The 57,279-nt window shown below is 43.4% G+C and carries 59 protein-coding genes and 1 other RNA gene; 48 read left to right on the plus strand and 12 right to left on the minus strand.

Annotation, left to right across the window (positions count from 1 at the left end; translation table 11 throughout):
• Nucleotides 1–129: 129 nt before the first annotated feature.
• From EP58_RS08525 to cymR, 4 genes are all read right to left on the minus strand, one after another.
• Nucleotides 130–507 carry a hypothetical protein gene (locus EP58_RS08525; RefSeq protein WP_036092443.1) on the minus strand — a complete coding sequence of 126 codons (378 nt, stop codon included), beginning with the start codon at nt 505–507 and terminating at the stop codon, nt 130–132.
• 154 nt (nt 508–661) lie between these two features.
• Nucleotides 662–1,030: a P-II family nitrogen regulator gene (locus tag EP58_RS08530; RefSeq protein ID WP_036079256.1), complete on the minus strand. Its 369-nt coding sequence runs from the start codon at nt 1,028–1,030 to the stop codon at nt 662–664.
• Nucleotides 1,031–1,042: 12 nt separating this feature from the next.
• Nucleotides 1,043–2,248 (minus strand): ammonium transporter, encoded by a 1,206-nt coding sequence (locus EP58_RS08535; RefSeq protein ID WP_036092446.1) that lies wholly within the window; start codon nt 2,246–2,248, stop codon nt 1,043–1,045.
• 290 nt (nt 2,249–2,538) lie between these two features.
• On the minus strand, nt 2,539–2,958 hold the full coding sequence (cymR, locus tag EP58_RS08540; protein WP_036061761.1) for a cysteine metabolism transcriptional regulator CymR: 420 nt from the start codon (nt 2,956–2,958) through the stop codon (nt 2,539–2,541).
• 191 nt (nt 2,959–3,149) lie between these two features.
• Here cymR and EP58_RS08545 point away from each other — a divergent pair, with 191 nt between their 5' ends.
• The 8 genes from EP58_RS08545 (at nt 3,150) to EP58_RS08580 (ending at nt 11,753) form a co-directional block, all read left to right on the plus strand.
• Nucleotides 3,150–4,424, plus strand: coding sequence for a replication-associated recombination protein A (locus EP58_RS08545; protein WP_036092447.1), 1,275 nt, complete (start codon nt 3,150–3,152; stop codon nt 4,422–4,424).
• Nucleotides 4,425–4,514: 90 nt separating this feature from the next.
• Nucleotides 4,515–4,704, plus strand: a non-coding RNA gene (ssrS, locus tag EP58_RS17225) — 6S RNA.
• Nucleotides 4,705–5,203: 499 nt separating this feature from the next.
• Complete coding sequence (locus EP58_RS08555) at nt 5,204–6,349, plus strand: cysteine desulfurase family protein (RefSeq protein ID WP_036092451.1); 1,146 nt, start codon at nt 5,204–5,206, stop codon at nt 6,347–6,349.
• Nucleotides 6,350–6,367: 18 nt separating this feature from the next.
• Nucleotides 6,368–7,477: a tRNA 2-thiouridine(34) synthase MnmA gene (mnmA, locus tag EP58_RS08560; protein WP_036092456.1), complete on the plus strand. Its 1,110-nt coding sequence runs from the start codon at nt 6,368–6,370 to the stop codon at nt 7,475–7,477.
• Nucleotides 7,478–7,551: 74 nt separating this feature from the next.
• Entirely contained in the window at nt 7,552–8,277 is a 726-nt protein-coding gene (locus EP58_RS08565) for an alpha/beta hydrolase (protein ID WP_036092459.1), read from the plus strand.
• 15 nt (nt 8,278–8,292) lie between these two features.
• On the plus strand, nt 8,293–8,961 hold the full coding sequence (locus EP58_RS08570) for a tetratricopeptide repeat protein (protein ID WP_036092551.1): 669 nt from the start codon (nt 8,293–8,295) through the stop codon (nt 8,959–8,961).
• A gap of 33 nt (nt 8,962–8,994) precedes the next feature.
• A complete protein-coding gene (gene recD2 / locus EP58_RS08575) occupies nt 8,995–11,388 on the plus strand; it encodes an SF1B family DNA helicase RecD2 (protein WP_036092461.1) in 2,394 nt (797 codons plus the stop codon).
• Nucleotides 11,389–11,402: 14 nt separating this feature from the next.
• On the plus strand, nt 11,403–11,753 hold the full coding sequence (locus EP58_RS08580) for a DUF4180 domain-containing protein (protein WP_036092463.1): 351 nt from the start codon (nt 11,403–11,405) through the stop codon (nt 11,751–11,753).
• Between the two features lie 59 nt (nt 11,754–11,812).
• On the opposite strand, the gene pieS is transcribed toward EP58_RS08580, so the two are convergent.
• Both pieS and pieR read right to left on the minus strand, forming a co-directional pair.
• Nucleotides 11,813–13,249: a two component system sensor histidine kinase PieS gene (gene pieS / locus EP58_RS08585; RefSeq protein ID WP_052164867.1), complete on the minus strand. Its 1,437-nt coding sequence runs from the start codon at nt 13,247–13,249 to the stop codon at nt 11,813–11,815.
• Complete coding sequence (gene pieR, locus EP58_RS08590) at nt 13,246–13,941, minus strand: two component system response regulator PieR (RefSeq protein WP_036092466.1); 696 nt, start codon at nt 13,939–13,941, stop codon at nt 13,246–13,248. Before pieR ends, pieS begins: the two co-directional genes overlap by 4 nt.
• Before the next feature lie 176 nt (nt 13,942–14,117).
• Between pieR and EP58_RS08595 the strand changes: the two genes are divergently transcribed.
• Nucleotides 14,118–15,596 (plus strand): ABC transporter permease, encoded by a 1,479-nt coding sequence (locus EP58_RS08595; protein WP_036092468.1) that lies wholly within the window; start codon nt 14,118–14,120, stop codon nt 15,594–15,596.
• Nucleotides 15,597–15,609: 13 nt separating this feature from the next.
• On the plus strand, nt 15,610–16,296 hold the full coding sequence (locus tag EP58_RS08600; RefSeq protein WP_036092471.1) for an ABC transporter ATP-binding protein: 687 nt from the start codon (nt 15,610–15,612) through the stop codon (nt 16,294–16,296).
• Between the two features lie 50 nt (nt 16,297–16,346).
• On the opposite strand, the gene EP58_RS08605 is transcribed toward EP58_RS08600, so the two are convergent.
• Nucleotides 16,347–16,841, minus strand: coding sequence for a cysteine hydrolase family protein (locus tag EP58_RS08605; RefSeq protein ID WP_036092474.1), 495 nt, complete (start codon nt 16,839–16,841; stop codon nt 16,347–16,349).
• Entirely contained in the window at nt 16,831–17,283 is a 453-nt protein-coding gene (locus EP58_RS08610; protein ID WP_052171410.1) for an EVE domain-containing protein, read from the minus strand. Before EP58_RS08610 ends, EP58_RS08605 begins: the two co-directional genes overlap by 11 nt.
• A gap of 402 nt (nt 17,284–17,685) precedes the next feature.
• On the opposite strand from EP58_RS08610, the gene alaS reads away from it, so the two are divergent.
• The 4 genes from alaS to EP58_RS08630 all read left to right on the plus strand — a co-directional run bounded on the left by alaS (nt 17,686) and on the right by EP58_RS08630 (nt 21,607).
• Nucleotides 17,686–20,316, plus strand: coding sequence for an alanine--tRNA ligase (gene alaS, locus EP58_RS08615; RefSeq protein ID WP_036092477.1), 2,631 nt, complete (start codon nt 17,686–17,688; stop codon nt 20,314–20,316).
• A 295-nt stretch (nt 20,317–20,611) separates the two neighbouring features.
• Nucleotides 20,612–20,881, plus strand: a complete 270-nt coding sequence (locus EP58_RS08620; RefSeq protein ID WP_036061807.1) for an IreB family regulatory phosphoprotein — start codon at nt 20,612–20,614, stop codon at nt 20,879–20,881.
• Nucleotides 20,878–21,294, plus strand: coding sequence for a Holliday junction resolvase RuvX (gene ruvX, locus EP58_RS08625; RefSeq protein ID WP_036079225.1), 417 nt, complete (start codon nt 20,878–20,880; stop codon nt 21,292–21,294). Before EP58_RS08620 ends, ruvX begins: the two co-directional genes overlap by 4 nt.
• A 19-nt stretch (nt 21,295–21,313) precedes the next feature.
• Nucleotides 21,314–21,607 (plus strand): DUF1292 domain-containing protein, encoded by a 294-nt coding sequence (locus EP58_RS08630; RefSeq protein ID WP_036079223.1) that lies wholly within the window; start codon nt 21,314–21,316, stop codon nt 21,605–21,607.
• A 216-nt stretch (nt 21,608–21,823) separates the two neighbouring features.
• Here the strand turns inward: EP58_RS08630 and EP58_RS08635 are convergent, their stop codons facing one another.
• Nucleotides 21,824–22,447, minus strand: a complete 624-nt coding sequence (locus EP58_RS08635; protein ID WP_036092478.1) for a DedA family protein — start codon at nt 22,445–22,447, stop codon at nt 21,824–21,826.
• A 176-nt stretch (nt 22,448–22,623) separates the two neighbouring features.
• On the opposite strand from EP58_RS08635, the gene mltG reads away from it, so the two are divergent.
• The 6 genes from mltG to mtnN all read left to right on the plus strand — a co-directional run bounded on the left by mltG (nt 22,624) and on the right by mtnN (nt 27,452).
• Nucleotides 22,624–23,691, plus strand: coding sequence for an endolytic transglycosylase MltG (mltG, locus tag EP58_RS08640; RefSeq protein ID WP_036092480.1), 1,068 nt, complete (start codon nt 22,624–22,626; stop codon nt 23,689–23,691).
• An 83-nt stretch (nt 23,692–23,774) separates the two neighbouring features.
• The gene (locus EP58_RS08645; protein WP_036092481.1) at nt 23,775–24,425 is read left to right on the plus strand and encodes an O-methyltransferase; all 651 of its coding nucleotides are present in this window, start codon (nt 23,775–23,777) and stop codon (nt 24,423–24,425) included.
• Nucleotides 24,422–25,054, plus strand: coding sequence for a uridine kinase (gene udk / locus EP58_RS08650; protein WP_036079211.1), 633 nt, complete (start codon nt 24,422–24,424; stop codon nt 25,052–25,054). The genes EP58_RS08645 and udk overlap by 4 nt, the downstream gene beginning before the upstream one ends.
• A 185-nt stretch (nt 25,055–25,239) precedes the next feature.
• Nucleotides 25,240–25,716 carry a transcription elongation factor GreA gene (gene greA, locus EP58_RS08655; RefSeq protein ID WP_036092483.1) on the plus strand — a complete coding sequence of 159 codons (477 nt, stop codon included), beginning with the start codon at nt 25,240–25,242 and terminating at the stop codon, nt 25,714–25,716.
• A gap of 328 nt (nt 25,717–26,044) precedes the next feature.
• Complete coding sequence (locus EP58_RS08660; RefSeq protein WP_036092559.1) at nt 26,045–26,680, plus strand: YrrS family protein; 636 nt, start codon at nt 26,045–26,047, stop codon at nt 26,678–26,680.
• A 67-nt stretch (nt 26,681–26,747) separates the two neighbouring features.
• Complete coding sequence (gene mtnN / locus EP58_RS08665) at nt 26,748–27,452, plus strand: 5'-methylthioadenosine/S-adenosylhomocysteine nucleosidase (RefSeq protein ID WP_036092560.1); 705 nt, start codon at nt 26,748–26,750, stop codon at nt 27,450–27,452.
• A 35-nt stretch (nt 27,453–27,487) separates the two neighbouring features.
• Here mtnN and EP58_RS08670 read toward each other — a convergent pair whose 3' ends face one another.
• Nucleotides 27,488–29,293, minus strand: coding sequence for a M3 family oligoendopeptidase (locus EP58_RS08670; protein ID WP_077917878.1), 1,806 nt, complete (start codon nt 29,291–29,293; stop codon nt 27,488–27,490).
• 183 nt (nt 29,294–29,476) lie between these two features.
• Between EP58_RS08670 and EP58_RS08675 the strand changes: the two genes are divergently transcribed.
• The 12 genes from EP58_RS08675 (at nt 29,477) to holA (ending at nt 39,260) form a co-directional block, all read left to right on the plus strand.
• Nucleotides 29,477–29,998 carry a YqeG family HAD IIIA-type phosphatase gene (locus tag EP58_RS08675; RefSeq protein ID WP_036092487.1) on the plus strand — a complete coding sequence of 174 codons (522 nt, stop codon included), beginning with the start codon at nt 29,477–29,479 and terminating at the stop codon, nt 29,996–29,998.
• On the plus strand, nt 29,995–31,095 hold the full coding sequence (gene yqeH / locus EP58_RS08680) for a ribosome biogenesis GTPase YqeH (protein ID WP_036092488.1): 1,101 nt from the start codon (nt 29,995–29,997) through the stop codon (nt 31,093–31,095). Before EP58_RS08675 ends, yqeH begins: the two co-directional genes overlap by 4 nt.
• A 19-nt stretch (nt 31,096–31,114) precedes the next feature.
• Nucleotides 31,115–31,936, plus strand: a complete 822-nt coding sequence (aroE, locus tag EP58_RS08685) for a shikimate dehydrogenase (RefSeq protein ID WP_036092490.1) — start codon at nt 31,115–31,117, stop codon at nt 31,934–31,936.
• Nucleotides 31,936–32,226 (plus strand): ribosome assembly RNA-binding protein YhbY, encoded by a 291-nt coding sequence (yhbY, locus tag EP58_RS08690; RefSeq protein WP_036092493.1) that lies wholly within the window; start codon nt 31,936–31,938, stop codon nt 32,224–32,226. Before aroE ends, yhbY begins: the two co-directional genes overlap by 1 nt.
• 15 nt (nt 32,227–32,241) lie before the next feature.
• Nucleotides 32,242–32,811, plus strand: coding sequence for a nicotinate-nucleotide adenylyltransferase (locus tag EP58_RS08695; protein WP_036092496.1), 570 nt, complete (start codon nt 32,242–32,244; stop codon nt 32,809–32,811).
• Nucleotides 32,804–33,379, plus strand: coding sequence for a bis(5'-nucleosyl)-tetraphosphatase (symmetrical) YqeK (yqeK, locus tag EP58_RS08700; protein WP_036092499.1), 576 nt, complete (start codon nt 32,804–32,806; stop codon nt 33,377–33,379). Before EP58_RS08695 ends, yqeK begins: the two co-directional genes overlap by 8 nt.
• 3 nt (nt 33,380–33,382) lie before the next feature.
• Nucleotides 33,383–33,739: a ribosome silencing factor gene (gene rsfS, locus EP58_RS08705; RefSeq protein WP_036092501.1), complete on the plus strand. Its 357-nt coding sequence runs from the start codon at nt 33,383–33,385 to the stop codon at nt 33,737–33,739.
• A gap of 57 nt (nt 33,740–33,796) precedes the next feature.
• Nucleotides 33,797–34,528: a class I SAM-dependent DNA methyltransferase gene (locus EP58_RS08710; protein ID WP_036092504.1), complete on the plus strand. Its 732-nt coding sequence runs from the start codon at nt 33,797–33,799 to the stop codon at nt 34,526–34,528.
• A gap of 105 nt (nt 34,529–34,633) precedes the next feature.
• Nucleotides 34,634–35,248, plus strand: a complete 615-nt coding sequence (locus EP58_RS08715; protein ID WP_036092508.1) for a ComEA family DNA-binding protein — start codon at nt 34,634–34,636, stop codon at nt 35,246–35,248.
• Nucleotides 35,249–35,318: 70 nt separating this feature from the next.
• Nucleotides 35,319–35,882, plus strand: a complete 564-nt coding sequence (locus tag EP58_RS08720) for a ComE operon protein 2 (protein WP_036092511.1) — start codon at nt 35,319–35,321, stop codon at nt 35,880–35,882.
• 30 nt (nt 35,883–35,912) lie between these two features.
• Nucleotides 35,913–38,150 carry a DNA internalization-related competence protein ComEC/Rec2 gene (locus EP58_RS08725; RefSeq protein ID WP_236637249.1) on the plus strand — a complete coding sequence of 746 codons (2,238 nt, stop codon included), beginning with the start codon at nt 35,913–35,915 and terminating at the stop codon, nt 38,148–38,150.
• Nucleotides 38,151–38,222: 72 nt separating this feature from the next.
• Nucleotides 38,223–39,260: a DNA polymerase III subunit delta gene (gene holA / locus EP58_RS08730; protein ID WP_036092514.1), complete on the plus strand. Its 1,038-nt coding sequence runs from the start codon at nt 38,223–38,225 to the stop codon at nt 39,258–39,260.
• A 373-nt stretch (nt 39,261–39,633) separates the two neighbouring features.
• On the opposite strand, the gene rpsT is transcribed toward holA, so the two are convergent.
• Complete coding sequence (gene rpsT, locus EP58_RS08735; protein WP_036092517.1) at nt 39,634–39,888, minus strand: 30S ribosomal protein S20; 255 nt, start codon at nt 39,886–39,888, stop codon at nt 39,634–39,636.
• A gap of 244 nt (nt 39,889–40,132) precedes the next feature.
• Between rpsT and lepA the strand changes: the two genes are divergently transcribed.
• The 16 genes from lepA to era all read left to right on the plus strand — a co-directional run bounded on the left by lepA (nt 40,133) and on the right by era (nt 56,338).
• Nucleotides 40,133–41,956, plus strand: coding sequence for a translation elongation factor 4 (lepA, locus tag EP58_RS08740; protein WP_036092518.1), 1,824 nt, complete (start codon nt 40,133–40,135; stop codon nt 41,954–41,956).
• A gap of 86 nt (nt 41,957–42,042) precedes the next feature.
• Nucleotides 42,043–43,170 (plus strand): radical SAM family heme chaperone HemW, encoded by a 1,128-nt coding sequence (hemW, locus tag EP58_RS08745; RefSeq protein ID WP_036092519.1) that lies wholly within the window; start codon nt 42,043–42,045, stop codon nt 43,168–43,170.
• A 135-nt stretch (nt 43,171–43,305) separates the two neighbouring features.
• Nucleotides 43,306–44,343 (plus strand): heat-inducible transcriptional repressor HrcA, encoded by a 1,038-nt coding sequence (gene hrcA, locus EP58_RS08750; protein ID WP_036092520.1) that lies wholly within the window; start codon nt 43,306–43,308, stop codon nt 44,341–44,343.
• Between the two features lie 14 nt (nt 44,344–44,357).
• Nucleotides 44,358–44,939: a nucleotide exchange factor GrpE gene (gene grpE, locus EP58_RS08755; RefSeq protein ID WP_036092523.1), complete on the plus strand. Its 582-nt coding sequence runs from the start codon at nt 44,358–44,360 to the stop codon at nt 44,937–44,939.
• Nucleotides 44,940–44,993: 54 nt separating this feature from the next.
• Complete coding sequence (gene dnaK / locus EP58_RS08760; RefSeq protein WP_036092525.1) at nt 44,994–46,835, plus strand: molecular chaperone DnaK; 1,842 nt, start codon at nt 44,994–44,996, stop codon at nt 46,833–46,835.
• Between the two features lie 276 nt (nt 46,836–47,111).
• The gene (gene dnaJ, locus EP58_RS08765; protein ID WP_036092526.1) at nt 47,112–48,251 is read left to right on the plus strand and encodes a molecular chaperone DnaJ; all 1,140 of its coding nucleotides are present in this window, start codon (nt 47,112–47,114) and stop codon (nt 48,249–48,251) included.
• Nucleotides 48,252–48,323: 72 nt separating this feature from the next.
• Nucleotides 48,324–49,265 (plus strand): 50S ribosomal protein L11 methyltransferase, encoded by a 942-nt coding sequence (gene prmA / locus EP58_RS08770; protein ID WP_036092528.1) that lies wholly within the window; start codon nt 48,324–48,326, stop codon nt 49,263–49,265.
• A gap of 5 nt (nt 49,266–49,270) precedes the next feature.
• The gene (locus EP58_RS08775; RefSeq protein WP_036092530.1) at nt 49,271–50,014 is read left to right on the plus strand and encodes a 16S rRNA (uracil(1498)-N(3))-methyltransferase; all 744 of its coding nucleotides are present in this window, start codon (nt 49,271–49,273) and stop codon (nt 50,012–50,014) included.
• 223 nt (nt 50,015–50,237) lie between these two features.
• Nucleotides 50,238–50,411, plus strand: coding sequence for a 30S ribosomal protein S21 (gene rpsU, locus EP58_RS08780; RefSeq protein WP_036061859.1), 174 nt, complete (start codon nt 50,238–50,240; stop codon nt 50,409–50,411).
• Nucleotides 50,412–50,431: 20 nt separating this feature from the next.
• Nucleotides 50,432–50,878 carry a GatB/YqeY domain-containing protein gene (locus tag EP58_RS08785; protein ID WP_036092531.1) on the plus strand — a complete coding sequence of 149 codons (447 nt, stop codon included), beginning with the start codon at nt 50,432–50,434 and terminating at the stop codon, nt 50,876–50,878.
• A gap of 186 nt (nt 50,879–51,064) precedes the next feature.
• Entirely contained in the window at nt 51,065–52,000 is a 936-nt protein-coding gene (locus tag EP58_RS08790) for a PhoH family protein (RefSeq protein WP_373862710.1), read from the plus strand.
• Between the two features lie 28 nt (nt 52,001–52,028).
• Entirely contained in the window at nt 52,029–54,164 is a 2,136-nt protein-coding gene (locus EP58_RS08795) for an HD family phosphohydrolase (RefSeq protein ID WP_036092535.1), read from the plus strand.
• A gap of 11 nt (nt 54,165–54,175) precedes the next feature.
• Nucleotides 54,176–54,655 (plus strand): rRNA maturation RNase YbeY, encoded by a 480-nt coding sequence (gene ybeY / locus EP58_RS08800; RefSeq protein WP_036092538.1) that lies wholly within the window; start codon nt 54,176–54,178, stop codon nt 54,653–54,655.
• On the plus strand, nt 54,633–55,019 hold the full coding sequence (locus tag EP58_RS08805) for a diacylglycerol kinase family protein (protein WP_036092541.1): 387 nt from the start codon (nt 54,633–54,635) through the stop codon (nt 55,017–55,019). The genes ybeY and EP58_RS08805 overlap by 23 nt, the downstream gene beginning before the upstream one ends.
• 15 nt (nt 55,020–55,034) lie before the next feature.
• Nucleotides 55,035–55,433: a cytidine deaminase gene (locus tag EP58_RS08810; protein WP_036092543.1), complete on the plus strand. Its 399-nt coding sequence runs from the start codon at nt 55,035–55,037 to the stop codon at nt 55,431–55,433.
• Nucleotides 55,430–56,338: a GTPase Era gene (era, locus tag EP58_RS08815; RefSeq protein ID WP_036092546.1), complete on the plus strand. Its 909-nt coding sequence runs from the start codon at nt 55,430–55,432 to the stop codon at nt 56,336–56,338. Before EP58_RS08810 ends, era begins: the two co-directional genes overlap by 4 nt.
• A gap of 61 nt (nt 56,339–56,399) precedes the next feature.
• On the opposite strand, the gene EP58_RS08820 is transcribed toward era, so the two are convergent.
• Nucleotides 56,400–57,095 (minus strand): DUF4352 domain-containing protein, encoded by a 696-nt coding sequence (locus EP58_RS08820; protein WP_036092548.1) that lies wholly within the window; start codon nt 57,093–57,095, stop codon nt 56,400–56,402.
• Nucleotides 57,096–57,279 lie beyond the last annotated feature (184 nt).

The following is a 57,279-nucleotide window of genomic DNA, read 5'->3' on the forward strand; positions in this document are numbered from 1 at the left end:
CGCAATTACTATTTTACTCGGATTTTCATTATGAGTCTCTTTTTTAGTTACCGTTGCACTTCAATTGTAAATTCAAGGCACAAAAAAACCATAGGCTCCACCATTTCAGCGTTTGCCTACAGTTCTGATTTAATTCGCTGAGGACGTATCAATCATCGTGACCTCAACATCGTTCGCTAAGATGCCAGTGTTGGTTTCATTCGACCAAAACGGACCTTCTAATGTTTTCTTTTCCTTGCTGCTCACTTCATGCTTGTCGTAAAATCTAGCCTCTACAGCGTAGCGATTACCGACTTTCACCGAATCCCATTGTGACTCGTCAAGGTCTAGCTTAATCTTTTTGCTACCTGCTCCTTCGATGTTTCCTGAAATAGAATTGTCATCATTCTTTTGCGTGACCAAAAAATTAAAAGAAACATCTATTGGAGAAGCGGAGTTTTGCAGAAAATAATAACCTCCTGCTAAAAAAACAATCGCGATAATTGTAAAAAAGGGGATCTTTCGCATCTTTGTCTATCTCTCCTTCATATATATAAAACATCCAATTTAGCTACTTCTTTATTATAAGCTCTGTTTTTCATTTCGGGAAGGGGAAAACGCGATTTCTCATTGTATTTTTAGAATTACTTCCGTTTTATTTATCCGCATCTCATTTTGGAGGCTATTTCTCTTTAGGATGATCTTGTAAAGCGTCAACACCACGCTCGCCGGTACTGATTTTAATGACCTCAGCCACGGGATAAATGAAAACTTTACCATCGCCAGGTTCGCCAGTGCGCAACGTGTTTTTCACAACTTCTAAAACGGCTTCCACAGGCACGGTGCTGACAACAATCTCGATTTTCATGCGTTCGTGAACATTGTTTTCTTTCTTTTTGCCGCGATACAGCTCGATTAAGCCTTTTTCAAGACCGGTTCCGAGCGCCTTCGTCACAGTGAGGCCGCTAACGCCGATTTCTGCGAGCGCTTTTTGGAATTCGTAAAAACGGTTTGGACGTGTAATAATTTCGATTTTTGTTAAGTTTGACAATAGAACCACCCCTTAATCATGATAGGCTTTTTCGCCGTGAAGCGTTAAATCAAGCCCTTTGTACTCTTGATCTTCATCCACTCTGATTGGTAGGAATATTTTGATAACATAGATAATGATGGTGGTAGCAATCGCAACGAAAACGACCGTAGATCCGATAGCGATGAGTTGTTTGCCGAGCAAGCTAGCATTTCCGTAAAAAAGACCGTCCGCGCCAAGCTTGTTAATTTTAGTAGTAGCGAAAAGCCCTGTGGCAATACCGCCCCAAATTCCGCCGATACCATGCAAACCGAAAGCGTCTAGTGCATCGTCGTATTTCAGCTTGCCTTTTAACCAGAACACCGCCCAGAAACAGATCGCGCCGCCGAGGAAACCAATCAGTAAAGCACTGCCAACCGTGACGAATCCAGCTGCGGGCGTAATCGAGACAAGGCCTGCAATCGCGCCGGAAATTGTGCCGAGCATTGTTGGTTTTTTGTTAATCAGCCATTCGACCGCGACCCAACCGATAATCCCTGCTGCAGCGGCCGAATTGGTGTTGACAAACGCAGCCATCGCAACATTATCGATCGTCAGCGCGCTACCAACATTAAAACCGTACCAACCGAACCAGACTAATATACCACCAATTAAAGCGAGTGGCAAATTATGTGGGGAGGAATTCTCCGCTTCCTTACGACGCCCAAGCACAATCGCGAGCACGAGCCCCGTAATACCAGAACTAATATGAACCACATTCCCACCCGCAAAATCAAGCGCACCGAGTTCACGTAACCAGCCACCGTCGCCCCAAACCCAGTGAGCGACAGGAGAATAAACAAGCAATGACCATAAAATAATGAAAATTAAGTATGCCGCAAAATTCATCCGTTCCGCAAAAGCGCCAGAAATGATAGCTACTGTCAAAATAGCGAATGTCATCTGGAACATCATGAATAAAGTATGTGGAATCGCGTCGGAGTATGTCGCATTGGCATCGAAACCGACGCTATGCAAAAATGTCCAATCAAAACTTCCGATAAAAGCATTTCCTGGTGCAAAAGCGAGGGAATAACCAACGAAAACCCATAGAATAGAAATAATCGCCATCGAGCTAAAGCTATACATCGCAGTGCTCAGTACGTTTTTACGGCGAACCATCCCTCCATAGAATAAAGCAATCCCCGGTGTCATCAGCCAAACTAACAAGGTACAAAAAAACATAAATACTGCTTCCATGTGACACTCTCCTTTTTGTTAGATAATCTAACATTTGTTTTTTGTTTATGTGATAATAATACTGCAAACTGAAAATAAAGCAAGCTATTTTAACTGAAAATTTATATTTTGTTAGATTATCTAACATATAGCGCTTTCTTAACTATGTTTTAGGGTTTTAATCATAATATTCATTTTATTTGAAGTTAATTTTTTGCGAGAAAATAGGTGACATAAGGTGTAAAAGAGGCTTTTAAAAAAGGGCAAACTAAAAGACTCTTCACGTCAAAATGTGAGGAGCCTTTTGGATTTTAAATATAAAACATATAGCCATCTAAAAGCGGATCGTCGCCGTGGCTCGCTAAATCTTCCAATGTTGTGCTGTCCAAAACTTCTTTGACGGCATTACGAATGCGGAGCCAAAGTTCGCGTTGAGCAGCTTCTTCATCTTCAATGCTCTCGACCAGAACAATCGGGCCTTCTAACGTGCGGATGATGTCGCCGGCTGTGATTTTTGCGGGTTCGTCGCCTAGAATATAGCCGCCGTGCGCGCCGCGGATACTTTTCACAATACCTGCGTTACGAAGCGGGCCGATCAATTGTTCTAAGTAATGTTCGGATAAGCCTTTTTTTTCAGCGATGGAACGTAACGAAATGGGACCTTGTCCGAAACATCGCGTTAATTCGAGTACAATAGTTAAGCCATAGCGGCCTTTTGTTGTGATTTTCATAATAACCTCCAAATAGTGTCGCGATTTTCTGGTACAATGAAGAAGAATCGCTTATGTATGATCTTCAAAATGCGATATCAGGATAATTATATAGTATATGGCGTCAAGAAGCTAATGAAATAGATGTTTTTGCATAACAGAACATACGCTCTTATGGTATAATTGGAAGAGATGATTAGAGGGGGAGAGATATGGCTATTCAACCGCTTGCTTACCGAATGAGGCCGAAGTCGCTAGATGATATTGTTGGACAGACGCATCTTGTTGGTAAGGATAAAGTGATTTATCGGATGGTAAAGGCAAAACAGTTGTCTTCCATGATTTTATATGGACCGCCTGGCATTGGGAAAACGTCGATTGCGAGCGCGATTGCAGGGAGTACAAAATATGCGTTTCGGATGTTGAACGCGGTGACGAATAATAAGAAGGATTTGGAAATTGTAGCTGCAGAGGCAAAAATGAGTGGAACGGTGATCTTGCTTTTGGACGAGGTACATCGCTTGGATAAGCCAAAACAAGATTTTCTGTTGCCGCATTTAGAGAGCGGCCAGATTATTTTGATCGGGGCAACGACGAGCAATCCGTATATTGCGATTAACCCAGCAATCAGGAGTCGGACGCAAATTTTTGAATTGAAGCCGTTGTCGGTTGCGGATATTGAGGTGACGATGGACCGGGCGCTGGCGGATTCGGAGCGGGGCTTGGGGACGTATGATGTTGTGCTGGATTCAGATGCGAAGACACATTTGGCGACGGCGAGTAATGGCGACGTTCGGAGTGCGCTGAATGCATTGGAATTGGCGGTTATTTCTTCGGAACCGGGAGATGATGGAAAAGTACACGTAACGTTGGGAGTCGCAGAGGAATGCTTACAGCGGAAGAGTTTGGCGCACGATAAAGATGGCGATGCGCATTACGACGTTTTGAGCGCGTTTCAGAAATCGGTGCGAGGCAGTGATGTGAACGCAGCGCTCCATTATATGGGCAGGCTGATTGAGGCGGGCGATTTGGTGAGTATAAGCAGGCGTATGCTCGTGATGGCGTACGAAGATGTAGGGCTTGCGAATCCGCAGGCAGCGACACACACCTTGTCCGCGATCCAAACCGCTGAAAAAATCGGGTTCCCGGAAGCGCGGATTCCATTGGCGAATGCGGTTATCGAGCTATGTTTGTCACCGAAATCCAACTCTGCGGTTATGGCGATTGATAGCGCGCTAGCAGACATTCGAGCCGGAAAAAGCGGCGAAGTTCCAGATCATTTACGTGATGGGCATTATTCCGGAGCGAAAGAACTCGGTCGAGCGCTGGATTATAAATACCCACATAGTTATGAAAATGCGTGGGTGGATCAGCAGTATTTGCCGGATCGTTTGTTAAAAGCGAAGTACTATGAACCGAAGCTGACGTCGAAATATGAGCAGACGATTGCTGGGGTCTATGAGAAGATAAATCAGAATAAAGAATAGAAATATAGTAAAAAAAGTTACGAATTTCGACACATTTAAGTGCTCCAAATTGAAATCTATAAAATTTTGTGGTATTCTTAGGTCAATAAAGAAACCCTAATGTATTCGTTATGGTACCTATATTATTGAACCGAACAATTTGATCTACCTAGGGAGCCCAAGTTCGGGCGCAGCGCACATGCCTTTTCACGAGGACTTGTAAACCGTCAGACAGAGCACCCACCTGCTGTTAATAGCGGGTTCAAACAATGGTATTAAAGACGGTACGATTGGGGTTTCTTTATTATTAAAATTAAGATTTGAGCGCTTCATTTGTGAACGTGATTTTGACGTTTTGCTGAATGGAGTGCTTTTTTGTTGAGCGCGTAAGAAAGCGTATTTTGCTTTCCTACGCGCTCAATATGCATGCGAACGCAGTGAGCAGGTAATCCATCAGGTGCCTTTAAACGCAAAAATCGGAATGAACTCAAAACAAATATAAGCAACCCATTACCCATCAAGAATCACCACGAACAAGAAAAAGAAGCCGATTATGAACGCAGTGAGCAGGTAATCCATCAGTGGCTCTTGGATTCCAAGCAAGAATGAAAACAAATATAACCCACTTGCACACTCTGAAATACAGTAGAGTACAGACAAGCAGCAAAACTAAACGCGCTTTCATCCAAAATCATCTTGGTTCTTTGCTTTCAGCGCCGTTTCTTGCTAAAATAGGGTAGGTTATAAAAACATTTTTTAAAGGCTGATTGTTAGTTTTTAATATAGAAAGAAGCGATTTTATGATGGAACGTGTGTATTTGGATCATGCTGCGACTAGTCCGATTCATCCAGAGGTTGTGCAGGCGATGTTGGCTAGTTTTACGAATAATTATGGAAATCCTTCTAGTATTCATTATGCTGGGAGAGAGGCTCGCAAGGCGCTTGATGAGGCGCGAGCTATTGTGGCGCGGAGTATCGGGGCGGATGAGCGTGAGATTGTGTTTACGAGTGGTGGCACGGAGGGCGATAATGTGGCGCTAATTGGTGCTGCTTACGCGAATCGTGCGCACGGGAAACACATTATTACGACGGCGATTGAGCATCCAGCGGTTTTGGAGACGTGTCGGTTTCTAGAGACGCAAGGGTTTGATGTGACGTATTTGCCGGTGGATAAGACGGGTGTTATTTCACTCGAAGATTTTGAGGCGGCGCTTACGGACGAGACGATTCTGGTTTCGATGATGTATGGTAATAACGAGATTGGCTCGGTGCAACCGATTCGGGCGATTGGCGAGCGGCTCTCGGAACACAAGGCGTTGTTTCATACGGATGCGGTGCAGGCTTTCGGGATGTTTGACATGGATGTCGCGGAGCTTGGCGTGGATATGTTGACGGTGACGGCGCATAAGATTAATGGACCGCGCGGGATTGGCTTTTTGTATGTGAAAAATGGGACGAATTTGGAGTATCCTTTTCATGGCGGGGAGCAGGAGCGTAAGCGTCGGGCTGGTACGGAGAATTTGCCGGGGATTTGCGGAATGGCGGAAGCTGTGCGGATTTCTTTGGAGTCGCGTAAACAGAAACGTTCGGATTTTGCGGAGTATAAGCAGGTTTTCGTGGATACTTTTGCGGAGAGTGAGATTCTTTTTGAGGTGAATGGTTCGCTTGAGAAGGGATTGCCGCATATTTTGAATGTACGCTTTCCGGGTGTGTCGGTGGAGCAGTTATTGATGAATTTGGATATGGCGGGAATCGCGGTTTCTAGTGGTTCGGCTTGTACGGCTGGCACGGTGGATCCGTCGCATGTCTTGGTGGCGCTATATGGCGAGGATCATGACGGGGTGCGCGAGTCGATTCGGATCAGTTTTGGCCTTGGTAATTCTTACGAGGAGATGGAGAATGCGGCAAGCGAGATTGTAAAGGTGGTACAGCGACTTTGTAAGTGAAGGTGAGGAGTAGTTAAAATGGATAATAGTAAGACGCGGGTAGTTGTTGGTATGTCTGGCGGCGTGGACTCGTCGGTGACCGCTTATTTGCTGAAAGAGCAAGGCTATGATGTCATCGGAATCTTTATGAAAAATTGGGATGATACGGATGAATTTGGTATGTGCACGGCGACGGAGGATTATGAGGACGTTATTCGTGTGGCGAATCAGATTGGAATTCCATATTATGCGGTTAATTTTGAAAAGGAATACTGGGACAAGGTGTTTACGTATTTCTTGGATGAGTATAAATTGGGTCGGACGCCGAATCCGGACGTGATGTGTAATAAGGAAATTAAGTTTAAGGCATTTTTGGAGCATGCGGAAAGCTTGGGTGCTGATTTTGTGGCGACTGGGCATTATGCGCGTGTGGAGACGCTGGATAATGAGGTCAAAATGTTGCGTGGCGTGGATCGGAATAAGGATCAAACGTACTTTTTGAACCAATTATCGCAAACGCAAATTTCAAAAGTGATGTTCCCGCTTGGTGGCATGGAAAAACCGGAAGTGCGTCGGATTGCGGAAGAAGCTGGATTAGCGACGGCGGGCAAGAAGGATAGCACGGGGATTTGTTTTATCGGAGAACGCAATTTTAAGCAATTTTTGAGTGAGTACTTGCCAGCGCAACCTGGTGATATGAAGACGCTGGATGGCAAAGTGATGGGCAAGCATGATGGTTTGATGTATCACACGATTGGGCAGCGTCATGGCTTAGGGATTGGTGGCGACGGTGATCCGTGGTTTGTTGTTGGGAAGGATTTGGCGAATAATGTTTTGTTCGTGGAGCAAGGTTTCCATCATGATAGCCTGTACTCGGATTCGCTCGTGGCAACGGATATGAGTTTTGTATCGGATCGCCCTGTTGAAGCGGTTTTCCATTGTACGGCAAAATTCCGTTATCGTCAGGAAGATGTTGGCGTGACTGTGCATCTGTTGGACGGGAATAAGGCGAATGTGGTGTTCGATGAGCCGGCTCGTGCGGTGACGCCAGGTCAAGCGCTCGTTCTCTATGATGGGGATGTTTGTTTAGGCGGCGGAACGATTGACGAGATTTATAAGCAAGATTCGCAGTTACAATATGTAGGATAATTCGTAGGAAAAAGAGTTTGGGATGGGATTATTTCCTGAACTCTTTTTTGATAAAGGATGAAAAGAGGATTTGTATGAAAAAGACGTTATGGATCGTGTTGGCTGTGCTAGTTTTGGTTATTGGGGGCGCTTATTTTTATTTTAATACATCGCCGAGTCAGTTTGCAGAGGAGGCTGGGAATTCAACGAAAAAAGTAGATGTCGTGGATGATAGCGGCTTCTTGATGTTCACGCCGATGAATCAGGATGTGAAGAAAAGCGTGATTTTTTATCCGGGTGCTTTTATTGATGCGCTCAGTTATGCTCCGATGGCGAAAGGGCTTGCGAATGCGGGTTACAAAGTCTATATTGCAGAGATGCCGCTTGGCTTGGCTGTTTTCGGGCAAGATAAGGCGGCAGATATTATCGATAGTCACGAGGATGAGCATTTTGTGATTGGTGGACATTCGCTTGGTGGTGCTATGGCTGCGCGGTTTGCTCATGAAAATATGGATGAATTGGACGGTATTTTCTTTTTAGCGAGTTATGCGGATGAGAAGGGAACGCTTGCAAAAGCTCCATTTTCGGCGTTGTCGATTACGGCAACAAAGGATGGCGTGCTAAATTGGGATACATATGAAAAGAATAAGAAATACTTGCCGGAAAACACGACTTTTGTATCGATTAAAGGTGGGAATCATGCGCAATTTGGGGCTTACGGGAAGCAAAATGGTGATAATGAAGCCACGATTAGTGTGGAAGAGCAGACAAAAGAAACGGTGACAGCGCTGAAAACGTGGCTTGCTGTTGCGGTAAAATAGGAGGAAAAAAGCATGATGGATAAAAATGCGCAAGGTATTGAAGCGATGCAAAAAAATGATTTAGAGACGGCGGTACGTCTTTTTACGGAGGTCATCGAGGAACATCCAAATGATCCAGTGGGCTTTATTAATTTCGGAAATGTGTTGCTTTCGATGGACGATTTTGAGCGGGCGGAGCGCTTTTTTGAGCGGGGGATTGAGCTTGATAGCAAGGCTTCTGCTGCTTATTATAGTTTAGGAAATCTGTATTATGTGTTGGAGCGTTATCAGGATGCGGCGAAGCAATTTGAACAGGCGATTGCGAATGGGCTGGATTCGGCGGACGTGTATTTTATGATTGGTATGAGTTTTGCGCAGATGGATGAGAATTTGCTTGCGATTCCGTACTTGCTCCGTTCGGTGGAATTGGCGCCGGATGACGTGGAGGCGGCGTTCCAATATGGGATCGCGCTGGCGAAATCGGATCTTTTTGAGGATGCGATTGGGGCGCTGGAGCGTGTGTTGATGCTGAAACCGGATGATGCGGATGCGTTTTATAATATTGGCGCGGCGTATTTGGCTTGGCAAGGCGATTTAGTGATTGGAAAAACATATTTTGAAAAAGCGGTGGCAAGTGATGAGAATCATGAGTTGGCGGCAAATGCGCTGGCGGCGATTCAGGATTTAGAGGCGAGCGGCGAGTAAGGTAGGACACGAAATCTGGAAGGAGGTGGGAAAATGGACACGCAAGAAACGTTGGGATTGCTCGGTGAGAACGAGGAACTGTATATGAAAGGACTCGTGATGTCGACGATTTTTCATAATAGTGATAACTTATTTTCTGTGGTGCGGATTCAGGTGCAGGATACGAATACGACGTGGGACGAGAAGGATATCGTTGTGACGGGCTTTTTTCCTGCCCTTCATGAGCAAGAGGCGTACATATTTCATGGTAAATTAATGGATCATGCCAAATTTGGTCAGCAGTTTAAAGCGGATCGGTTCAAAAAAGAGATGCCGCAGACGAAGCAGGGTTTGGTGCAGTATTTATCTGGGGAACTTTTTAAAGGCATTGGGAAAAAGACGGCGGAACGTGTGGTGGAGACGCTTGGCGAGGATGCGATTAGTCGGATTTTGTCTGATCCATCGCTGCTTCAAGAGGTGCCTCGTTTGCCACTTGCGACGGCGGAAAGTTTGCTGGAATCGCTGCGCGAGAATCAAGGTTTGGAACATATTATGGTGAGCTTGAATGAGTACGGTTTTGGGCCGCAGCTCTCGATGAAAATTTTTCAGGCGTATAAGCAGGATACGTTGAATGTGCTGGAAAATAATCCTTATAAGCTGATTGAAGATGTGAAGGGGATTGGGTTTAATCGTGCGGATGAGCTGGGGCGCAAGCTTGGTCTTGGTGGGAATCATTATTCGCGGTTGCAGGCGGCGATTCTGTACATGTTGGAGCAGGAGTCGTTGCAACAGGGAAATGTATTTATGGAGCGGGAAGTGTTGTTGGAGACGGTGACACAGCTGCTTGAGAATAGTGAGCCGATTCGGATTGAGCAGGAGCAGTTGACGAAGCAGTTATTGGCGCTTGAGGAAGATCAGAAGGTGATGACGGAGAACACGCGGGTGTACGTGCCATCGCTTTATTTTGCGGAGGCTGGATTTGCGGCGCACGTGAAACGGATGATGCGACAAAAGGAGTACGAGGAACTTTTTCCAAAATCGGAGTTTTATATCGCGCTTGGTGAACTGGAGGATCGGATCGGGGTTTCTTACGGGGAAACGCAGAAGGTGGCGCTTGAGCAGGCGTTAATGTCGCCGATGCTGATTTTGACTGGTGGACCGGGTACGGGGAAAACGACCGTTATTAAGGGAATCGTGGAGCTTTACGCGGAATTGAATGGTGTGAATTTGGACCCGATGTCGTATAAAGATGGACAGAAATTGCCGATTTTGTTGGCGGCTCCGACGGGACGTGCGGCGAAACGGATGACAGAATCGACAGGATTGCCTGCGATGACGATTCACCGATTGCTGGGAATGAACGGGCAGGAGCAGTTGGACGATGATAATGAGCGTTCAATTGAAGGGAAACTGTTGATTATTGATGAGATGTCGATGGTCGATATTTGGCTTGCGAACCAGCTTTTTCGGGCTTTGCCAGCACACATGCAAGTGATTTTAGTGGGAGACCAGGATCAGTTGCCATCAGTTGGACCGGGCCAAGTTTTGAAGGACATGTTGCGGTCGAACGAGATTCCGACGGTGGAGTTGACGGATATTTATCGGCAGGAAGACGGTTCCTCGATTATTGAGCTGGCGCATGATATTCGGCAAGGATTTTTACCAGCGACCTTCACGAAAAATAGCACGGATCGGTCGTTTTTCCATTGTACGGTGAACCAAATTGCGGAAGTCGTGGAGAAAGTCGTGGAAAATGCTAAGAAAAAAGGGTTTCGTGCGAAGGATATCCAAGTTTTGGCACCGATGTATCGCGGACCTGCGGGAATCGATATTTTAAATCGCAAAATGCAGGAAATTTTTAATGCGAATCCGGATGGAAAGCGTAAAGAAGTGAAGTTTGGCGATATCGTTTTTCGGATTGGGGATCGGGTGTTGCAACTTGTGAATCAGCCGGAGAAGAACGTTTTTAATGGCGATTTTGGCGAGATTGTCTCAATTATTTATGCGAAGGAAAACACGGAGAAGCAGGATATGGTTGTGGTGCAGTTTGACCAGACGGAGGTCGAGTATTTCAGGCAGGAGTTTGGTCAGTTAACGCACGCGTATTGTTGTTCGATTCATAAGGCGCAGGGCAGCGAGTTTCCGATTGTGATTATGCCGGTGGTGCGGAGTTATTACCGGATGTTGCGACGCGATATTTTGTATACGGCGGTGACTCGGAGCAAGCAGTTTCTGATTATTTGTGGGGAAGAGGACGCGTTTCGGATGGGCGTCGAGCGGATTGATGAGGAGAAGCGGAATACGACGCTATATGAGCGGTTGCTGAGTGAGGAAGATATGCTGGCGACAGTGAGTAATCGGAAGTTGTTGACGGAGGAAAATTGGATGCATATTAATCCGATGATTGGGATGGATGATATTACTCCCTACCAGTTTATGCGCGCTTAGGAAGGAACATGAAAATGGAGATTCAGAAATTTGAAAATGACGGTATTGCTCGGGTTAAGAGCGATGAGGTTATAATAAAAGATACGGCGTCGATGTTGGACTTTGTGATGAGTGTGCAATACGAAACGACGTATCACAAAATTATCATTGATAAAGTCGCTGTTTTAGAGGCGTTTTTCGATCTCAAGACAGGATTGCTAGGCGATGCTTTTCAAAAATTAGTGACATATCAGCTGAAAATGGCAATCATTGGTGATTTTTCAATGTATAGTGAGAATTTTAAGGATTATATGTATGAGAGTAATAAGGGGAGTCATGTTTATTTTGTTGCTACCGAGGAAGAAGCGGTTGATAAATTGAGATGAGAAAAGACGGTATGATAGCTGATTTTGCTATGTATACCGTCTTTTCTTGTACAATCATATTATTCATTATCCGCAAAAAACGGTAATTTAATCGTAAATATAGTACCTTCACCGGCCACGCTATGCACGCTAACTTCACCATCATGATAGCTAATCAACTGCTTCACAATCGACAGCCCAATGCCGGATTCGCCGAACTTTGTGCTCGTTCGTGACATATCGGCTTTGTAGAAACGATCCCAAATCTGCTCGACTTCGGATTCATCCATGCCAATTCCTGTGTCGCTAATCTCGAAAATCGTTTCTTTATATTCCTGCCTCGCCGAAAGGGTAATCGTGCCGTTTTCGGTAAATTGGATGCTGTTTTTCACGATATTAATGAAAACTTGCATCAATCGGTCGTAGTCTGCAAAAATTTGGACGGAATCTCGGGTATCCACAATAATCTGGTCGCCTCTATTTTCGGCGGTCAATTGTAGCTGGTCTTTGATAATCGCCAAAAATTCATGTGCGGCGAATGTCGTTTTGTGCAGCTGAATCTGATTCGAACGAATGCGCTCATAATCGAGATTCTCATTCACAAGTCGTGCCAAGCGCCGAGCCTCGGTATCAATCAACGCAATACAACGATCTGTCTCGCTTTTTGGAATAATATCGTTGACTAAACCTTCTGTCAAACCGCTAATCGTCGTGAGTGGCGTCCGCATTTCATGGGAAACATCGGCGATAAACTGGCGGCGGCGCTTCTCTTGACGCTCAATCTCAATCGCGGATTCTTCCAACGTCTGCGTCATCTTGTTAAAATCACCAGCCAGCGCGCCAATCTCATCAATCGAACTTTCCTTCAACCGCACGCTATAATTGCCCTTAATGACTTCTTTCGTCGCCGAACTTAGCTTACGAAAGCGGTTCACTTGTAGTTTTGCAATAATCGCACTCAAAATCAGGGCGATCGTAATCGAAATAAGAATCGTGTAGAAAACGTACCAATTAATTTTGCCGATGACTTTCTCAGTGCCGCTAATTGGCGAGGTGAGCATGATTCCACCGGCAAATTCACCATTTTTCTCAATCGGAATACTCACGCGCGTCAATTGGTCAGTAAAGCGTGTGTCTACTAGCGTCGAAACCGTCTTGCCTTCCTGCAATTCCTTCCATTCATCGGTTTTTAAATGGAAATCGGGCGGAAGTGGGCGATTGGTTTGCGGATAAATAATCGCAGCGGTATCATCGAAAATCACATAATGGATGTTTTTCACGCCTAAAATTTGCTGATACGTCTGCAAAATCGGACTTCCAGTTTCTCGGTCCGACATATTCTGCACATCTTTTGCAATTTCTTCCCCGTACGCCGTCAAATCCGAAACTTGTGTCTGGTACAAATAATCCTTCATAAAGTGCGAAATCAGCAGGCCAATCATCAAACAGGCGATAAACAAAATAACAAACTGTGTCAAAAATAGCTGATAAAAGTATTTAAATTTCATCCTGATCATTCCGTTTCGTCGAATTTATAGCCGACGCCCCATATTGTATGAAGAAACGGATGCGCCTCGGTCGCTATTTTCTGCCGCAACCGTTTGATATGCACGTCCACCGTACGCTCATCTCCATAAAATTGGTAACCCCAAACCTGTTCTAATAACTGCTCCCGCGAGAAAACTTGGCGTGGATGCTGCATCAAAAAGTATAACAAATCGAATTCTTTCGGCGTCAATGCCTCAAGTAACTGCCCCTCAAAATACATTTCCCGCGTCTTTTTGCTAATTTTGAAATATTTCGTTTCTAGAATATCGTCATCCTCAGGTTTCGCCGCCGTGTCAACTGCTTGTCCTTTGCGACGCGTCACCGCTTTAATCCGTGCCATCAATGTCAACGGGCTAAATGGCTTCGTCACATAATCATCTGCGCCAATCTCAAGCCCCAACACCTGATCCGACTCCGATTCCTTCGCCGTTAAAATAATAATCGGCACATCGCTCGTCTCACGAATTTTATGACAAATCGTCATGCCATCCATCCCCGGCAACATCAAATCGATAATCACGATATCCCAATCTTCCTTACCAAATGTCTCAAAACCTTCCAAACCATCATGCACAAACGTAGCGTCTATCTTTTCCTTCATAAAAAACATCTCGATCATCGTGCAAACACTGACATTATCCTCAATCATTAATAGTTTCATCATTTTTGCCTCTCTCTCATTAATGCTCTCCCTTAAAATTAGACTATATTCACCGCGAAATCAAGATAAATAATGTTTTTCGCAAAAGTTTAAAATACCGCACACAGTTTGTTCATATTTTTTTCACACCTTCCGTCTAATCTATAGAAAGAGCAAGACGAAATGGAGGAAACGATATGAATTTTATCAAACGAGGATTACTCAGCATGAAAGCCAGAAAAGGACGAACGATTTTGCAATTATTCATTTTTACTATCGTGTGCGTACTTATTCTATCCGGATTCACGATTCAATCCGCAGCAAATAAAGCAAGCGAACTAGCAAGACAAGAATTGGGTGGGGATGTCACACTAAGCGTTGACCGCGAGAAGCAGGTGGAGGCGCAGCAAAAAGAATCGTCATCCAGTTCAGGTGGCACCACCGAGCGACGTATGTTCGAATCCACACCAGTAGCCGTTGCAGCAGCAAAAAAACTAGCAGAACTCGATCACGTAGCGGGTTACAATCTCTATTCCAACACTCAAGCCATGGCATCCGGTTTTGAGCCGATTGCATCATCAAATGATACATCCCAAACAGACGATTCCTCCACACAGCAAGGTCCAGGCGGCAACGATTCGAACCGTCCGCAAATGGTCCAAGCCGACCTAAGTGTATCCGGCGTTCTAGACTCAGCAACCGCAACAAAATTCAAAGCCGGAACCGACAAACTGGTATCCGGAAAAGCAATCACAGCAAGCGATGTCGGCAAAAATGTCGTGATGATTGAAAAAACACTAGCAGAAGAAAACGACCTCAAAGTTGGCGATAAAATCAAGATAAAATCCAGCGACGAAGCAACAACAGTCGAATTAACAATACAAGGCATTTACGAAACAACCGATTCAGGAACCGACGCAGCAGCGAACTTCTCCTTCCTAAATCCATACAACACGATTTACGTTCCATACACCGTTGCCAACACAATCAAAGGCAGTGACGCCAAAGACACTGTCGATTCCGCGATTTACTTCATGGATGACGCAGCAAACATCAGCGCCTTCGAAAAAGCAGCGAAAAAAGTAACAGCCGTCGATTGGGACACGTTCAAATTAGACGCCAATGACGCGACATATCAACAAATGATTGGACCAATCAACAACGTAGCCGCGTTTTCTAAAAATGTTGTCTATATTGTATCCATTGCAGGCGCGTTGATCTTAGGACTACTTGTAATGATGCAAATCCGCGAGCGTAAATACGAAATGGGTGTTTTACTCGCGATTGGTGAAAAACGCTCCAAACTCGTCGGCCAGTTCCTCGTTGAAATTTTGATAGTAGCAGTTCTATCGTTCGGAATCGCCGCGGTGAGCAGTCATTATGTGGCGCAAGTTGTTGGAAATCAGCTACTAACCCAACAAAACGCGACCGCATCCGAATCGACATCATCGACAACAAACCAAAGAGGTCCAGGCGGAAATGGCGGCGGTCCAGGATTTGGCTCATCACTCACAGCGAACACCGCAGAAATCAAATCACTCGACATCCAAGTAAGCCTAGAAGACATGCTGAAAATGGGCGGAATCGGCGTCGGCATTGCCTTCATTTCCGTATTACTACCATCCATCCTAGTCCTTCGCATGAACCCAAAAACAATCTTAACCAAACAAGAATAGGAGCGTGACCTTCATGACAAAAATTCTCGAATTCAAAGGCGTAAGCTATGCCTATAAACAAAATGACAATCCAATTTTGGATAAAATAAACTATGACTTTGCAACCGGCGTTTTCTATACCGTTGTAGGCAGCTCAGGATCAGGAAAAACCACTTTCCTATCCTTGGCAGGCGGCCTCGATTCACAACAAGACGGCGATATTTTCTACAAAGGTTTATCCTTGAAAAAAATCGGTCTCAACAAATACCGGAACCAATACGTTTCCATCGTGTTCCAAAGCTACAACCTATTAACCTACATGACCGCCCTTCAAAACGTGACGACCGCAATGGAAATCACGCATGTAAATCAACAAGACAAGCGCCAATTCGCACTCGATATGCTAGCAAAAGTCGGCATTGACGAAAAAATGGCCCGCCAAAAAGTCCTAACATTGAGTGGCGGGCAACAACAACGCGTTTCCATCGCCCGCGCGCTATGCTGTGAGACAGATCTCATCGTGGCAGATGAACCGACCGGGAATCTGGATGAACGCACGAGTAAAGAAGTCGTGACGCTATTCCAAGACTTGGCGCACAAAGAAGGGAAATGCGTTATTATGGTAACACACGATCCGGAAATTGCTAAAGTATCAGATGTTAAAATCACGATGAAGAATGGTAAGTTTGATGTGAAGGAACAAATGGTAGTTACAGCATAAACAAAATAAGCCGAATCGGATTTCTAGCGTCTGATTCGGCTTATTTTCATCTATAAAAATGTCAAAAACCGCTTATCCCAAAGCGACTCATGATGCGCCATAATCGTTCCCGCATCCATCAAATCACTATCCGCCGTCGTATGCAAACCGCGCACCATATAGCTGTCAAATCCCAATCCATGCGCAAAGCGAACCGTCGTATCCACACAATATTCCGTCTGCGCGCCGCAAAACTCAATCTTCTCCACATCCAAACCAGCAAGAATCGCCGGCAACTCCGTCTTAAAAAATGAATTCGCATGCGTCTTATTCACATAAATATCATCATGTCGACAATCCAATTCCGGCATCAACGCCCACGCATCACTACCAATCACCAATTCCTCATCCACATGCTGCACAAAAATCACCGGTTTCCCCGCATCCCGATACATCGCAATCCGCTGATTCACACCATCCAAGACACGCTCCAAATCAGCTAACGGATAATCCGCCGAATTCACCCCATTTTGCAAATCAATCACAACTAAAACATCACTCACCATCTGCCATCACACCTTTCGAAGACGCATATTTCATCGGCAAGCCCATTTTTTCAGCAATCGTTAAAAAGAAATCCTTATCAATCTCAAAATGCCCATAACGCAAAGAAGAACGATATTTCTGCCAAGCTTCCAGTTGCGAAATCGTATGTAATGGCACTTGTTTTGCATCAGGAAAAAAGTCAATATCCTTACGATAAGGCGCAAATGTCTCACTCATCGCAAACGGATAAATCTCCGCGCCCTTCACACGCCCAATCGCCGTAAAACACTGGCACTTTTCATCCTCACCCAGCGTCTGTTTGGGACTATAATAAATCAACCAATCCCCAGGTTTCATCCGTTTCAGAGGTGCCTCTTTTCCATGACACAACTGCGAAAATCCACCTTCCACGCCTAGTTCGACATGATCCAAAGAAGCCACACCAATCCAATATTTTGTCATTCGAGCCATCTTCTTTCGTTATTTTTTTATCCTAGACTTATTATAAATCGCGCAACAACATAAGTCCATTCAATAAAGTTTGACAATAAGCCACTATATCCTTTATAATTTCAAGTATCATACAACTAAAAATAGTGTGAGCTTAAAGAAACACGCCCGTTTGCAAGAGAAATGTTCCTATGGCTGGAAGAACATAAACGAGACAGCGATTTCTGTGCTACCTCACATTACGACTATTTTTCGTCTTATTCCGCGTTAAGGATTCTAAAGAGGTAATGATCAAGTCTTATATCATTGCAAACAGGGTGGTACCGCGAACATAATTCGTCCCTGTATTGCGAGATGATATGAGGCTTTTTGTTTTGTAATCATACTCGCGCCAACCAAAAAGGAGGAAATAAAATGAAACAACTAACAAGTGCTGAAGTAAGACAAATGTTCCTTGATTTTTTCCAGGAAAAAGGTCATAAAGTGGAGCCAAGTGCACCGCTCGTGCCGATTAACGATGCATCTTTGCTATGGATTAATAGCGGTGTTGCGACATTGAAAAAATATTTCGACGGCAGCGTGATTCCAGACAACCCACGTATCACCAATGCACAAAAATCAATCCGCACAAACGATATCGAAAACGTTGGTAAAACAGCGCGCCATCACACATTTTTCGAAATGCTGGGCAACTTTTCGATTGGCGAATATTTTAAAGAAGAAGCGATTGTTTGGGCTTGGGAATTTTTGACGAGTCCGCAGTGGATTGGCTTTGATCCTGATAAATTATACGTAACGGTTTATCCAGAAGACGAAGAAGCGAAGACGATTTGGAAGGAAAAAGTTGGCTTGACGGACGATCATATTGTGCCGATTGAGGACAATTTCTGGGATATCGGCGAAGGTCCAAGTGGTCCAGATAGTGAGATTTTCTACGATCGTGGCGAGGCTTACGGCAACGATACGACTGATCCAGAACTTTATCCAGGCGGCGAAAACGAACGCTATTTGGAAATCTGGAACTTAGTATTCTCGCAATTCAATCACAACGCAGACGGCACGTACACGCCACTTCCAAAGAAAAACATTGATACAGGGATGGGCTTGGAACGGATGGTTTCGATCATTCAAGACGCGCCTACGAACTTCGAAACAGACCTATTCATGCCAATCATTCGCGAAGTAGAAGCGATTTCTGGTGAAAAATACGGTCAAGATCCAGCAACAGATACAGCGTTCAAAGTTATCGCTGACCATGTACGTACGGTAGCTTTTGCAATCGGTGACAGCGCCTTACCATCCAATGAAGGCCGCGGCTACGTGTTGCGTCGTTTGCTACGTCGTGCCGTTCGCTACGCTAAAAACCTAAATATTAACGAGCCATTCATGTATAAATTAGTGCCAGTAGTCGGCAAAATCATGAACAGCTACTATCCAGAAGTAGAAAAACAAACCGAGTTCATCCAAAAAATCGTGCGCACCGAAGAAGAACGTTTCCATGAGACTTTAAATGAAGGCTTGGCGATTTTAGAAGAGATGATGGCAGCAGCAAAAGACTCTGGTCAAATGAATGGTGCCGATATTTTCAAATTATATGACACGTTCGGATTCCCAGTCGAGCTGACCGAAGAATACGCGGAAGATAACGGTCTAACCGTCGATCACGCTGGTTTTGAAGCAGAAATGGCAAAACAACGCGACCGTGCTCGAAATGCGCGCGCTGACGTCAAGTCCATGAGCGTCCAAACCGAACTTTTAACAAGCCTGACTGAAAAAAGCGTGTTTGTTGGCTATGAAACAACGACTGTCGCAACCGAAGTTCTCTATATTATCAAATCCGGTGGCTTAGCAGAAAGCGCATCACGCGGCGATAAAGTCCAAGTTATTTTCAAAGAAACACCGTTCTACGCTGAAAGTGGGGGTCAAATCGCGGACCAAGGAACCATTAAGAAATCCGGTTTCACCGCAGCCATTCTCAACGTCCAAAAAACACCAAACAAGCAAAACATCCATGAAGTGCGTATCGAAGAAGGTAGCTTGAACAAAGGCGATCACGTAACACTTGAAGTAGACAAAGCATCCCGCCACGGCGTCGTGAAAAACCATACAGCGACCCATTTACTACACCGCGCGCTAAAAGACGTTCTAGGCGATCACGTCAACCAAGCTGGCTCACTCGTAGAACCGAATCGCTTGCGTTTTGACTTCTCTCATTTCGGCCAAATTACAGACGCAGAATTGCAAAAAATGGAACACATCGTTAACCGCAAAATCTGGGAACAACTCGCAGTAGACATCAAAGAAATGCCAATCAAAGAAGCGAAAGAACTCGGCGCAATGGCTCTATTCGGTGAAAAATATGGCGATGTCGTCCGCGTTGTCCGCATTGGCGATTACAGCATCGAGCTATGCGGTGGCTTACACGTTGGCAACACATCCGAAATCGGACTTTTCAACATCATTTCCGAAAGCGGCATCGGAGCAGGAACACGCCGTATCGAAGCAGTCACAGGCGAATCCGCATACCGCTTCCTAAACCAACAAGAACACTACCTAAAAGAAACCGCACACTTGCTTAAAACAACACCAAAAGAAGCACCACAAAAAGTAGAACAATTACATCAAGAAATGCGCGAATTAAAACGCGAAAACGAATCACTACTTTCAAAACTAGCAAACGCAGCAAGCGCAGATATTTTCAGCAATCCAGAAGATATAGGTGGCGTAGCAGTCATCGCGAAACAAGTAAACGCGAAAGACATGAATCAGTTACGTCAATACATGGACAACTGGAAAGAAACAAAAGCAAGCGGCATTTTAGTTCTTGGCGCAGCGCACGACGATAAAGTAAGTCTCATTTCAGCTGTTTCCGAAGACCTCATTAAAGAAGGTTATCACGCAGGTAAACTGCTAAAAGAAATCGCGACACGTTGCGGTGGAAACGGCGGCGGACGCCCAGACACAGCACAAGCAGGCGGTAAAGACCCAGAAAAACTAGCTGGGGCGCTAGCTTATGTATCTGAATGGGTCGCTGCCCAACAATAGGGTCGCTCAGCGAAGCGAGAACAGCTTATCTTCGTCGTTAAAGATTCCGTTCCAGTGCTCTCGTACGCAAGTACGCTCCGCACCTGGTACTCATCTTTGCCTAGAATATAAGCCATTCTCGCTCCGCTGAGGTTTGGCGTTTCAAGTCATGTTAGAGACAATAAAAAATGAGACAAACTGGCTGGCATTTATAAGTTGTCAGTTTGGCTAGCATCTTCTTTGTTATTTTTCGCGACTTAGTGTAAAATGAAATGTGGACAATAGCGATAACAATGGGAAAGAGGTGCTGATCAAAATGGCTTCTGATAAAACAATGTTTTATAGTTTTGGCGACGATTCGATTGAAGAGGATGTCAAAATTCTGATGGGAAAAGTGTATGTTGCCCTAGAGGAAAAAGGATATAACCCGATTAATCAGATTGTTGGTTATTTGCTCTCTGGTGATCCAGCTTATATTCCGCGCCATAACGATGCTCGTAATTTGATCCGCCGTCTAGAGCGCGATGAGATTATCGAAGAATTAGTAAAGGCGTACCTAAAAAACAATAAGATTGGTGACAAATGAGAACAATGGGATTAGATGTTGGCTCGGTGACTGTTGGTGTAGCCATTAGTGATGAGCTAGGCTGGACTGCACAGGGCATTGAGACAATCACGATAAACGAACGCGCGAAACAATTTGGCTACGATCGCGTGAAAGAGCTCGCAGCAGAGTACAATGTTACAAAAATTGTAGTCGGTTGGCCAAAAAATATGAACAATACGGTCGGTGAACGCGCAGAAGCATCTGAAAAGTATGCGGAAGTATTGGAAAATCGCACTGGAATCCCTGTAGTTTTATGGGATGAGCGCTTGACCACTGCCGCAGCGGAACGGACGTTGCTTGAAGCCGATGTTAGCCGTAAGAAGCGTAAGAAAGTCATTGATAAGCTTGCAGCCGTAATGATATTGCAGTCTTATTTAGATTCAAATAATTAATTAAAAAGAGGTGTCCATTATGACAGAAAATCATGAACATGATCACGAACATATCACAGTAGTAGACGAAGACGGTAACGAGGAGCTATACGCAGTCCTATTCTCGTTCAATTCCGATGAGTTTGAGAAATCTTACGTACTTTATTATCCAGAAAGCGCAGAAGACGAAGAAGAAATCGAATTACAAGCGTCTTCTTTCATTGAAAACGAAGACGGCACACAAGGCGAGTTAAAGCCTGTGGAAACAGAAGAAGAATGGGATATGATCGAAGAAGTACTAGCGACATTCTTAGAAGACGAAGACGCCGAATAATCTTTCAGAGGGACAACAAACGCGCATCTGCGTTGTTAAAGTCTGTGCTCCGATGCTCACGTATAAATATACGCTCCGCTTCGGTGCTCGACTTTGCCTAGCATCTACGAATTTGTCGTCCCTCTGAGGTTTTGCGTACGAAGTACGATTTTTCGATAACACAAAAGAAGCTGGGAAGTTAGCGCCATTACGTGCTAATTCTCCAGCTTCTTCTTTTTATGCGCTTGTCTTGCGTTTCTTAATGATCTTCACGATTAAGTACACGACAATCACCACTAAGAGTGCTAGCATGGCGTAGCTGATGGGGCGGGTGTACTGTTCGACCACGCTCCAATTGGCGCCTAACTTGTAGCCTAAGTAGGTTAGGAAAATGTTCCATGGGATGCAGCCTAAAATTGTATACGTGACGAATTTCCAAATGTTCATGTTTGCAATCCCAGCTGGTAGTGATATGAACGTTCGGATGACTGGCAGGATGCGGCCGAAGAACACTGCGGATGCGCCGTATTTTTGAAACCAGTGTTCGGCTAGGTCGAGATGTCCGACGTTTAGAAAGATGTATTTTCCGAATTTTAAAACGAGGGCCCGACCTCCGAATTTGCCGATGTAGTAGGCGATTAAGGAACCAACGAGGTTTCCTGCGATGCCAGCTGTGACCACGAGCCAGAAATTTAGGTCGCCTGCTTCGGCCATGAAACCACCGAATAGCATGACAACTTCGCTTGGCAGTGGGATGCAGACGCTTTCGATAACCATCGCCCAGAAGATGCCCCAGTGCCCGAATAGGTCGATTAAGGTCATGACGAAATTTTGCAGGGCTTCAATAATGGAATGTAACATAGATAGCCTTCTTTCGTTCGGATTGAACCGTTTAATGATGCTTCCTTATTATAGCTAAATTTGTCGGAAACGTCACGAATTTATATTTTTTGCCGAATGTGGTTGAACTATGGTAGTGATTACCGTTATAATAGATAGGGAAATGTTTTGCATAGACGAATGAAAGAGGTTTAGATATGAAAAAATCCAAAAGCAAAATGATCACGATTATTATTTCAAGTATTGCCGTGGTACTGGTTGCGCTGACTGTTGGAGGCTATTTCTACGTGGATTCACAACTCCAGGCTGTCGATGCGTCGAGTAAGGAATCAATTATTGTAGATATTCCTAAAGGCTCCAAAGTATCGGAAATTGGCGATATTCTTCAAGAAAATAACGTGATTAATAGTAGTATGATTTTTACGTACTATGTGAAATATAAAAATGAGACGAACTTAAAAGCGGGAAAATATAAGTTGAGCCCATCGATGTCTGTCGAACAAGTGGTCAATGAATTGAAAAAAGGACAAGTGATTGCGCCAGCTAGACTCGTGATTCCAGAAGGGTACTCCTTGGATCAAATCGCGGATCGCATGGTAGCCTATAAACCGGAATTAAAGAAAGCCGATATTTTAAAAATAATGGATGATAAAGCGTTTGTTAATGAATTGATGACGGCCTATCCAGATACGGTCACAAAAGACGTGTTGGCGCCAAATATCAAGCATCCACTAGAAGGTTATTTGTATCCAGCGACGTATGAATTTACAGGTAAACCGGACATTAAAGCGATGGTAAGCGACATGGTTAAGGCAACAGACGCCAATATCGCCAAATACAAACCAGAACTCACGAAACAAAAAATGTCGGTGCATCATTTCTTAACGATGTCCTCCCTCATTGAAAAAGAAGCAACCGCAAACGTCGATCGCAGCAAAATTTCGAGTGTTTTTTATAATCGTTTGAAAGAAGGCATGAGGCTACAAACGGATCCAACAGTGCTTTACGCGCTCGGCAAACATAAATCGCGTACGATGTATGAAGATTTAAAAGTGGATTCGCCGTATAATACGTACAAAAACAAAGGCTTGCCACCCGGCCCGATTTCGAATAGTGGCGAAACATCAATGGAAGCCACATTGCATCCAGAAAAAACGGATTATCTTTACTTCTTAGCGAATACAAAAACAGGTCAGGTTTACTTTTCAAAAACGCTAGAAGAACATAATAAATTAAAAGAAGAACATATTACAAATAATCAATAAATAGACACGATAAGCGTTTGTTTTTGGCCTTGATGGTCGGGAACAGGCGCTTATCATTAGTCTGTTAAAGGGGATTTAGAGCAGTGAATGATACGTTAATTCATAATTACTTGCTTTCACATATTCCAGAGCGCAAGCCGTTCTTCATGGAGTTGGAAGCTTATGCAGCGGAACACGAAGTACCGATCATGGAAGTTGACTCGATGCATTTTATGTTACAAATTATGCAAATTCAGCAGCCAAAGAGAATTTTGGAAATCGGGACAGCGATTGGTTATTCGGCATTACGGATGGCAGATGCGTTGCCAGATGTACATATTGTCACGATGGAGCGCGATGAAGCGCGCTATGACCGAGCTTGGCACAATGTCCACGCATTTGGCGCGGAGGACCGGATTGAGGTTCTTCTCATGGATGCTTTGGAAGACAGCTCAATTGTGCTAGAAAAAGAGAATTTCGACGCGATTTTCATTGATGCCGCGAAAGCCCAGTACGCCAATTTTTTCAACGTATACATCGATAAATTGGCTCCGGGCGGCGTGATTTACAGCGATAATGTGCTTTTTAAAGGATTAGCGCTACATGACTCGCCGCGAGCGCAACAGAAGCAACGCGTTTCTAGAAAAATGCGGGAATTCAATGATTGGCTTTTGCAAAATCCAGATTTCATTACGACGACCGTTCCTCTAGGGGATGGCCTTGCGATTAGTCGCAGAAAGGAAGGCGCAAAGTGACGAAGAAAAAGCCGATAGTAGTAGGCGTGACGGGCGGTAGTGGTTCAGGAAAAACGAGTGTGAGTAAGGCGATTTACGATCATTTCACCGGGCATTCGATTTTGATGTTAGAGCAAGATTTTTATTATAAAGATCAAGCAGAAATGGCTTTTGAGGAGCGTCTAAAAACGAATTATGATCATCCTTTGGCGTTTGATACGGACCTTTTGATTCGTCATATCAAGCAATTATTGCGCTACGAGCCAATCGATAAACCGGTGTACGATTATGAGCTCTACACACGTTCTAGCGAGATTATTCACCAAGAACCGAAAGAAGTTATCATATTGGAAGGCATTCTAATTTTGGAAGATCCGAAGTTGCGAGACCTCATGGATATCAAGGTTTACGTCGACACAGATGATGATATTCGGATTTTGCGACGGATGGTGCGCGATGTCAATGAACGCGGCCGGACAATGGAATCGGTGATTGAGCAGTATCTGGGCGTGGTTAAGCCGATGTATCAGAAATTTATCGAACCAACGAAAAAATACGCCGACATTATCATACCAGAAGGCGGCGAAAACAAGGTTGCCATCGATTTAATGACGACAAAAGTAGCGACAATACTCGAAATGAACCGATAATACAACGCTACGACTTGTAATTACACGCAAATTAAGATAAAATTTCACTATTGGACAAAAATTTGCTGGACATTCCCTGAGAATCGTGTTAATCTTTCAGGCGTAAAGTAAATACATGTTGAGGCGCGGAAAAGAACAGACTTCCGTGCTTTTCAAATAACATAAAGATGAAGGAGAGAAAGAATTTGGCTACAGAAAAAGTATTTCCAATGACACTAGAAGGTAAAGCAAAATTAGAAAGCGAACTAAATGACTTAAAAACTGTCAAACGTAAAGAAGTAGTAGAACGTATTAAAATTGCCCGTAGTTTCGGCGATCTTTCGGAAAACTCCGAGTACGATTCCGCAAAAGACGAGCAAGCTTTCGTAGAGGGCCGCATTACAACGCTTGAAAACATGATTCGCAACGCGCAAATCATCGATGCCAGCGCTATGAGTGGCGAAGTAGCACTAGGAAACACCGTTACTTTCAAAGAACTTCCAAACGGCGACGAAGAAAGCTACACAATCGTAGGAAGCGCAGAAGCAGACCCATTCGAGGGCCTTATTTCCAACGACTCACCAATTGCCAAAGCCCTACTAGGCTGCAAAGAAGGCGACGAAGTATCCATCCAAACACCAGGCGGCGAAATGAACGTCAAAATCACAAAAATCAGCGCCTAATATGCTGAAATGAATAAACGCAATACCTCAACGAAGTGAGAAAGATTCATATTCTAGGCAAAGACGAGTATCAGGTGCGGAGCGTACTTGCGTATGCGAAAACTGGAACAGGGTCTTTAACGACGAAGATAAGTCGAAATAGAAACTTGAATAAATGCAACACAACAAAATAACGCAAAACCTCAGCGAAGCGAGAACGGCTTATATTCTAGGCAAAGGCGAGTACCAGGTGCGGAGCGTACTTGCGTACGAGAGCACTGGAACGGAGCCTTTAACGACGAAGATAAGTCGTTCTCGCTTCGCTGACCTAGGTAAGGTGGTGGCATATATGGACAAGAAAACACAAAAGGAAGAGCAACGGCGCAGTGCCCAAAATCATGTGGAAGCATCACGCTCTGAGCAAAATAGTAAACATAAAAGAACGAGTATTACTTTGAACGTTTTAATCATACTGATGAGTTTGGCGATTATTGGTGTTTTATGGCTTGTTTTTTTTTTAACGGCTGATGATTCGGCGGATAAAGTAGAAACAAAGCCTAAAACGGAACAAACGCAAAAGGCGGATGAAGCGAAAAAGGATGACTCGAAAGCGAAGGACACCGAGAAACCGAAAGAGCAAACGACGGAGACCAGCGATGATCCTAATGTGTCAGAAGTCATTAAAAAAGATTGGAAAGCTGTTGGGACGGAACAAAAAGGTGATCACGTGAATTCCTATGAAATGGATAGTCAGGATTGGAATGAGAAAGTGAACGCATTTTCTGAGGCGACAGGTATTGATAATGGCGACATGACAATTTGGTATGTCGGTCGCGGTGATGAGCCTGCCGCACAATCTATTGGAACGATTTCAACAAAATCTGATCCAGATAAAGCTTTTCGAGTATATATTACTTGGGTCGATGGGGCTGGATGGCAACCTACAAAAGTAGAAGTGCTCAAAACGAATGATAAAAGAAACTGATAAGACTGTGTTTCGGATTGGTTTATCCACTTCGAACGCAGTTTTTTTAAGGGAAGGAATGATAGGAATGGGAAAAATAGCAATTATCGGTGCGATGGAAGAAGAAGTGACAATTTTACGGGAACAGATGGTTGGGCTTGAGGAAACGACAATAGCGGGGGCTGTTTTTTATACGGGAACGTTGGCTGGAAAAGAGATTGTTTTGTTGAAATCGGGCATTGGGAAAGTAAATGCGGCTTTATCGACGACACTTTTATGCGATCATTATGATATTTCGTTAATTATTAATACTGGATCGGCTGGAGGCATTGGTGCGGAATTGGAAGTTGGAGATGTGATTATTTCAGATCATTTGGCGTATGGGGATGTGGATGCAACGGTTTTTGGTTATACATACGGACAAGTACCTCAAATGCCGGCACTCTATCAGGGCGATGAAGAGGCGATGCGCTTGGCACAGCAAATCTATCAAGAAAACTTCTCAGAGGGAAACAAGGCGGTCTACGGGCTCGTGGTGACGACTGATTCTTTTATTCACCGGCCAGATCAACGGGAATTGATTACGACTTTCTTCCCAGAGGTAAAAGCGGTTGAGATGGAAGCTTGCGCGATTGCACAGGTGGCGCATCAGTTTGACGTATCGTTTTTGATTATCCGAGCGCTTTCTGATGTAGCGGATAGCGAGGCTAGTGTTTCGTTTGATGAATTTTTAGCGACGGCGGCAAAGAATTCGTCGGCTTGTGTTGTAAAAATGGTAGAACAATTGTCATGAAAAAACGCCCGCTTGGTGATCAGCGGGCGTTGCTGTTATACTAAGTCATTTGTTAAATTCAGGAACTCTTCGACATCGCCGACTGCAATTTCCAGCGCGCCTTCCCAGAAATCGGGTTTTGTCAGATCGATACCTAGATGTTTTTGGGCGAGTTGTTCGGTTGTCATGGCACCAGTGTCTTGCAATAAGGCGATGTACTTGTCTTCGTAGCTGCTTCCTTCTGCGAGTGCTTGGTGATAGATGCCTAATGAGAACAAATAACCAAATGTGTATGGGAAGTTGTAAAATGGTACGTCGGCAATATAAAAATGTAATTTGGAAGACCAGAATTGTGGATGGTACTCGGATAATGCGTCTTGGAAGGCTTCTCGCTGCGCTTCTTCCATTAATGTATTGAGACGATCCGCAGAAACGAGACCTTCTTTGCGAGCTTCATAAAAACGTGTTTCGAATAAGAAACGAGCGCGTATATCCATGAAAAAGGCGATGCTGCGTCCTATTTTATCTTCTAATAGAATGATCTTTTCTTCTTTTGTAGCCGCTTCTTTAACAGAGGCATCTGCGATAATCATTTCAGCAAAAGTTGACGCGGTTTCAGCGACGTTCATCGCATAATTCGTGTTTTCGAAAGGCTCATCGCGAATAACGTGCGAGTGAAAAGCATGGCCCAGTTCGTGTGCTAGCGTCGCGACTGTTCCAGGAGCGCCATCATACGTCATGAAAATGCGGCTTTCTTTCTCCAATGGAATATCGGTACAAAAACCACCAGGGCGCTTGTTATCACGATCTTCCGCCTCAATCCATTGTTGCTCAAACGCATGTTTCGCAAAACTGGCCATTTTCGGGCTGAATTTCGCAAATTGCGTTAGAATGAAATCTGCGCCTTCTTGGTACGTATATTTTTTCGGCTCAGAATCAAGCGTCAAGGGTGCAAAAACATCATGGAAGCTCAATTTATCGATGCCGAACAGCTGAGCTTTGCGATTCAAGAATGAAACGAACGTTGCTTTATGCTTTTCGATGACATCCCACATTGTTGCCAATGTTTTTTCGTCTAGACGGTTAATCGCAAGTGGTTCCGCGAGAACATTGTCCCATTTACGTGTCCGATAAACGGCAAGGCGGAAACCGGCTAAATGATTCAATGTATCGCTGAATAGTTGCGATTTTTCCTGCCATGCTTTTCCATACGCTTCAAATACAGCGACGCGAACGGTGCGATCTGGATGGCTCAATAAATTCAAGGCTTGCCCGGCGGATACTAATTTCTCCTCACCATCCACTACAACAGGGACGCGAATCGTTGCGACGACTGTATCGTAATGATCAGACCAACCACGGTAACCGTCAACATTTAGCGCATTAATCACGGCTTCTTCTTCACGCGTTCCTTTTTTCTTACGGTTATCGCGCGCTTCATTCAATACGAAGGCGATCTCGCTCAAGCCATTTTCTGTAAGCAACGAAGCCCACAACGCATCTGGAATTAAGGCGAATTTCTCGTGCCATTCATTTTCGATGGTTTCCAGTTCTGCTAATTGTTGGTAGACGCCGCCAGTCAATTCTACCGCTTTCAAATCGCGCGTGTCGGCAGAGGATAAACATTCCAGAAAAGCCGCCGCATTCATCAATTGTTTCGTAATTTCTGCGTTTTGATTGATTAAAAGTAAAAATTCACTGACTGCCTCGTTATTTTCTGGAATCGGCCAATCTTGCACCGCTTGTTTAAATGACGCGATATCTTTGGTTGTGTCAGAAAGCGCAGTAGCCAGAGCCTCGGAGCCACTTCCACCTGAATAAATCGAGTCTAAATCCCATATTAACGCATAGTTTTTTGCCATCATAATCCCCCTATATTTCCGTATTTTCCACTTCATTATAGCACTTATCTCAGATTTTTTTGTAAAATAAGCGGAAAGATGTTAAAATTTATAAGGATTACATGAAAAGCGTGCTTGTTTGGCATTCTAAAAAGACGATGTCATGACACTTTCCAACTAATTAAATAAAAAGAGGTGCCTATTTTGCTAAAAAATTTCTCACCGGATAAAATGTTAACATCGCCATTTGGTATCACCGCGGACCAATTGCGAAAAATGGGGAAAACGACGGTATTAACAGATTTAGACAATACGTTACTCGCTTGGGATCAATTGGATGCGACCGATGAAATTTCCAACTGGTTTCGCATTCTGGAAGAAGATGGTATCAAGGTGATGATCGTATCAAATAATAATGAAGAGCGCGTGAAGCGAGTGGCTGTCGCAACAAAAATTCCATACTTGGCCAAAGCGAAAAAACCATTAGCCGCCTCGTTCCAGAAAGCGTTGGCCGACCTTGGTTCAACACCGGAAGAAACGGTGATGATTGGCGATCAGATCATGACGGACATCTTCGGAGGCAATCGCCAAAAATTGACGACTGTTTTCGTACGTCCAGTCAAAGATACAGACGGTTTTGCGACGAAGTTTAACCGATTTATGGAACGCATTATTTTAAAAAGACTAGCTAAAAAATCAGAATTAAAATGGGAGGATTCTCTGTGACCGAAGAACTAAGATGTATTGGCTGTGGAGCCGTTATTCAAACAACCGATAAGACCCAACCTGGCTATGCGCCAGAATCTAGCTTAGAAAAAGAAGATATTATTTGCCAGCGTTGTTTCCGCTTGAAACATTATAATGAAATTCAAGATGTCCCGCTGACGGATGATGATTTTCTGAAAATCTTGAACCAACTAGGCACGAAGCAAGCGCTGATCGTCTATGTTGTCGATATTTTCGATTTTGATGGCAGTTGGTTACCAGGTTTGCATCGTTTTGTCGGCAATAACCCGGTGCTACTTGTCGGAAATAAAGCCGATTTGCTACCAAAATCATTGAAACGCGAACGCTTGACGCAGTGGATGCGTGGCCGGGCTCGTGAACTCGGATTAGCACCAACCGATTGCGTATTAGTAAGCGCTGAAAAAGGCCAATCCTTCGACGTTTTACTTGAAAAAATTGAAGAAGAACGCGCAGGACGTGATGTCTTTGTTGTTGGCTGTACAAATGTTGGGAAATCGACGCTTATCAATCGCATTATTAAAGTCGCGACTGGCGAAAATGATGTTATTACGACATCTCAATTCCCAGGCACAACGCTTGATAAAATCGAAATTCCACTTTCAGACGGAAGTGTTCTTGTCGATACACCAGGAATTATCAACCATCATCAAATCGCGCACGTCATCGATGCTAAAACGCTAAAACTTGTCTCACCGAAAAAAGAAATCAAACCAGTAACCTATCAATTAAACGAGGAACAAACACTGTTCTTCGGCGCATTGGCACGCTTTGATTACACAAGTGGCGGCAGACGCTCATTCGTCGTTTATACATCGAACAACTTGATGATTCACCGCACCAAGCTTGAAAAAGCCGACAATCTGTATGAAACACAAGCTGGAAAACTGCTACAACCGCCGGGCGAAGCGGATATCGAAACGTTACCGAAACTAGTACCGTATCAATTTTCAATCAAGGAAAAGGCGGACATCGTGTTCTCAGGCCTTGGTTGGATTACCGTTTTAGAAGGTGGCGCAAAAGTGACCGCTTGGGTTCCAGAAGGCGTGAGCGTAACTATTCGCCGCTCAATCGTGTAAGGAGGAGGCGAATTTCCGAATGAAAGAATTATATTGCGTTATCGGCAATCCCATCGCGCATTCATTGTCTCCAGTGATGCACACGGCTTTACTGGAGCAGAACAAACTAAATGCGAGTTATGTCCCATTTTTAATAGAAAAACAGGATTTTACGACCGCGATAGAAGGCATGAGAGCGTTAGGAATTAGCGGATTCAACGTTACGAGTCCATTTAAGGAGGATATCTTGCCGTTCTTAGACGCGCTTGATCCCGAGGCTAAAGCGTGCGGTGCCGTGAATACGGTTGTTGCAACAAATGGACGCTGGACAGGCTATAACACGGATGGCATCGGTTATTTGCAAGGTTTAGAGAGCATTCGAAAGGTCACTGAGACCGATCAGATTTTGATTCTCGGAGCAGGTGGCGCGAGTAAAGCGATTTTTCACGCCCTTATGCACCATACCGATGCGAAGGTGGCCGTTGCCAATCGAACGCTTGAAAAAGCTGTCAAAATGGTTGCAGGAACAGCGCACAAGGCTCTTAGTTTAGCCGAAGCCGACTCGCAACTTGCCGATTTCACCATCGTTATCCAAACAACATCATCCGGACTTACAAAAGAAAATGCAGCTTTACCAATCAGATTGCATGACGTAACCGCGGGGACCATCATTTCTGATATCATCTACAATCCCGCCGAAACGCCATTTTTAAAAGAGGCGAAAGCATGTGGAGCCATCACGCAAAATGGCTTACCGATGTTCATTAACCAAGCAGCGATTGCGTTCGAGTTATGGACAGGAATCAAAGCAGACCGCGCGCTCATGCGAAACATTGTATTGAAACAAATAGGAGGAAAATAATGCTAACAAATGTACAAAAGCGTTTTTTACGCAAAGAAGCTCACGATATCGATGCCATTTTTCAAGTTGGAAAAGGTGGGGTATCACCGAATTTAATTAAGCACGTTGCAGAAGCCATCGAAGTTCGCGAGCTAATCAAGATTTCGATTTTACAAAATTGCGACCAACCAAAAGAAGAAGTAGCGGAAATGATTAGTTCCCGTTCTGGTTCTGAGCTAGTGCAAGTGATTGGCCGCACCATCATTCTATACAAAGAATCGCAAAATAAGAAACAAATCCAATTGCCATAAGAAGGTGTATCTGATTTGAAAGAAAAAATTGGTATTTTAGGTGGCACGTTCGATCCGCCACATCATGCCCATTTAATTATTGCCAACGAAGCGCGCATCAAGCTTGGTCTTGAAAAAATTATTTTCTTGCCCAACGCTGTCCCGCCTCATAAAAAAGAAAGTGGGTTGACGAGTAATGCAGATCGCTTAAAAATGATCGAACTTGCCATCGCCGATAATCCTTTTTTTGAAGTAGATGACCGTGAAATGCACCGTTCTGGCAAGTCTTACACGTATGATACGATGATTGAAATGACAAAGGAGTTTCCAAATGCCGCTTTTTCCTTTATAATTGGCGGAGACATGGTTGAATATTTGCCGAAGTGGTATCATATTAATGAACTAATAAAACTTGTAAACTTTGTTGGCGTCAATCGACCGCGTTACGACGGGGATGCGCCTTACGACATAGAGGAAATAGAGGTTCCAGCATTGGACATCTCGTCTTCCTTGTTGCGAGAACGTTTGGCAGCAGGATTACCAATCGATTATTACGTTCCAAACGAGGTAAGCAAGTATATAAAGGAGCATCATTTATATGAATAGAGAAGAAATCTTGGAAGCAGTCAAAGAAGCGATGCCAGAAAAACGCTTTATCCACACACTTGGCGTTGAAAAAACAGCACTTGAGCTTGCCGATCATTACAAAGTGGACCGGAACCAAGTAAGTCTTGCGGCGCTGTTACACGACTACGCGAAGTACGCGGATAAAGAAGAAATGATGGCCATCATGGTCGAGCAGAAAATGGATCCAAAACTATTCACCTACAATCAAGAACTATGGCACGCCCCAGTTGGCGCCTATTTTGCAGAAACCAAATTTGGCGTGACAGATGAAGCCGTTTTGAAAGCCATCGCTTGCCATACAACAGGAAATGCCGCGATGAGCACGATGGATAAAATTATCTATCTGGCCGACTACACAGAACCGAATCGTTCCTTTCCTGGCGTTTACAAAGCTCGCCGCCTGTCCTTTGACTCTTTAGATAAGGCCATGTTATTTGCCCTGTCCAACACAATCACGTTTTTAATTACGAAAAGACAACCTATTTTTCCAGATACATTCGATGCTTACAACTATTTTGCACGTTTACAAATTGAAGGTGAGGTATAACTATTGAAAAGTCATGATTTATTAATGTTAACCGCAAAAGCAGCGGACGATAAACGCGCAGAGGACATCCTAGCGCTGAATATGGAAGGCCTATCCGCATTTGCCGATTATTTCGTCATTTGCCATGGTAATTCCGACAAACAAGTACAAGCCATTGCCCAAGAAATCAAGGAACAAGCGCACAAAAATGAGGTAGAAGTGAAACGTTTAGAGGGCTTCGATGCTGCCAAATGGATCTTAATTGATCTAGGCGACGTCATCGTTCACGTTTTCCACAAAGAGGAGCGTAGTTACTACAATCTTGAAAAACTATGGGGAGACGCGCCACTAGAAGACGTACGCGAAGCCTTCACTATATAAAAAAGCAAAGAGGGGCTTTCATAGGCTCCTTTTTTCGTGGAAAGAGGTATAACAATTATGAGTTACGAATATTTTCCGAATTTCTATGATGCTCTCATGGACGAGGAGCTGTACGACAACTGGTTTTCTTTTGCAACGCCCTATTTACCGAATGAAGGCGGAAAAGTGCTTGACGTCGCTTGTGGGACCGCTGAGCTCGCCGTACGCTTAGCTAAACGTGGCTTTGAAGTTACTGGTGTCGATTTATCAGAAGAAATGCTGAGTGTTGCCAGTGAAAAAGCGTTCCATGAAGAAGTGTCACTATTATTGTTGCAACAAGATATGTCAGAAATGGAGAAACTAGACATGTTTGATTTAGTCACCTGTTTTTGCGATTCGCTTAATTATTTAGAAACGGAAGAAGCAGTTCACGGCACATTACGTAGCGTCTATGAAAACCTGAAAACAGATGGTGTGTTCCTATTCGATGTTCATTCTATCTACAAAATGGACGAGCTCTTCAAAGATTATAGCTACGGTGATAGTGATGAAGAAATTTCGTGCATTTGGAACTCCTTTGAGGGCGAATTCCCGCATTCCGTAGAACATGAATTAACCTTCTTCAAACAAGGCCCAGACGGTAGTTACGATCGCTACGACGAGCTACATAAAGAACGAACATACCCGATTGAATGGTACAAAAAAGCAATACAAGCAGCCGGATTTCGTAAAATAAAAATTTGCGCTGATTTTACGGATTTCGAACCTACTGAAACTAGTGAAAGAATCTTTTTCATATGTGAGAAATGACTTTTTGCCGTCATTTCTCTTTTTTTATGTTTTTGAAGCCCCCGAAGCAATAAAGGAGAAAACGCAAAAAGGGCGAATACTAATACTAAAGGCAGGTGATAAAGCATGCTAGAGAAATGGCAAGCATATAAGAAATACATTATTGGTGCAGCGGTTTTACTCATAGCCATAGGGTTCTTCTTCGTGACACAAAAGCAAGAAGAAACAGTGATCCCAACAGCCGCAGTCGCGAAAGAAGAGCCGGCAAAGAGCCCGAAGAAAGAGGAAGAAATTGTCTCGACTAAGTCTCTTATTGTCGATGTGAAAGGTGCAGTGAACAAGCCAGGTGTCTATGAACTCGCGCCTGATAGCCGTGTGAAGGATGCTATTTTAAAGGCAGGAGGACTATCGTCAGAAGCGGATGTAAAATTGCTGAACATGGCGCAAAAAGTGACAGATGAGATGGTTATTTATGCTGGGAAAATAGGCGAGGAAGGTTTAGCGCCAGTTACAACAGCAGGAGCAGAGACAGGAAGTACCGACAGCTCGAAGGTTAATATCAATACAGCGGATGTCACGACCTTGCAAACTATCCCTGGAATCGGCGCTGTGAAAGCCCAAGCTATCGTGGACTATCGCGACAAAGAAGGGCTATTTACAACGATTGCGGACCTTTCAAAAGTATCAGGGATTGGCGCTAAAACAGTGGAACGATTAACAGAACATATTACAGTGGAGTAATAAGCTATTGACGAAGCGAATTCGAAAAGCATATACTAAAAGCATCAACTTCTTAAAAGGAGCGACAAATATGCAAAGAATAGCTTGGGATCAGTTTTTTTTGGCACAAAGCCATTTAATATCTTCTAGGAGTACATGTACACGTCTGATGGTAGGTGCAACAATTGTTCGAGATAAACGTATTATTGCAGGTGGTTATAACGGCTCCATCGCTGGCGGGGACCATTGTGATGAAGAAGGATGCTATGTTGTAGAAGGTCATTGCATACGCACGATTCATGCGGAAATGAATGCTATTTTACAATGCGCTAAATTTGGCGCTTCCACGGATAATGCGGAAATGTATGTCACGCATTTTCCATGTATCGCATGTTGCAAATCGATTATCCAGGCGGGAATTAAAGCGGTCTATTATGCAAAGGATTATAAAAATCATCCCTATGCAATGGAACTTTTTGAACGTGCAGATGTGATTATCAAGAAAGTTCCTTTTGACGAACACGTGCTAAACAATACAGCCCAAATCGAACAGACAGTGATCCAAACGGTACAAGAAGTGCTGCAAAAAGAAGCGGTACCAGAAGAAACAATTGCCCACCTAGAAGATAAATTACGACAACAGTTTTTAAAATAAAGTGAGGTGAGGACTATAGAGCGTCTTTTTTTGACGATCATTGTAGCCATTATTCTCGCTGTAATATGTGTCTTTATTTCAATGAAGATCTTTCTGTTACTTGGCCTTCTGCTCATTGTAGCGATCGTATTCAAACGGACTCGATTCGTCGTTTTTTTTAGCCTGACCATTGTAGCAGGAGGATTTTTCTGGTTTTTTGATGATCAAAATCACTCCATGTTCGAAGCGGGTGAATTAGAAGGAACAGTTACCATAAATGATGGTATCGTCATCGATGGGGATGCTTTTCGAGCGCAAGTTTTATATCAAGGAGAACGCTTTCAGTTGAGCTATAAACTTGCGAGTGAACAAGAGCAAAAACAATTTATGCGTTTAAATTATGGAGATAAACTAAGCGTAAGTGGTGAGCTAGAAGCACCAGAAAAGAACCGTAATAAAGATCAATTTAATTACCAAGAGTTCTTGTATCGAAAGCAAGTACATTGGCTATTAAAGGCAAGCTCGGTGCAATCCTTATCGGAAAATAGTGCTTCATGGTTGCACAGTTTAAGGAATTTTCGGAAATCCCAGCTTAAAAAAATTGACGAAACACTAGATTCACAAATCGCGCCATATGTGGCCTCGCTAATTTATGGAGATCGCACCACTGTGGAAACTACGGTTTACGAAAGTTATCAACGCCTTGGTGTCGTTCATTTATTAGCCATATCAGGTCTACATGTTAATTTAATTATTTCCGGCTTTTTGTTGTTATTTAGGCGAATGGGATTTCAAATCGAGAAAACCGCTATCGTTATGATTTGTTTATTACCACTTTATTGCATGATGACTGGGGCAAACGCACCTGTTGTTCGAGCCGCCATCATGACAATCTGTTTAATGATAGGTAGACTATCGCCAGTTCGTGTGACATCGCTTCAAGCCCTCTGTTTTAGCTTCATTTTTGTATTCCTTTTTAATCCTTACTGTGTCTTTGAAATTGGTTTTCAACTCTCTTATGCCGTATCGTTCGCTATCATCCTATCTGGGCGGAAAATCATGCGAAAAGTTTCCTCTAATTTATTAAGCTCTCTGTATATTTCACTCATCTCCACCATCTCGGGAATCGCGGTTATGAGCTATCACTTCTATGAATTTTCCATCGTCGGTGTCTTTCTAAACGTTATTTATGTACCGCTATTCACGTTTATACTATTGCCATTAAGCTTTATATCTATCTTTTTCTTAAATCTAGCGCCTATCCTTCTAGTCATACCGTCGACGATTATGAAAATAGCTGTAAATATTTCAGAGTCACTCGCGATCTTATTACAAGAGATACCGTTTACGACTTGGGTAACAGGGAGACCTACCCTCATTTTATTGGTGATAATTCTTTTATTTACTCTTTATTTTTTCTATGGTTGGGAAAAAACGGGGAAAATTTATCGTTACTTAATCCCAGTATGTCTATGTCTAATAATAGGGACAATAAATTTAACTGGAAAAGTATCCATTATTGATGTTGGGCAAGGAGATAGCATCCTCATTCAACTACCTTGGAATAAAGGAATCTATATAATAGATGTCGGTGGACAAATGGCCTTTGACAAAGAGAAATGGGCAGAACGCAAAGCGCCATTTTCTGTGGGTAAGAATATCGTGACGCCCGTTTTAAAAGCCAAAGGGATTTCAAAAGTAGATAAATTAATTGTGACACATAGTGATGCAGATCATATGGAAGGCCTTATCGATGTGGGCAAGGCGATTCAAATCAAAGAACTTATTTATGCAGAGGGCGGCGAAACAAAAAGCATCATGAAAAAAGCACTGCAAGCTCTTCCTGGGGTGCCAACAAAAGCGATACTTGCTGGCTACAGTTGGGCAAAAGGCGATGCCACTTTCCAAGTCCTGAGTCCAACTGAAAGAGGCGAAGGTGGCAACAATGATTCCATCGTTATTTCCGCTGTACTAGATAAGAAAAGGTGGTTATTTACTGGCGACATCGAAAAAGAAGCAGAGCAAGCTCTACTTGAAAACCCTTTGATAAAAGCTGACATCCTAAAAGTGGGGCATCACGGCAGTAAAACATCTACGACCCCGGCATTTATAGGCAAGGTACAGCCCGCCATATCGCTTATTTCTTGCGGAGTGGATAATCGCTTTGGGCATCCTCGAAAAGAGACGCTAGATACTTTAGAAGCCGCAGATAGCACGATTTACCGCACAGATCAGAAAGGAGAAATAATCTATACTTTTTCAAAAGGATTTACCTTTGGGTTAGAATGATATTTCCACTTGCGCAAAGCTCGTTCTTGATTTACCATAGGGAAGAGATATGTCGGAAGGTGAGGGCGATTCATGATTTCAGAGTGGAAAAAAATAGAGAAGAAGCAATTTGCACCGATTTACCTGATTATCGGGACAGAGGATTATATTATCAACGAGACGAAGAAAAGGCTTGTTGCGGGGATTTTAGATACAGAAGACACGGATTTTAATTATGCTAATTTTGACTTGGATGAAACGGCGATTGAGCAAGTTGTAGAAGAAGCAGAAACAATTCCGTTCTTCGGTGACTGTCGACTGATTATCGCCTCCAATCCAACCTTTTTAACAACGGAGAAAACAAAAAGCAAAATCGAACATCGAACGGCGCGTCTAGAAGACTATTTAAACGAACCCGTGGATTATTCTATTTTGGTATTTATAGCAAGAGTAGAAAAACTAGACGAACGAAAAAAACTGACAAAGCTCATAAAAAAGCAAGCGACAATCATTGATGCGAAACGTCCCAACGAAGCAGAGTTGCGTAAATGGCTACAAGGTGTGAGCGGGGCCAATGAATTTCAAATGGATAACACGGCAACAGATCGACTAATAGAATTAACAGGCGGCCAACTAACAACAGCGATGAATGAATTAGACAAGCTGATGCTCTATAAACTGGAAGAGCGAGCAATCGATACATCAGACGTGGAGAGCCTTGTAGTGCGCTCATTAGAACAGAATATATTCTTGCTACTAGACAAAATGATAGCTCTAGATATCAGCGGTGCGCTAAGCATCTACTACGATTTACTCAAACAAAAAGAAGAACCAATCAAAATATTGGCTCTCATCGCGAGTCAGTTCCGTCTACTAACCCAAATTAAATTACTAGAAAAACAAGGATTCAGCCAACAACAAGTAGCTCAAAAATTAAAAGTCCATCCATTCCGAGTTAAAATAGGCGCACGACAAGCCAAAAGCTTCTCCTATCAAGAACTAACAATGACCCTAAAAAAACTAGCCCAAATGGATTTCGAAATGAAAACCGGCTACGGCGACAAAGCCCAAAAACTAGAATGGTTCCTCTTCTCTCTACAAGACCAAAGAAAAATCCAGCGAATGAATTAGGTGTCTATGATCCATTTGGTAGACCAAGATAGCTTTTGAAAATATCTAAGACGATTTTATGCTGTTTTTTATTCGCTTGGGATTTTATGTTTTGTGTAGGACGCAGAATAAGGTATAACACAAATTGAGCGAAAGCGTTTGTATTCATCTTTTGCGGTGGAAGCCGGAAGCGGAGCTGTTTTGCGAAGTAGAACTGGGTGAAGGATTAACCGTTCACTGCGTTCACGCTTATATTGGGACTGTAACTCATTTTATTTCGAACAGTCCCAGCAATGCGAGCGCTTGCCGCCAATTTACCACGCGTAAGATCTATCTAAAAGGATGCAAAAAAACATCACACGGGTGTGCGATGTTTCTGCGATTAAGAATCGTATTATTTAGCTAATTTTTTAGCTAAGCGAGATTTATTGCGTGCTGCATTGTTTTTGTGAAGTAGACCTTTGCTTACCGCGCTGTCTAATTTTTTACTAGCTTCAACATATAGTTCTTTCGCGTTGTCTGCATTATTTTCTGCAGCTTGTTCGAATTTTTTAACAGCTGTACGCATTGCAGTACGTTGAGATGTGTTACGGCTATTGCGAGTTTCAGTTGTTTTTACACGTTTGATTGCTGATTTAATATTTGGCATTTCATTCACCTCCGCCCAAAATTATGAGGTAGTATCTTTTATATATACCATACCCTTCAAAATTACACTAGAACAAATGTTATTATACCTAAACACAGCGGATATTGCAATATTACTTTACTAATTTATTTATTTTTTCACGAAAAAAGTCGGAAGTGATTGAAAATAGCGAGCTCTACTGATATAATCTATCTTAGCTTGCCATCGTTTTAATAAGATGAGTTCGAATTCGGGAGCTGGAGAAATGAAGAAAGAAGAAATGCTAGAAAGACAAAAGAAAATAAGAAATTTTTCGATAATAGCGCATATTGATCATGGTAAATCAACGCTTGCCGATCGTATTCTCGAAATGACGAATGCACTGACGCATCGTGAAATGAAGGCGCAATTGCTGGATTCCATGGATTTGGAACGTGAGCGTGGTATTACTATCAAATTGAACGCTGTGGAATTGTCGTATACTGCCAAAGATGGCGAAACATATATTTTTCACTTGATTGATACGCCGGGACATGTCGATTTCACGTATGAAGTTTCGCGTAGTCTAGCTGCTTGTGAAGGTGCTATTCTAGTTGTGGATGCGGCGCAAGGAATTGAGGCACAAACGCTAGCTAATGTTTATTTGGCGCTAGATAATGATTTGGAAATTATGCCTGTTATTAATAAAATTGATCTTCCAGCAGCAGAACCGGAGCGTGTTCGTGCTGAGATTGAGGATGTTATCGGCTTGGATGCATCGGATGCGGTACTTGCTTCTGCAAAATCTGGAATCGGGATTGAAGATATTTTAGAGCAGGTGGTTGCGAAGATTCCAGCGCCAACGGGAGATATTGACGCCCCGCTAAAAGCGCTTATTTTCGATTCCGTTTTTGATGCCTATCGTGGTGTTATTGCGAACATTCGGATTATGGAAGGTTCCGTCAAGGCGGGAGACAAGATTCGTATGATGGCCAATGGTCGAGAATTTGAAGTGACCGAAGTAGGTGTGTTTACACCGAAATCGACGCCTAGAGAACAATTGATGGTTGGGGATGTTGGTTATTTAACTGCCGCGATTAAAAATGTAAGTGATACGAGTGTCGGGGATACGATTACGCTTGCAAATAACCCCGCGTCGGAAGCTTTGCCAGGATATCGTAAATTAAATCCAATGGTTTATTGCGGTCTATATCCGATTGATTCAGCGAAATATAATGATTTACGTGATGCACTGGAAAAACTGGAATTAAATGATTCAGCGCTCCAATATGAAGCGGAGACGTCTCAAGCGCTTGGTTTTGGTTTCCGTTGTGGGTTCCTTGGCTTGCTTCATATGGAAATTATTCAGGAACGTATCGAACGGGAATTTAATATCGACTTGATTACGACTGCGCCAAGTGTTATTTATCATGTTAACTTGACAGACGGTTCTAAAGTGGTCGTTGATAATCCGGCTGAAATGCCAGAACAAGGGGTTATTGATTCGGTTGAGGAGCCTTACGTGAAAGCAACGATTATGGTGCCGAATGATTATGTAGGTGCTGTTATGGAACTTGCGCAAAATAAGCGTGGGAACTTTATGACAATGGAGTACTTGGATGATATTCGTGTGAGCGTTATTTATGAAATGCCACTTTCAGAGATCGTCTATGACTTTTTTGATCAGTTAAAATCGGGTACGAAGGGTTATGCTTCGTTTGACTATGAGTTGATTGGTTACCGTGAGTCGAAACTTGTGAAGATGGATATCGTGTTAAATAATGAGAAAGTCGATGCGCTTAGCTTTATTGTCCATCGTGACTTCTCTTATGAACGTGGCAAAATTATCGTAGAAAAACTAAAAGAATTGATTCCAAGACAACAGTTTGAAGTGCCAATTCAAGCGGCGATTAGTACGAAGATTGTCGCGCGTTCAACGATTAAGGCGCTACGCAAAAACGTACTTGCCAAATGTTACGGTGGGGACGTGTCGCGGAAACGGAAACTTTTAGAGAAACAAAAAGAAGGTAAGAAACGTATGAAATCCATTGGTTCAGTAGATGTGCCACAAGAAGCATTCATGGCGATTTTGAAAATGGATGATAAATAAAGAATTGATGGGGAAAGCGACTTTAGCTTGTTCATTGCGGACAGGTGGAGCTCGCTTTTTCTCCTTAAGGAAATGAGTGTATAAGAATGACTGCGATATATATTCACATCCCATTTTGCGAACATATTTGCTATTATTGTGATTTTAATAAGGTTTTTCTGGAAGGGCAGCCAGTCGATGAGTATGTAGATTTGCTCATTAAAGAAATGGAAATGGTAACCGCGAAGCACACAATGGAGCCGGTGGAAACCGTTTTTGTAGGTGGGGGAACACCGACGACATTGACGGAAGCTCAGTTGGCAAAACTTTGTTCGGCCGTTCAGCGGCTTTTTCCGATTGCGGAGAATGCGGAATTTAGTTTTGAAGCAAATCCAGGAGACTTGTCGCTCAGCAAGTTGCAGGTGATGAAAGACCATGGTGTGAATCGCCTGAGCATGGGGGTTCAGAGTTTTAACAATGACTTGTTGAAGAAAATTGGTCGGATTCATACGGTGGATGATGTGTATCAATCGGTGAATAATGCGAAACAGGTTGGTTTTGAGAATGTGAGTATTGATCTTATTTTCAGTTTGCCGGGTCAGACGGAGGCCAATTTTGAGGATACGCTGACGAAAGCCTTGGATCTGGATTTACCGCACTACTCTGCGTATTCGCTTATCATCGAGCCAAAGACGATTTTCTATAATTTAATGCAAAAAGGGAAGTTGCTGCTGCCTGGTGAAGATGCTGAGGCTAATATGTATGAGAAACTGATGACCACTATGGAGAATCATGGGCGTAAACAATATGAGATTAGTAATTTCGCTAAGCCTGGTTTTGAAAGCAGGCATAATATCGTTTATTGGAGTAATGAGCATTATTTTGGTTTTGGTGCGGGGGCTCATGGGTACGTGGGTGAGACGCGTTACGCGAATTATGGTCCGCTAAAAAAATACATGCAACCGCTCGAAAAGAACGAATTGCCAACCTTCCAACAAAAAGAGCTGACATTGAAAGAAAAGATGGAAGAAGAAATGTTTCTCGGATTGCGAAAAGTAGCGGGCGTGGATAAAGCGCATTTTCAGGCTAAATTCGGTCAGGCGCTTGATACGACTTTTGCGCGGGCGATTGATAAAACGATTGCAAAAGGCTGGTTAGAATCTACGCCAGAATGTGTTCGGCTAACGAGGCGTGGTCGCTTTCTAGGGAATAATGTTTTCCAAGAATTTTTATAGAAGCACTGGATTTCGGCTAATTACTACTTTAGTCTGAAATCGAGTGTTTTTTGTTGACAGTAGACGGTCATAGTGGTAAATTTATAATTGTATTTAGCACTTAAACGTATCGAGTGCTAAAAAGAGGTGATAGATATGTTAACCGAGAGGCAATTGCTAATCTTTCGTGCCATTATCGACCATTTCATCGAGACTGTGCAACCAGTTGGATCTAAGAATTTGCTGAAGGAGAACAACTTACCATTTAGCTCAGCGACGATCCGCAATGAGATGAGCGTTCTGGAAGAGTACGGATTTATCGAAAAAACGCATTCTTCATCAGGACGAATTCCTTCTGAGAAAGGGTATCGTTTCTACGTGGATTATTTACTCGAACCGCAGAAATTGAAGAAGCAGGATATTATGTCCATTCAATCGCTCTTTTCGGAGACGTATTTTGAAATGGAGCAGCTTATTCAAAAGTCCGCGTTAATGTTGTCGGATTTGACGAATTATACATCGATTTTACTTGGCCCGGCTTCGAAGCAGAACCGGTTGAGTGGTTTCCGTTTTGTACCAATTAATAGAAACCAGGCGATGTTGATTCTGATTACGGATCAAGGCCATATTGATAATCATGTGGTGACGATTCCGGAAACGATGACGCCGAGTGATATGGAGCGGGTTGTCAACATTTTAAATGAGCGTTTGGTGGGTCTTCCGATTGATCAAATGAATGCGATGATTCCAGCAGAAGTGTCGGATTTGCTGCGTAGCAATGTGGTAAATCATGAGTTAATGCTTTCGATTTTGAAGGATTCGTTCCAACAAGTTAGTAAGGAAAAAGTGTATTTTGGTGGCAAAACGAACATTTTGAATCAGCCGGAATTTCACGATTTTGCCAAAGTTCGCGAGTTGCTGCGGTTGATGGATCAGGAAAAGGATGTTTACCAGCTTTTTTCTGACATACCTCAAGGCCTTCATGTAAAAATTGGTACGGAGATTAACAACCATTTGATGGATGATTGTAGTATTATTACTGCGACGTACAGCATTGCCGATGAACATGTGGGAGGCATTGTCCTCCTTGGCCCGACACGGATGGAATACGACCGCATGATGGGCTTGGTTGATCTAGTAAGTCGGGATTTAACAACTGTATTAACAAAGCTTTATCATGATAATCAAAAATAGAAGAGGTGACAAACGTGTCTGAACAAAAAAACAAAAAAGAAAAAGTTGCGCAAGAAATCGAAAAAGAAGCGGCAGAAGAATTGAACGTCGTGGAAGAAGAGATGGAAGCTCATAATGAACAAGTAGAAGTGGAATTAACAGAAAATGAGAAGCGTTTGCTTGAGTTAGAAGAAAAGTTAGCAGCATCTGAGGATCGTTATTTGCGCCTGCAAGCTGATTTTGAGAATGTGAAAAAACGCAATGTGGCAGAGCGTGTGGCGACTCAGAAATATCGTTCGCAAACCATTGCGGAGGAACTTTTGCCGGCGCTTGATGGTTTCCAGAAAGCACTCGATACGCAAAGTGACTCGGAACAAATGGAAGCACTTTTGACGGGCATGAAAATGGTTTATGGCCAAATCATGACGGCGCTAGAAAAGGAAGGCGTGGAAGCAATTCCGGCACTCGGTGAGCAATTCGATCCGAACTTCCATCAAGCGGTGATGCAAGATAGCGATGACTCGAAAGAAAGCAACGAAATCACGATGGAATTGCAAAAAGGATACAAGTTGAAAGACCGCGTTATCCGTCCATCAATGGTAAAAGTAAACCAATAAAACAAGAATCCGGTCGCGTGCATGTGATCGGTAATAATAGGAGGAAATGAAATTATGAGTAAAATTATCGGTATTGACTTAGGAACTACAAACTCTGCAGTGGCAGTATTAGAAGGCGGAGAAGCAAAAATCATTCCAAATCCAGAGGGCGCGCGTACAACACCATCTGTTGTCGGCTTTAAAAACGGCGAACGTCAAGTTGGGGAAGTTGCGAAACGTGCAGCGATTACAAATCCAAATACGGTAGCATCAATCAAACGCCACATGGGTACGGATTACAAAGAAACAGTAGAAGGTAAGGACTATTCACCACAAGAAATCAGCGCAATCATCTTGCAATATTTGAAAGGTTACGCAGAAGATTACCTTGGTGAAAAAGTAGATAAAGCGGTTATTACAGTACCAGCTTATTTCAACGATGCACAACGTCAAGCAACAAAAGACGCTGGTAAAATTGCAGGCCTTGAAGTAGAACGTATTATCAATGAGCCTACTGCAGCAGCACTTGCTTACGGTATGGACAAAATTGACAAAGACCAAACGATCCTTGTTTTTGACTTAGGTGGCGGTACTTTTGACGTATCTATTCTAGAACTTGGCGATGGCGTATTCGAAGTTCACTCAACAGCCGGCGATAACTTGCTAGGTGGAGACGACTTTGACCAAAAAATTATTGATTTCCTAGTTGCTGAATTTAAACGCGACAACGGTATCGACCTTTCTCAAGATAAAATGGCGTTACAACGTTTGAAAGACGCTGCTGAAAAAGCGAAAAAAGATCTTTCTGGTGTGACTAGCACGCAAATTTCGCTACCATTTATCACAGCTGGAGAAGCTGGCCCACTTCACTTAGAAGTAACGCTTACTCGTGCTAAATTTGATGAATTAACGCATGATTTAGTGGACCGTACGATTGCTCCAACTCGTCAAGCGTTGAAAGATGCTGGACTTTCGGCTAAAGATATCGATGAAGTTATCTTGGTTGGTGGGTCAACTCGTATCCCAGCTGTACAAGAAGCAATTAAAAAAGAATTAGGTAAAGAGCCACATAAAGGTGTGAACCCGGATGAAGTTGTAGCGATGGGTGCTGCGATTCAAGGTGGCGTCATCACTGGTGACGTGAAAGACGTAGTACTTTTAGACGTAACACCACTTTCTCTAGGTATCGAAACAATGGGTGGCGTAATGACTCCGCTTATCGAGCGTAACACAACGATTCCAACATCGAAATCACAAACATTCTCGACAGCGGCTGACAATCAACCAGCAGTGGACATCCACGTATTGCAAGGTGAGCGCCCAATGTCGAAAGATAACAAAACGCTTGGCCGTTTCCAATTAACAGATTTACCACCAGCACCACGCGGTATTCCGCAAATCGAAGTTTCTTTTGATATCGATAAAAATGGTATCGTAACGGTTCGCGCGAAAGATCTTGGAACTGGTAAAGAACAAAACATCGTAATCAAATCTTCTTCAGGTTTAACAGACGAAGAGATTGAAAAAATGGTGAAAGACGCAGAATTAAATGCGGAAGAAGATAAGAAAAACAAAGAAAACGCAGAACTTCGCAACAATGCCGATCAATTAGTATTCACTGTTGATAAAACGTTGAAAGAACTAGAAGGCAAAGTAGACGAAGAAGAAGTGAAAAAAGCAGAAGCAGCTCGTGATGAGTTGTCAGAAGCGCTTAAAGGTGAAGACTTTGACGCAATCAAAGAAAAAACAGACGCGTTAAACGAAATTGTTCAAGCTCTTTCCGTGAAATTGTACGAGCAAGCAGCGGCAGAACAACAAGCAGCACAAGGTGAAAACCCTGAAGGCGGCGCAGCGAACGACGATGTTGTAGATGCTGAGTTTGAAGAAGTAAACGATGACGATCAAGAGAAAAAATAAGGACAGCGTGTCGACAAACGCTCATCTCCGTCGTTAAAGCCTGCGCGCCGGTGCTCACATACCCAAGTATGCTCCGCTCCAGTGCTCAACTTTGCCTAGGGTCTAAGCATTTGTCGACACGCTGAAAATAAGGATTTATTTGCGGGAAGGGAGTCAAAGTCTAACTGGCTTTGGCTTTTTCTCGGTTTTTGAAAGAAATCATGGTTTTACTTCGCTAAAACATGTGTTACAATACGTTAAGAGAAATACGAGAGAACAAGGAGTGAGACGCAAAAAATGGCAAAACGTGATTATTATGAAGTGCTTGGCGTTTCCAAAGGCGCCTCGGCAGATGAGATAAAAAAAGCTTATCGTAAACTATCTAAGCAATATCACCCGGATATTAACAAAGAGGCTGGCGCTGATGAGAAATTTAAAGAAATATCCGAAGCATACGAAATTCTAAGTGATGAATCAAAACGTGCGCAATATGACCAATATGGACATGTTGATCCTAACCAAGGTTTTGGCGGTGGCGGTTCGTACGGTGGAGGCGGTTTTGGCGGCCAAGGTTTCGGTGGATTTGAAGATATTTTCGATACTTTCTTTGGTGGTGGCGGTTCGTCTCGTCAAGACCCGAATGCACCGCGTCAAGGTAATGATTTGCAATATAGAATGCATTTGAAGTTCAAAGAAGCGATTTTTGGTAAAGAGGCTGAGATTGAGATTCCGCGTGAAGAAAGCTGTGACACGTGTGATGGAAGTGGCGCTAAACCAGGAACGCATCCTGAAAAATGTTCGCATTGTGGTGGTAAAGGTTCGGTTAACGTCGAGCAAAATACGCCGTTCGGTCGGATTGTAAACAAGCGTACGTGCCAATATTGTAACGGCACTGGGAAAGAAATTAAGGAAAAATGTGACACGTGTCATGGTTCAGGTCGCATCACAAAAACGAAAAAAATCAAGTTGAAAGTACCTGCTGGTGTCGATGATGGGCAACAAATGCGCGTCGCTGGTGAAGGGGAAGGTGGCGTGAATGGCGGACCAAACGGCGATTTATATGTTGTGTTCTCCGTTGCTCATGATGAATTCTTTGAACGCGAAGGCACTGATATTTACGTTGAAGTTCCGCTGACATTCGTTCAAGCAGCACTTGGCGACGAAATCGATGTTCCAACCGTTCACGGCAAAATTCGTTTGAAAATCCCTGCTGGTACACAAACGGGCACGACTTTCCGCTTACGCAACAAAGGGGTTCCGCATCTTCGTGGTAATGGAACAGGAGATCAACACGTTGTCGTTAAAATCATCGTTCCGAAAAAACTGGACGAGAAACAAAAAGATATTTTGCGTGAATTCGCGACAACAACCGGCGATAAAGTCGATGAAAACAGCGAAGGCTTTTTCGATAAAATGAAACGAGCATTCAAAGGATAAATAATGAAAAAAGGCTCAGGTATTGCGATTCTAGTCATACTGGGCCTTCTTTTCTGAAATGAGGTTGAGAAAATGAAATGGTCAGAGATTGAGATTCATTCTGTAAATGAGGCGGTAGAGCCGATTACATATGCTCTGAACGATTCGGGAGCAAGCGGGGTTTCGATTGAGGATTCCGCCGATTTGACGCGCGAACATGAGGATCGTTTCGGTGAAATTTATGATCTGCAGGCGGCGGATTATCCAGCGGAAGGCGTGATTATTAAGGCCTACTTTTTAACGACGGATGACTTTTTGAAGATGGTGCCGGCGATTGAGGCGCGAATTCGTGGTTTGGTGCAGTTTGATATTCCACTTGGTGATTTAACTTTTCAGGTCAATGAGGTGAATGACGAGGAGTGGGCGACGGCTTGGAAGAAATACTACCATCCAGTCAAAATCACGGATCGGATTACGGTTGTGCCGACATGGGAGGACTACACGCCGGAAAATGAGGATGAAATGATTATCGAACTAGATCCAGGCATGGCATTCGGTACGGGAACACATCCGACAACGCAATTGTGTGTGCAGGCGCTTGAAAAAATCGTGAAACCTGGCGACGAAGTTATCGATGTTGGGACGGGTTCAGGCGTGCTAAGTATTGCGAGCGCGAAACTAGGCGCGAAAAGTGTCTTGGCAACGGACTTGGATGAAGTAGCGGTTCGTGCGGCTCGGGAAAACATCGCGCAAAATCATTGTGAGAATATCGTAACGATTCAGCAAAATGATTTATTAAAAGGCATCGATCAAAAAGCGGATGTCATTGTGGCGAACATTTTAGCGGAAGTGATTCTGATGTTCCCGAAAGATGTGCATGCGACATTGAAGCCGAACGGTATTTTTATCGCGTCAGGAATTATTGAGCCAAAGCATGAAATCGTGAAAGAGGCGTTGATTGAAGCGGGTTTGACGGTGTATCATGTGGAACAAATAACGGATTGGGTAGCTATTTACGCCAAGCGAGGTGAATAAGAAGGATGCAGCGATATTTTATTGAGGAAATCAAGGATGAAACGGCGATTATAACGGGTGATAATTTTCATCATATCGTGCGCGTGATGCGGATGAAGCTGGATGATCAAATTTACCTAGTCACACCAGACGAGCGTACGGCGATTGCTGGGATTAGCGAGCTGGGAGAAGACTTTGTACGCTTAACGGTTTTATCGTGGAAGAGCGAGTCTACAGAGCTTCCTATTGACATCACGATTGCTAGCGGCTTGCCAAAAGGGGATAAACTAGAGCTGATTACCCAAAAAGGGACGGAACTCGGCGCGAAACAGTTCTTGTCCTTTCCGGCGAAACGTTCCATTTCCAAATGGGATAGCAAAAAAGCGAAGAAAAAAGTGGAGCGTTTAGATAAGATCGCTTTGGAAGCAGCGGAGCAATCACATCGTAGCTTTGTTCCGAAATTTCGGCATTTAGAATCTTTCCAAGCCTTAATTCAGTCGCTTCCCGATTATGATTATATCGTGGTTGCCTATGAAGAGAGTGCCAAAGAGGGTGAAACGGCTGCGTTAGCCACAGTTTTTAACCAGATGAAACCAGGCGAATCCGTGCTTGCTATATTTGGACCAGAGGGTGGTTTTTCGACGGAAGAGATTGATAAGTTGGAAGCGAATAAAGCGCTCAAAGTGGGGCTGGGGCCGCGAATTTTGCGTACAGAAACAGCGCCATTTTATTTTTTAGCAGCGGCTTCTTATGCGTTTGAACTTTCTTGAAATGGGTATAGGAGAATAAATCGCCGACTGTTCTGAAAATAAATTAGTGAAAGTTAGCGATTTCATGTTGACTCGCCCAGCGGATTAGTTTATAATTTTTAGTGAGTGAATGCAAATAGTATGTGCATTACTTTGGAATCATTCACAGGCTAATCTTGTGCGAGGTTTCCAAATAGCTTAGGGCATCCTTGTCCATTTAAGTGTCGGAGGGAGGGAAAGAGAGATGTCAAAAACAGTAGTTCGTAAAAACGAATCGCTTGAAGATGCTCTTCGTCGCTTTAAACGTACTGTTTCCAAAACAGGTACAATGCAAGAAGTTAGAAAGCGCGAATTTTATGAAAAACCAAGCGTAAAACGTAAAAAGAAATCAGAAGCAGCAAGAAAACGCAAATTCTAATCGAAGGGACGAAATCAAGCATGAGTCTCCTTGACCAACTGAATGAGGATATGAAACAAGCGATGCGCGCGAAAGAGAAAGAAAAACTTTCCGTTATCCGCATGTTGAAAGCGGCTTTGCAAAATGAAGCCATTCGTCTAGGTACAGATGATATATCTCCTGAAGACGAAATTACCATTCTTTCCCGTGAAATGAAGCAGCGTCGTGATTCTTTAGCTGAATTCCAGAAGGCAGATCGAGCTGACCTTGTTGAGAAGCTAGAAGATGAGATGGTAATCGTGCAAAGTTATTTGCCGAAGCAACTTTCCGAGGAAGAAGTCGCTGAAATTGTAAAAGTTACGATCGATGAAGTTGGTGCAACATCCCAAGCCGATTTTGGTAAGGTGATGGCCGCTGTCATGCCGAAGTTAAAAGGTAAAACAGACGGAAATGTAGTTAACAAATTCGTGAAACAATATCTTTCATAAACAAGATCAAAAGAGTCAGTTCGCTGGCTCTTTTTTTGATGGAATTGATGTGACTGAATTGACCTCGATACATAGGCACGCCGAATAGTACCAAAATCCTGCGCTTTCGTGTATAATGTAGACACACGAAGTTAATTTTAGAGTGAAGGGGTTATTTGGATGCCAACAGATCATGAGAATATAAAAATGGACTTAGCGGAAGGTTTTGATGCTAGGGAACTGTTTGGGAATAACGATGCACATATTACTTTAATTGAAGACGCGTTCGAATTGCAGATTATCACTCGCGGGGAATCGATAACGCTACAAGGGACAGAGATAAACGAGGCACACGGGGCGGCGGTTTTGGAAGCGCTAATCAGTGTCATTTTAAAAGATATTCATGTGGATGAACGGGATGTTACCCAAGCGATAAAAATGGAACAGAACGGGACTGTGGAGTACTTTGCTAGTCTCTATGATGAAGAAATTACGGTGAATGCGAAGGGTAAAATGATTCGCCCTAAAACGTTTGGACAGCGCAAATATGTGCGTACGATTGATAAATATGATGTTGTTTTTGGAATCGGACCTGCTGGAACTGGGAAAACGTATCTTGCTGTCGTGAAAGCAGTTGCGGCTTGGAAAAAAGGAACTGTGAACAAGATTATTTTGACGCGTCCTGCTGTGGAGGCTGGGGAAAGTCTTGGTTTCTTGCCGGGTGATTTGAAGGAGAAGGTAGATCCTTATTTACGGCCGGTGTACGATGCTTTGTATGATATTTTTGGCGTGGAGCATACGACACGTTTGATGGATCGCGGTGTGATTGAGATTGCGCCCCTAGCTTATATGCGTGGACGGACGCTGGATAATGCGTTTGTTATTTTGGATGAGGCGCAGAACACGACGGTTGCGCAGATGAAGATGTTTTTAACGCGTCTTGGTTTTGAATCCAAGATGATTGTGAATGGGGATACGACGCAAATTGATTTGCCTAAAGGGGCTACGAGTGGGCTTGTGAATGCCGAAACAGTTTTGCGAGACGTGAAAAATATCGGTTTTGTGTATTTTGAGCATTTTGATGTGGTGCGTCATCCGCTTGTTGCTGAAATTATTAAAGCCTATGAAGGTAAGTTGAAATAAGAAGAATGCAAACGAAATGGGGGTACATATGAAGCCTACGAAAAAATGGACGGATTGGTATTATAAAACGGGAAAAAGATACGTAACGCCAGTCATCTTAATCGTCTTATTCATTGTTGCCTTCGTGCTTATTTGTCAAATGGTGAAGCCGGAATCGTATAATGTGAAATTGTTCGAAGTGGCTCAAAAAACGATTCGTTCGCCGCAAACGATTGAGGATACGCAAAAAACGGCGGAAGAGCAGGCGAAAGCTAAGGCTGATGTCGAGGATGTCTACGTATTCAATCGCGAGACGGCGCAGAACCGGGAATCACTTGTTAGTTCGTTGTTTGCATATGTGACGGAAGTGAATCGGGAAGCGGCATTAAATGATGCTAAAAATGATAAAATGACGTCGCTTGATCAGAAATTGGCTTCTTTGAAAGGGAAGTTGTCAAAAGATGTATCGGAGAATATTACGGACGGCGTCAATGCCGCGATGCTGACGACGCTGCTCCAAATGAATGCGAAAGATCTGCAAACGGTCGAAAAGGAAGTCGTTAATGCGCTTGATGTGGCGATGGAACAAAGTGTGCGCAGAGATAATTTGACAGATGTGAAGGTTAGCGCGCGCGATACGATTGAGTTGTCTAATTTGCCAACGAGTTATAAAGGGGTTGCTAAAGCGATTCTATCTTACGCGATTGTGCCTAATGAGGTCTACAATGCGGCTCAGACGGAAGATCGACGCAAAGAAGCCGCGGCAAACGTGATTCCGGTTAAAATTTTGCAAGGACAGGTTATTGTGCAGGAAGGTCAGATTATCGATCGGGAAATTTACCGTCAGCTGGCATTGTTGCATTTATTGGATCAGAAAATGCCGATTAAACAGTATGCTGGATTTGGGCTGTTGTTGCTATCGCTCGGTGTGATGCTTTATTTCTTTACGAACAAGCAGAAAAATCTAGATAAAGAGCGGAAAAATCAATATGTGCTCGTGTTTTCATCTGTGTATATTGCGATATTGCTGATGTTGATGATTATTCGCTTTTTGGAAGGCGTGGATATTAGCAATATTTCGTTCTTGTTCCCAGCCGCATTTGGCCCGATGATTATCAAGATTCTGCTCAATGAGAAGTTCGCTTTTATGATGACGATTTTTACATCGGTGACGAGTTTCTTTGTTTTCCAGAGTGACGCGACGGCTGCGGTGAACGTGACGGTTTCGACCTTTATTTTACTTAGTGGACTGGCGAGCATTGTCGTTTTAAGGGATTACAGTCGCCGTTCTGCTATTTTACTGTCGGGTTTTGTGGTCGGACTAGCGAACATGGCTTTTGTTTTCTTGCTTTTATTAATTAGTAATACGGGACTGCTCACGCTTGCATTTTGGATACCAGTTGGCTATGCTTTCCTAGGCGGTATTGGATCATTTGTGCTTGGCATTGGCGTGATTCCGCTGTTTGAGACGGTGTTCGGGATACTTACGACGAGCCGTTTGGTGGAACTTGCGAATCCGAACCATCCATTATTGAAAAAAATTATGATGAAAGCGCCAGGAACATATCACCATAGTTTGATGGTGGCGAATCTCGCGGAGGCTTGTACGGATGCGATTGGTGGTAATAGTTTGCTCGTTCGCGTTGGGTGTTTTTATCATGACATTGGTAAGACGATTCGACCGCCGTATTTTGTGGAGAATCAATTGCATGGGATTAATCCGCATGACCGACTGACGCCGGAGCAGAGTCGTGATATTATTATCGCGCATACGACGGATGGCGCGGCGATTTTGCGAGATAATCATTTTCCACAGCCGATTATTGATATTGCGCTACAACATCATGGGACAACGCTTGTGAAGTATTTTTATTACAAGGCAAAAGAGGCAAATCCGGATGTGGCAGAGGCCGATTTCCGTTACCCTGGGCCAAAACCGCAGACGAAAGAAATTGCGATTATTAATGTCTCGGATAGCGTGGAGGCTGCTGTTCGTTCATGCGAGGCGCCAACAAAGGAAAAAATTAAGGCGATTGTGGACGGCATTATTGATGATAGAATGCAGGATAAGCAATTTGTGGCATGTGATATTACGTTTCAAGAGATAGAGGTCGTTCGGTCCACATTATGTTCGACGCTCAATGGAATTTATCATCAACGGATTCAGTATCCTGATGATAAGTAAGGAGGAAGACGATGACTTTAGAGCTTGATTTAATAGACGAAACCGAAGAATTGGAGCCTGATGCGCTAGACTTGGTCGAGGGTCTGCTACAATTTGCGGCGAAACGGCTTGAGATTCAAGAAGACAGTGAATTGGTTGTGACTTTCGTTGATAATGCGCGGATTCAAGAGATTAATCGTGATTATCGTGATAAAGACCAACCGACCGATGTGATTTCGTTTGCGCTGGAGGAAATGGGTGATGGCGAGACGAAGATTGCATGGGATGAGGATATGGAGGCGCCGCGTATTTTGGGAGATATCATTATTTCCACGGAGCGGGCGTTAGAACAAGCGGACGAGTACGGGCATGGATTCGATCGCGAATTAGGTTTCTTGGCGTTACATGGGCTTCTACACCTCCTAGGATACGATCACATGGAACCAGAGGATGAAGACGTGATGTTTTCATTACAAAGAGAAGTGTTGAATGCGTATGGACTCGAAAGATAAAGTAAAAGTCACGAGCAACCGACGTTTCAGGAAATCATTTATTCATGCCGTTACAGGTGTTAAAACAGCGATTTTAGAAGAACGCCATATGCGTGTCCATATTACCGCTGGGATGATTGTGATTATTTGTGGTGTTTTTTTCAAAGTAACAAAGATCGAGTGGTTATTTTTGATTTTCTCGATTTTCAACGTATTGACATTTGAAATGATTAATACGGCGATAGAACGCGCAGTGGATGTGGCAACAGAAGACTTCCATCCCTATGCAAAAAAAGCGAAAGATGTCGCAGCAGGAGCGGTTTTACTAGCTTCGATTTGTTCGGCGGTTATTGGACTCTTTATTTTTATACCAAAATTATTTTAAAAGGAGTTTTTTAGGATGAAAGAAAATAATTTAATTGATCTGGCAAAACAAGCGCGTGAAAATGCGTATGTGCCGTATTCTAAATTTAAAGTTGGCGCGGCTTTGGTGACAACGGAAGATGAAGTCGTGCTAGGCTGCAACATCGAGAATGCTTCTTATGGCTTGACGAATTGCGCGGAAAGAACGGCGATTTTTAAAGCAGTTTCAGAAGGCAAACATGATTTCAAAAAATTAGTGATTGTGGCAGATACAGAAGGTCCAGTGGCTCCATGTGGCGCGTGTCGTCAAGTGATTAGCGAATTCTGCGCACCAGAAATGCCAGTAGTTTTAACAAATATGAAAGGTGATACTGTGGAAGTAACCGTTGGGGAACTACTGCCAGGCGCCTTTACACCGGGGGATCTTAAAAAATGAGTGACGTTTTCAAATCAGGTTTTGTGGCGATTGTCGGCCGTCCAAATGTAGGTAAATCGACTTTATTGAACCAAATTATTGGGCAAAAAATCGCAATCATGAGTGATAAAGCCCAAACAACGCGTAATAAAATCCAAGGTGTGTATACAACAAATGATGCGCAAGTCGTGTTTATCGATACGCCGGGTATTCATAAACCGAAACATAAACTTGGCGATTTCATGGTGAAAGTAGCGCTCAACACGTTCCGGGAAGTCGACATGATCTTCTTCGTGATTGACGCTGATGCGGGTTACGGTCGCGGGGACGAGTTCATTATTGAAAAGCTGAAAAGAGTAGAGGAAACGCCGATTTTCCTGCTGATTAATAAAATTGACTTAGTAGAGCCAGAAGTTTTGCTGGATTTAATTGCTAAATATAGTGAAATGCTTGATTTTGAAGAGATTATTCCGATTTCGGCATTGCAAGGGAATAACTTGGGGACGCTGCTTGAAGAAACGACGAAACATTTAGCGGAAGGCCCAATGTATTATCCTGCCGACCAAGTGACGGATCACCCAGAGCGATTCATCATTTCTGAGTTGATTCGCGAGCAGGTATTGAAGTTTACGCATGAAGAAGTACCACATTCCGTTGCGGTTGTTATTGAGGGGATCGAAGTAAATCCCGAGACGCACAAACTGCACATTATGGCGCAGATTATTGTGGAACGCAGCACGCAAAAAGGGATTTTGATTGGGAAACAAGGGCAAATGCTGAAACAAATCGGCATGCGCGCACGTAAGGAAATCGAACTTTTGCTAGGCTCGAAAGTGTACTTAGAAATTTGGGTAAAAGTGCAAAAAGGTTGGCGTGATAAGGAACATTTCTTGAACGATTACGGCTTTGATCACGACGAATATTAAGAAACAAAAAAACAGAACCGACTCCAAAAAAGTCCGTTCTGTTTTTTCGTATGGTGCAACCTTATTTTATACTGCCACTCCACGACGCGTCATAACACGCAATGTGAAACGGCCCATCCCCATAAACATCGAAATAAATCTCCTTCGTCACTTTGGTTCCAGGTTTCACAACGACGCGCCAATCCTCTTTATACGCGTTATCACCCTCGAGTCCATCCTTATCATAAATCAAGAAATCATCGGCATAATATGTCGTCGAACGAACATCTTTATTCTCAATCGTCACGGTTGCTTTTACGTAGTAACCAGCCATCGGACTATGGAATTCTTTGTCGCCGGCCCATTTCTCGATTTTTGTGACGTTGACAAACACATTATCCTCTATCTCAGCCATTTGCCCAACTTTGTACTCGGTATATTCATCTGAAAAATAATCGTAATCCTCATCATAATATTCCTCGGAGTCATCATACGGATCGTCCTCGCCTCCCGTATCATCATAGTTTGAGCCATCCATCAAATCATCGTACATCATCGAACGGTCGCCCATCATCATGTCATGAGAGTAACCCCCACTAAAAATAAGGCTCATGGCAAAAACCCCACAAAAAATAATCCCAAGAAAAGTCGCAGAGGAAGTCATAATTGCTCCAGGCATCTTGTTTTTCCTAACTACAAGCAGAATAATACCAACAATCAGCGCGACTAGACAAAGAAATAAGAAGAATCCAGAAAATAAAATCAGTGCTACCATCATGTGAAAAACGCTCCCTTTATATCGTAATACTACTATTGTACAATAGTGCGCGCATTAAATAAACGAAAATCTGCCTTTTTTTCAAATTGGTGTTGTATAATAGAAGTTGAGTCTAGTGGTAGTAAGTCAAGTGAAAAGGAGTAGTTATTCGAGTAAAAACTTCGTTTTAAGACCGAACAAAACT

The organism is Paenilisteria newyorkensis (assembly GCF_000766145.1).
Taxonomy (GTDB): Bacteria; Bacillota; Bacilli; order Lactobacillales; family Listeriaceae; genus Listeria_A; species Listeria_A newyorkensis.

Coding starts and splice junctions, on each gene's coding strand:
- EP58_RS08595 (WP_036092468.1), top strand. CDS start 14,118: ATGAATTTTATCAAACGAGGATTACTCAGCATGAAAGCCAGAAAAGGA.
- lepA (WP_036092518.1), top strand. CDS start 40,133: ATGAAGAAAGAAGAAATGCTAGAAAGACAAAAGAAAATAAGAAATTTT.
- holA (WP_036092514.1), top strand. CDS start 38,223: ATGATTTCAGAGTGGAAAAAAATAGAGAAGAAGCAATTTGCACCGATT.
- EP58_RS08810 (WP_036092543.1), top strand. CDS start 55,035: ATGAAAGAAAATAATTTAATTGATCTGGCAAAACAAGCGCGTGAAAAT.
- prmA (WP_036092528.1), top strand. CDS start 48,324: ATGAAATGGTCAGAGATTGAGATTCATTCTGTAAATGAGGCGGTAGAG.
- aroE (WP_036092490.1), top strand. CDS start 31,115: ATGAAAGAATTATATTGCGTTATCGGCAATCCCATCGCGCATTCATTG.
- EP58_RS08570 (WP_036092551.1), top strand. CDS start 8,293: ATGGATAAAAATGCGCAAGGTATTGAAGCGATGCAAAAAAATGATTTA.
- EP58_RS08660 (WP_036092559.1), top strand. CDS start 26,045: ATGGACAAGAAAACACAAAAGGAAGAGCAACGGCGCAGTGCCCAAAAT.
- mnmA (WP_036092456.1), top strand. CDS start 6,368: ATGGATAATAGTAAGACGCGGGTAGTTGTTGGTATGTCTGGCGGCGTG.
- dnaK (WP_036092525.1), top strand. CDS start 44,994: ATGAGTAAAATTATCGGTATTGACTTAGGAACTACAAACTCTGCAGTG.
- EP58_RS08630 (WP_036079223.1), top strand. CDS start 21,314: ATGACAGAAAATCATGAACATGATCACGAACATATCACAGTAGTAGAC.
- EP58_RS08805 (WP_036092541.1), top strand. CDS start 54,633: ATGCGTATGGACTCGAAAGATAAAGTAAAAGTCACGAGCAACCGACGT.
- hemW (WP_036092519.1), top strand. CDS start 42,043: ATGACTGCGATATATATTCACATCCCATTTTGCGAACATATTTGCTAT.
- EP58_RS08600 (WP_036092471.1), top strand. CDS start 15,610: ATGACAAAAATTCTCGAATTCAAAGGCGTAAGCTATGCCTATAAACAA.
- pieS (WP_052164867.1), bottom strand. CDS start 13,249: ATGATCAGGATGAAATTTAAATACTTTTATCAGCTATTTTTGACACAG.
- EP58_RS08605 (WP_036092474.1), bottom strand. CDS start 16,841: ATGGTGAGTGATGTTTTAGTTGTGATTGATTTGCAAAATGGGGTGAAT.
- pieR (WP_036092466.1), bottom strand. CDS start 13,941: ATGAAACTATTAATGATTGAGGATAATGTCAGTGTTTGCACGATGATC.
- mtnN (WP_036092560.1), top strand. CDS start 26,748: ATGGGAAAAATAGCAATTATCGGTGCGATGGAAGAAGAAGTGACAATT.
- recD2 (WP_036092461.1), top strand. CDS start 8,995: ATGGACACGCAAGAAACGTTGGGATTGCTCGGTGAGAACGAGGAACTG.
- EP58_RS08715 (WP_036092508.1), top strand. CDS start 34,634: ATGCTAGAGAAATGGCAAGCATATAAGAAATACATTATTGGTGCAGCG.
- EP58_RS08795 (WP_036092535.1), top strand. CDS start 52,029: ATGAAGCCTACGAAAAAATGGACGGATTGGTATTATAAAACGGGAAAA.
- yhbY (WP_036092493.1), top strand. CDS start 31,936: ATGCTAACAAATGTACAAAAGCGTTTTTTACGCAAAGAAGCTCACGAT.
- EP58_RS08610 (WP_052171410.1), bottom strand. CDS start 17,283: ATGACAAAATATTGGATTGGTGTGGCTTCTTTGGATCATGTCGAACTA.
- EP58_RS08525 (WP_036092443.1), bottom strand. CDS start 507: ATGCGAAAGATCCCCTTTTTTACAATTATCGCGATTGTTTTTTTAGCA.
- EP58_RS08790 (WP_373862710.1), top strand. CDS start 51,065: ATGGACTTAGCGGAAGGTTTTGATGCTAGGGAACTGTTTGGGAATAAC.
- EP58_RS08710 (WP_036092504.1), top strand. CDS start 33,797: ATGAGTTACGAATATTTTCCGAATTTCTATGATGCTCTCATGGACGAG.
- EP58_RS08535 (WP_036092446.1), bottom strand. CDS start 2,248: ATGGAAGCAGTATTTATGTTTTTTTGTACCTTGTTAGTTTGGCTGATG.
- EP58_RS08775 (WP_036092530.1), top strand. CDS start 49,271: ATGCAGCGATATTTTATTGAGGAAATCAAGGATGAAACGGCGATTATA.
- alaS (WP_036092477.1), top strand. CDS start 17,686: ATGAAACAACTAACAAGTGCTGAAGTAAGACAAATGTTCCTTGATTTT.
- EP58_RS08720 (WP_036092511.1), top strand. CDS start 35,319: ATGCAAAGAATAGCTTGGGATCAGTTTTTTTTGGCACAAAGCCATTTA.
- cymR (WP_036061761.1), bottom strand. CDS start 2,958: ATGAAAATCACAACAAAAGGCCGCTATGGCTTAACTATTGTACTCGAA.
- dnaJ (WP_036092526.1), top strand. CDS start 47,112: ATGGCAAAACGTGATTATTATGAAGTGCTTGGCGTTTCCAAAGGCGCC.
- yqeK (WP_036092499.1), top strand. CDS start 32,804: ATGAATAGAGAAGAAATCTTGGAAGCAGTCAAAGAAGCGATGCCAGAA.
- mltG (WP_036092480.1), top strand. CDS start 22,624: ATGAAAAAATCCAAAAGCAAAATGATCACGATTATTATTTCAAGTATT.
- rpsU (WP_036061859.1), top strand. CDS start 50,238: ATGTCAAAAACAGTAGTTCGTAAAAACGAATCGCTTGAAGATGCTCTT.
- EP58_RS08620 (WP_036061807.1), top strand. CDS start 20,612: ATGGCTTCTGATAAAACAATGTTTTATAGTTTTGGCGACGATTCGATT.
- rpsT (WP_036092517.1), bottom strand. CDS start 39,888: ATGCCAAATATTAAATCAGCAATCAAACGTGTAAAAACAACTGAAACT.
- ruvX (WP_036079225.1), top strand. CDS start 20,878: ATGAGAACAATGGGATTAGATGTTGGCTCGGTGACTGTTGGTGTAGCC.
- EP58_RS08820 (WP_036092548.1), bottom strand. CDS start 57,095: ATGATGGTAGCACTGATTTTATTTTCTGGATTCTTCTTATTTCTTTGT.
- EP58_RS08555 (WP_036092451.1), top strand. CDS start 5,204: ATGATGGAACGTGTGTATTTGGATCATGCTGCGACTAGTCCGATTCAT.
- EP58_RS08635 (WP_036092478.1), bottom strand. CDS start 22,447: ATGTTACATTCCATTATTGAAGCCCTGCAAAATTTCGTCATGACCTTA.
- EP58_RS08670 (WP_077917878.1), bottom strand. CDS start 29,293: ATGGCAAAAAACTATGCGTTAATATGGGATTTAGACTCGATTTATTCA.
- EP58_RS08565 (WP_036092459.1), top strand. CDS start 7,552: ATGAAAAAGACGTTATGGATCGTGTTGGCTGTGCTAGTTTTGGTTATT.
- hrcA (WP_036092520.1), top strand. CDS start 43,306: ATGTTAACCGAGAGGCAATTGCTAATCTTTCGTGCCATTATCGACCAT.
- EP58_RS08785 (WP_036092531.1), top strand. CDS start 50,432: ATGAGTCTCCTTGACCAACTGAATGAGGATATGAAACAAGCGATGCGC.
- ybeY (WP_036092538.1), top strand. CDS start 54,176: ATGACTTTAGAGCTTGATTTAATAGACGAAACCGAAGAATTGGAGCCT.
- era (WP_036092546.1), top strand. CDS start 55,430: ATGAGTGACGTTTTCAAATCAGGTTTTGTGGCGATTGTCGGCCGTCCA.
- EP58_RS08580 (WP_036092463.1), top strand. CDS start 11,403: ATGGAGATTCAGAAATTTGAAAATGACGGTATTGCTCGGGTTAAGAGC.
- EP58_RS08545 (WP_036092447.1), top strand. CDS start 3,150: ATGGCTATTCAACCGCTTGCTTACCGAATGAGGCCGAAGTCGCTAGAT.